The sequence below is a fragment of the Ideonella aquatica genome (genome assembly GCF_018069755.1).
GTDB classification, from domain to species: domain Bacteria; phylum Pseudomonadota; class Gammaproteobacteria; order Burkholderiales; family Burkholderiaceae_C; genus Ideonella; species Ideonella aquatica.
The window spans coordinates 335,677-392,873 of the sequence record NZ_JAGQDE010000002.1 but is presented as its reverse complement, the minus strand read 5'-3'; the positions used below and the strand labels follow the sequence as shown (position 1 = coordinate 392,873).

At 68.6% G+C, this 57,197-nt stretch carries 50 protein-coding genes (1 of these 50 running past the window's edge); 11 read left to right on the top strand and 39 right to left on the bottom strand.

The genetic code is table 11. The features are described 5' to 3' along the window. From KAK06_RS03985 to KAK06_RS03970, 4 genes are all read left to right on the top strand, one after another. Window positions 1-633: the 3' portion of an ABC transporter substrate-binding protein gene (locus KAK06_RS03985; RefSeq protein ID WP_210800580.1), read on the top strand. The gene continues 498 nt to the left of window position 1, outside the view; only the last 633 of its 1,131 coding nucleotides appear in the window; its start codon lies beyond the left edge, outside the window; the stop codon is at window positions 631-633. 45 nt (window positions 634-678) lie between these two features. After that, a complete protein-coding gene (locus KAK06_RS03980; protein WP_210800578.1) occupies window positions 679-1,881 on the top strand; it encodes a M20 aminoacylase family protein in 1,203 nt (400 codons plus the stop codon). Between the two features lie 103 nt (window positions 1,882-1,984). Next, window positions 1,985-2,560: an isochorismatase family protein gene (locus KAK06_RS03975; protein WP_210800576.1), complete on the top strand. Its 576-nt coding sequence runs from the start codon at window positions 1,985-1,987 to the stop codon at window positions 2,558-2,560. Beyond that, a complete protein-coding gene (locus KAK06_RS03970) occupies window positions 2,542-3,552 on the top strand; it encodes a GlxA family transcriptional regulator (protein WP_210800574.1) in 1,011 nt (336 codons plus the stop codon). Before KAK06_RS03975 ends, KAK06_RS03970 begins: the two co-directional genes overlap by 19 nt. Here KAK06_RS03970 and KAK06_RS03965 read toward each other — a convergent pair. From KAK06_RS03965 to tal, 3 genes are read right to left on the bottom strand one after another with little or no spacing between them, the layout of a single operon-like run. Continuing rightward, entirely contained in the window at window positions 3,532-4,158 is a 627-nt protein-coding gene (locus KAK06_RS03965) for an HAD family hydrolase (protein ID WP_210800572.1), read from the bottom strand. The two genes, KAK06_RS03970 and KAK06_RS03965, sit on opposite strands and share 21 nt — an antisense overlap. An 18-nt stretch (window positions 4,159-4,176) precedes the next feature. Beyond that, the gene (gene pgi / locus KAK06_RS03960; protein WP_210800570.1) at window positions 4,177-5,772 is read right to left on the bottom strand and encodes a glucose-6-phosphate isomerase; all 1,596 of its coding nucleotides are present in this window, start codon (window positions 5,770-5,772) and stop codon (window positions 4,177-4,179) included. 2 nt (window positions 5,773-5,774) lie between these two features. After that, entirely contained in the window at window positions 5,775-6,722 is a 948-nt protein-coding gene (gene tal / locus KAK06_RS03955) for a transaldolase (RefSeq protein ID WP_210800568.1), read from the bottom strand. A 174-nt stretch (window positions 6,723-6,896) separates the two neighbouring features. On the opposite strand from tal, the gene zwf reads away from it, so the two are divergent. Both zwf and KAK06_RS03945 read left to right on the top strand, forming a co-directional pair. Next, complete coding sequence (zwf, locus tag KAK06_RS03950; RefSeq protein WP_210800566.1) at window positions 6,897-8,342, top strand: glucose-6-phosphate dehydrogenase; 1,446 nt, start codon at window positions 6,897-6,899, stop codon at window positions 8,340-8,342. A gap of 113 nt (window positions 8,343-8,455) precedes the next feature. Next, a complete protein-coding gene (locus KAK06_RS03945) occupies window positions 8,456-9,322 on the top strand; it encodes a MurR/RpiR family transcriptional regulator (RefSeq protein ID WP_210800686.1) in 867 nt (288 codons plus the stop codon). A gap of 2 nt (window positions 9,323-9,324) precedes the next feature. Here KAK06_RS03945 and KAK06_RS03940 read toward each other — a convergent pair whose 3' ends face one another. The 18 genes from KAK06_RS03940 to KAK06_RS03855 form a co-directional block, all read right to left on the bottom strand. Further along, the gene (locus KAK06_RS03940; protein WP_210800564.1) at window positions 9,325-9,591 is read right to left on the bottom strand and encodes an STAS domain-containing protein; all 267 of its coding nucleotides are present in this window, start codon (window positions 9,589-9,591) and stop codon (window positions 9,325-9,327) included. Further along, complete coding sequence (locus tag KAK06_RS03935; protein WP_210800562.1) at window positions 9,591-10,229, bottom strand: MlaC/ttg2D family ABC transporter substrate-binding protein; 639 nt, start codon at window positions 10,227-10,229, stop codon at window positions 9,591-9,593. Before KAK06_RS03935 ends, KAK06_RS03940 begins: the two co-directional genes overlap by 1 nt. A gap of 103 nt (window positions 10,230-10,332) precedes the next feature. After that, complete coding sequence (locus KAK06_RS03930) at window positions 10,333-11,076, bottom strand: MlaA family lipoprotein (protein ID WP_210800561.1); 744 nt, start codon at window positions 11,074-11,076, stop codon at window positions 10,333-10,335. After that, entirely contained in the window at window positions 11,073-11,552 is a 480-nt protein-coding gene (gene mlaD, locus KAK06_RS03925; RefSeq protein ID WP_210800559.1) for an outer membrane lipid asymmetry maintenance protein MlaD, read from the bottom strand. The genes KAK06_RS03930 and mlaD overlap by 4 nt, the downstream gene beginning before the upstream one ends. 21 nt (window positions 11,553-11,573) lie before the next feature. After that, a complete protein-coding gene (gene mlaE, locus KAK06_RS03920) occupies window positions 11,574-12,353 on the bottom strand; it encodes a lipid asymmetry maintenance ABC transporter permease subunit MlaE (protein ID WP_210800557.1) in 780 nt (259 codons plus the stop codon). Further along, window positions 12,350-13,165 (bottom strand): ABC transporter ATP-binding protein, encoded by an 816-nt coding sequence (locus tag KAK06_RS03915; RefSeq protein ID WP_210800555.1) that lies wholly within the window; start codon window positions 13,163-13,165, stop codon window positions 12,350-12,352. Before KAK06_RS03915 ends, mlaE begins: the two co-directional genes overlap by 4 nt. 148 nt (window positions 13,166-13,313) lie before the next feature. Then, complete coding sequence (locus KAK06_RS03910) at window positions 13,314-14,780, bottom strand: glutamate synthase subunit beta (protein ID WP_210800553.1); 1,467 nt, start codon at window positions 14,778-14,780, stop codon at window positions 13,314-13,316. 27 nt (window positions 14,781-14,807) lie between these two features. Next, a complete protein-coding gene (locus KAK06_RS03905) occupies window positions 14,808-19,559 on the bottom strand; it encodes a glutamate synthase-related protein (protein WP_210800551.1) in 4,752 nt (1,583 codons plus the stop codon). A gap of 160 nt (window positions 19,560-19,719) precedes the next feature. After that, window positions 19,720-20,418, bottom strand: a complete 699-nt coding sequence (locus tag KAK06_RS03900) for a transposase (RefSeq protein WP_210800549.1) — start codon at window positions 20,416-20,418, stop codon at window positions 19,720-19,722. Between the two features lies 1 nt (window position 20,419). Continuing rightward, window positions 20,420-21,586 carry a deoxyguanosinetriphosphate triphosphohydrolase gene (locus KAK06_RS03895; protein ID WP_310741026.1) on the bottom strand — a complete coding sequence of 389 codons (1,167 nt, stop codon included), beginning with the start codon at window positions 21,584-21,586 and terminating at the stop codon, window positions 20,420-20,422. After that, window positions 21,579-22,658, bottom strand: a complete 1,080-nt coding sequence (gene aroB / locus KAK06_RS03890) for a 3-dehydroquinate synthase (protein WP_247652620.1) — start codon at window positions 22,656-22,658, stop codon at window positions 21,579-21,581. The genes KAK06_RS03895 and aroB overlap by 8 nt, the downstream gene beginning before the upstream one ends. A gap of 68 nt (window positions 22,659-22,726) precedes the next feature. Beyond that, window positions 22,727-23,275 carry a shikimate kinase gene (locus KAK06_RS03885; RefSeq protein ID WP_247652619.1) on the bottom strand — a complete coding sequence of 183 codons (549 nt, stop codon included), beginning with the start codon at window positions 23,273-23,275 and terminating at the stop codon, window positions 22,727-22,729. 67 nt (window positions 23,276-23,342) lie between these two features. Continuing rightward, entirely contained in the window at window positions 23,343-25,154 is a 1,812-nt protein-coding gene (locus KAK06_RS03880) for a hypothetical protein (RefSeq protein ID WP_210800540.1), read from the bottom strand. Window positions 25,155-25,345: 191 nt separating this feature from the next. After that, window positions 25,346-27,508 (bottom strand): type IV pilus secretin PilQ, encoded by a 2,163-nt coding sequence (locus KAK06_RS03875; protein ID WP_247652618.1) that lies wholly within the window; start codon window positions 27,506-27,508, stop codon window positions 25,346-25,348. Window positions 27,509-27,531: 23 nt separating this feature from the next. After that, on the bottom strand, window positions 27,532-28,065 hold the full coding sequence (locus KAK06_RS03870; protein WP_210800537.1) for a pilus assembly protein PilP: 534 nt from the start codon (window positions 28,063-28,065) through the stop codon (window positions 27,532-27,534). Next, on the bottom strand, window positions 28,062-28,760 hold the full coding sequence (locus KAK06_RS03865) for a type IV pilus inner membrane component PilO (protein ID WP_210800535.1): 699 nt from the start codon (window positions 28,758-28,760) through the stop codon (window positions 28,062-28,064). Before KAK06_RS03865 ends, KAK06_RS03870 begins: the two co-directional genes overlap by 4 nt. Beyond that, window positions 28,760-29,371: a PilN domain-containing protein gene (locus tag KAK06_RS03860; RefSeq protein WP_210800533.1), complete on the bottom strand. Its 612-nt coding sequence runs from the start codon at window positions 29,369-29,371 to the stop codon at window positions 28,760-28,762. The genes KAK06_RS03865 and KAK06_RS03860 overlap by 1 nt, the downstream gene beginning before the upstream one ends. Continuing rightward, the gene (locus KAK06_RS03855) at window positions 29,368-30,447 is read right to left on the bottom strand and encodes a pilus assembly protein PilM (RefSeq protein WP_375140873.1); all 1,080 of its coding nucleotides are present in this window, start codon (window positions 30,445-30,447) and stop codon (window positions 29,368-29,370) included. Before KAK06_RS03855 ends, KAK06_RS03860 begins: the two co-directional genes overlap by 4 nt. A 251-nt stretch (window positions 30,448-30,698) precedes the next feature. Between KAK06_RS03855 and KAK06_RS03850 the strand changes: the two genes are divergently transcribed. Beyond that, window positions 30,699-33,065, top strand: a complete 2,367-nt coding sequence (locus KAK06_RS03850) for a penicillin-binding protein 1A (protein WP_210800532.1) — start codon at window positions 30,699-30,701, stop codon at window positions 33,063-33,065. A 35-nt stretch (window positions 33,066-33,100) separates the two neighbouring features. On the opposite strand, the gene cyaY is transcribed toward KAK06_RS03850, so the two are convergent. The 3 genes from cyaY to KAK06_RS03835 all read right to left on the bottom strand — a co-directional run bounded on the left by cyaY (window position 33,101) and on the right by KAK06_RS03835 (window position 35,356). Next, window positions 33,101-33,457, bottom strand: a complete 357-nt coding sequence (gene cyaY / locus KAK06_RS03845; protein ID WP_210800530.1) for an iron donor protein CyaY — start codon at window positions 33,455-33,457, stop codon at window positions 33,101-33,103. Between the two features lie 303 nt (window positions 33,458-33,760). Continuing rightward, on the bottom strand, window positions 33,761-34,693 hold the full coding sequence (locus KAK06_RS03840; protein WP_210800528.1) for a porin: 933 nt from the start codon (window positions 34,691-34,693) through the stop codon (window positions 33,761-33,763). Window positions 34,694-34,933: 240 nt separating this feature from the next. Continuing rightward, complete coding sequence (locus tag KAK06_RS03835; protein ID WP_210800526.1) at window positions 34,934-35,356, bottom strand: OsmC family protein; 423 nt, start codon at window positions 35,354-35,356, stop codon at window positions 34,934-34,936. Between the two features lie 315 nt (window positions 35,357-35,671). Between KAK06_RS03835 and ilvA the strand changes: the two genes are divergently transcribed. Both ilvA and KAK06_RS03825 read left to right on the top strand, forming a co-directional pair. Next, window positions 35,672-37,243 (top strand): threonine ammonia-lyase, biosynthetic, encoded by a 1,572-nt coding sequence (ilvA, locus tag KAK06_RS03830; RefSeq protein WP_210800519.1) that lies wholly within the window; start codon window positions 35,672-35,674, stop codon window positions 37,241-37,243. Further along, window positions 37,240-37,638, top strand: coding sequence for a carboxymuconolactone decarboxylase family protein (locus tag KAK06_RS03825; protein WP_210800513.1), 399 nt, complete (start codon window positions 37,240-37,242; stop codon window positions 37,636-37,638). The genes ilvA and KAK06_RS03825 overlap by 4 nt, the downstream gene beginning before the upstream one ends. A 4-nt stretch (window positions 37,639-37,642) precedes the next feature. On the opposite strand, the gene ftsY is transcribed toward KAK06_RS03825, so the two are convergent. Further along, entirely contained in the window at window positions 37,643-38,659 is a 1,017-nt protein-coding gene (ftsY, locus tag KAK06_RS03820; protein WP_210800511.1) for a signal recognition particle-docking protein FtsY, read from the bottom strand. 87 nt (window positions 38,660-38,746) lie between these two features. On the opposite strand from ftsY, the gene KAK06_RS03815 reads away from it, so the two are divergent. Beyond that, window positions 38,747-39,778, top strand: a complete 1,032-nt coding sequence (locus KAK06_RS03815) for a zinc-binding dehydrogenase (protein ID WP_210800509.1) — start codon at window positions 38,747-38,749, stop codon at window positions 39,776-39,778. Between the two features lie 10 nt (window positions 39,779-39,788). Here KAK06_RS03815 and fabI read toward each other — a convergent pair whose 3' ends face one another. The 14 genes from fabI to KAK06_RS03745 form a co-directional block, all read right to left on the bottom strand. Further along, window positions 39,789-40,547 carry an enoyl-ACP reductase FabI gene (gene fabI / locus KAK06_RS03810; protein WP_210800682.1) on the bottom strand — a complete coding sequence of 253 codons (759 nt, stop codon included), beginning with the start codon at window positions 40,545-40,547 and terminating at the stop codon, window positions 39,789-39,791. A gap of 74 nt (window positions 40,548-40,621) precedes the next feature. Then, a complete protein-coding gene (locus KAK06_RS03805) occupies window positions 40,622-42,556 on the bottom strand; it encodes an acyl CoA:acetate/3-ketoacid CoA transferase (protein ID WP_210800507.1) in 1,935 nt (644 codons plus the stop codon). Then, window positions 42,553-44,928 carry a DUF3141 domain-containing protein gene (locus KAK06_RS03800; protein WP_210800505.1) on the bottom strand — a complete coding sequence of 792 codons (2,376 nt, stop codon included), beginning with the start codon at window positions 44,926-44,928 and terminating at the stop codon, window positions 42,553-42,555. The genes KAK06_RS03805 and KAK06_RS03800 overlap by 4 nt, the downstream gene beginning before the upstream one ends. A gap of 44 nt (window positions 44,929-44,972) precedes the next feature. After that, window positions 44,973-45,407, bottom strand: coding sequence for a hypothetical protein (locus KAK06_RS03795; protein ID WP_210800503.1), 435 nt, complete (start codon window positions 45,405-45,407; stop codon window positions 44,973-44,975). Window positions 45,408-45,665: 258 nt separating this feature from the next. Then, on the bottom strand, window positions 45,666-46,874 hold the full coding sequence (pcaF, locus tag KAK06_RS03790) for a 3-oxoadipyl-CoA thiolase (RefSeq protein WP_210800502.1): 1,209 nt from the start codon (window positions 46,872-46,874) through the stop codon (window positions 45,666-45,668). A 59-nt stretch (window positions 46,875-46,933) separates the two neighbouring features. Further along, complete coding sequence (locus tag KAK06_RS03785; RefSeq protein WP_210800500.1) at window positions 46,934-47,647, bottom strand: ABC transporter ATP-binding protein; 714 nt, start codon at window positions 47,645-47,647, stop codon at window positions 46,934-46,936. Between the two features lie 2 nt (window positions 47,648-47,649). Then, the gene (locus tag KAK06_RS03780; protein ID WP_210800498.1) at window positions 47,650-48,405 is read right to left on the bottom strand and encodes an ABC transporter ATP-binding protein; all 756 of its coding nucleotides are present in this window, start codon (window positions 48,403-48,405) and stop codon (window positions 47,650-47,652) included. Then, window positions 48,402-49,373, bottom strand: coding sequence for a branched-chain amino acid ABC transporter permease (locus KAK06_RS03775; RefSeq protein WP_210800496.1), 972 nt, complete (start codon window positions 49,371-49,373; stop codon window positions 48,402-48,404). The genes KAK06_RS03780 and KAK06_RS03775 overlap by 4 nt, the downstream gene beginning before the upstream one ends. Next, window positions 49,373-50,254: a branched-chain amino acid ABC transporter permease gene (locus KAK06_RS03770; protein ID WP_210800495.1), complete on the bottom strand. Its 882-nt coding sequence runs from the start codon at window positions 50,252-50,254 to the stop codon at window positions 49,373-49,375. The genes KAK06_RS03775 and KAK06_RS03770 overlap by 1 nt, the downstream gene beginning before the upstream one ends. Window positions 50,255-50,401: 147 nt before the next feature. After that, window positions 50,402-51,568 (bottom strand): ABC transporter substrate-binding protein, encoded by a 1,167-nt coding sequence (locus tag KAK06_RS03765; protein ID WP_210800493.1) that lies wholly within the window; start codon window positions 51,566-51,568, stop codon window positions 50,402-50,404. Beyond that, window positions 51,565-52,368, bottom strand: a complete 804-nt coding sequence (locus tag KAK06_RS03760; RefSeq protein WP_210800491.1) for an alpha/beta fold hydrolase — start codon at window positions 52,366-52,368, stop codon at window positions 51,565-51,567. Before KAK06_RS03760 ends, KAK06_RS03765 begins: the two co-directional genes overlap by 4 nt. After that, window positions 52,365-53,969, bottom strand: coding sequence for a benzoate-CoA ligase family protein (locus tag KAK06_RS03755; protein ID WP_210800490.1), 1,605 nt, complete (start codon window positions 53,967-53,969; stop codon window positions 52,365-52,367). The genes KAK06_RS03760 and KAK06_RS03755 overlap by 4 nt, the downstream gene beginning before the upstream one ends. Before the next feature lie 34 nt (window positions 53,970-54,003). Beyond that, window positions 54,004-55,557 (bottom strand): 3,4-dehydroadipyl-CoA semialdehyde dehydrogenase, encoded by a 1,554-nt coding sequence (locus KAK06_RS03750; RefSeq protein WP_210800488.1) that lies wholly within the window; start codon window positions 55,555-55,557, stop codon window positions 54,004-54,006. 1 nt (window position 55,558) lies between these two features. After that, window positions 55,559-56,029: a 4-hydroxylaminobenzoate lyase gene (locus KAK06_RS03745; protein WP_210800487.1), complete on the bottom strand. Its 471-nt coding sequence runs from the start codon at window positions 56,027-56,029 to the stop codon at window positions 55,559-55,561. 131 nt (window positions 56,030-56,160) lie between these two features. On the opposite strand from KAK06_RS03745, the gene KAK06_RS03740 reads away from it, so the two are divergent. Further along, the gene (locus KAK06_RS03740; protein ID WP_210800485.1) at window positions 56,161-57,090 is read left to right on the top strand and encodes a helix-turn-helix transcriptional regulator; all 930 of its coding nucleotides are present in this window, start codon (window positions 56,161-56,163) and stop codon (window positions 57,088-57,090) included. Window positions 57,091-57,197 lie beyond the last annotated feature (107 nt).

Below are 57,197 nucleotides of genomic sequence, written 5' to 3'. Positions count from 1 at the left end.
CGCATCGCCGTGTTCCGCCAGAACGACAGCTACGGCCAGGCCGGACTGGACGGCGTGGTCAAGGCCCTGAAGGCGCAGCAGCTCGAGCCGGTGGCGGTGGGCACGGTGGAGCGCAACACGGTGGAGGTGGCGGCGGCCGTGAAGGCCATCGTCGCCGCCCGGCCCGACGCCGTGGTGCAGATCAGTGCCTACAAGAGCTGCGCCGCCTTCGTCCGCGCGGCGCGCCAGGCCGGCTATGGCGGCACCTTCTACAACGTGTCCTTCGTCGGCACGCAGGCGCTGGCCGACGAGCTGGGCAAGGACGCGCACGGCGTGATGGTCAGCCAGGTCATGCCCTACCCCTACACACAGTCGATCGCCATCGTGCGCGACTACCTGGACCTGGTGCGCAAGGCCGGCGGCGGCCTGCGGCCCAACTACTCGGGCATCGAGGGCTACATCGGCGCGCGAGTGCTGATCGAAGGCCTCAAGCGCGCCCGCAGCATCAGCCCCGACGGCCTGGTGGGTGGCCTGGAGGCGCTGCAGAACTTCTCGCTGGGCGGTTTCACAGTCAACTTCTCAGCCGGCAACCACGTGGCCTCGCGCTTCGTCGAGCTGTCGATGCTGACCGCAGACGGCGGCGTGCGCCGCTGACCCCCGGCCCACCGGGGTCGGGCCCCGCCCGCTAAGATCGCCCCCATGGCCTTGATTGACGACCTCCGCACCCACCACGACGAGATCACCCAGATCCGCCGCGACCTGCACGCCCACCCCGAGCTGTGTTTCCATGAGGTGCGCACCGCCGATGTGGTGGCCCAGCGCCTGACCGAGTGGGGCATTCCGATCGTGCGCGGCCTGGGCACCACGGGCGTAGTGGGCATCGTCAAGGCCGGCAGCAGCGAGCGCGCCGTGGGCCTGCGCGCCGACATGGACGCGCTGCCGATGACCGAGTTCAATACCTTCGAGCATGCCAGCCGCCACCCCGGCCGCATGCACGCCTGCGGCCACGACGGCCACACCGCGATGCTGCTGGCGGCGGCGAAGCACCTGGCCACGCAGCGGAACTTCGACGGCACCGTCTACCTGATCTTCCAGCCGGCCGAGGAAGGCGGCGGCGGCGCCCGCGAGATGATCAAGGACGGCCTGCTGCAGCGCTGCCCGATGGACGCGGTGTTCGGCATGCACAACTGGCCCGGCCTGCCCGCGGGCGACCTGGCGGTGTGCCGCGGCCCGGCCATGGCCTCCAGCAACGAATTCAAGATCACGATCCGCGGCAAGGGCTCGCACGCCGCGCTGCCGCACAACGGGATCGATCCCGTGCCGGTGGCCTGCCAGATGGTGCAAGCCTTCCAGACCATCGTCACGCGCAACAAGAAGCCCACCGACGCGGCGGTGATCTCGGTCACGATGATCCACACCGGCGAGGCCACCAACGTGGTGCCCGACCAGTGCGTGATCGAGGGCACGGTGCGCACCTTCACCATCCCCGTGCTCGACATGATCGAGCAGCGCATGGGCGAGATCGCGCGCCACACCGCCGCCGCCTTCGGCGCCACGGTCGATTTCGAGTTCGTGCGCAACTACCCGCCCACCATCAACCACGACGCCGAGGCCGATTTCGTCCGCTCGGTGATGCAGGAGGTGGTCGGTGCGGAGCGCACCCACGAGTTCGACCCGACGATGGGCGCCGAGGACTTCAGCTATTTCCTGCTGGAGCGTCCGGGCGCCTATTTCGTGATCGGCAACGGCGAGGGCGACCACCGCGGCGCCTACTCTGACGCCACCCACGGCCTGGGCCCCTGCACGCTGCACAACCCGCACTACGATTTCAACGACGCCCTCATCCCCACCGGCGCCGCACTGTGGGTGCGCCTGGCCGAGCGGTGGCTGGCGCCGCGCTGAATCATCTGGTCTTTTTTTGACCGCAGCCGGTCCACTGCCGGCCTGGGCGGTGGACGCCACTGCGGCGACCATGGCATCCTCCTCATTGACCAGATGCCCTGAGATGACCACCACCGCCCTGCTGCTGATCGACGTGCAACAAAGCTTCGTCGCCCGGCCCTACTGGAACGCCGATCGGGCGCGTCCGTTTCTGGCGCACTGCAATGCCCTGGTGCAGGGCGCCGAGCGGGCAGGCTTGCCCATCGTGCGCGTCTTCCACACCGACGGCCCGGCCCAGGCCGACAACCCCTTTGCCCAGGCCAGCGGACTGATCCGCCCCCTCGACGGCCTGGTCGACTTCAGCGCCGCACTGACGGTGGAAAAGCACCGCCACAGCGCGCTGGTCGGCACGCCGCTGGCGGTGTGGCTGCGCGAGCAGGGCATCGGCCGCCTGATCGTGGCCGGCATCCGCACCGAGCAGTGCTGCGAGACCACCACCCGCCACGCCAGCGACGAGGGCTGGCAGGTCGACTACTGCACCGACGCCACGCTGACCTTTGACATGCGCACGCCCAGCGGCGCGCTGCTCAGCGCTGACGAGATCACCGAGCGCACCGCCACCGTGCTGGCCGGCCGCTTCGCGACCCTGGTCAGCGTGGACGAGGCGCTAGAGCGCGCCGCATGCCGACAGCCGGCCTGAGCCCGTCGGCGGCAGCGCCGGTCGAGGTGCTGTTCGTCGTCCTGCCCGACACGCTGCTGCTGGACCTGGCCGGCCCGGCCGAGGCCTGGCGGCTGGCCAACCAGGCGCTGGCCCGGCAGGGGCGCGCGCCGCTGTGGCGGCTGCGCTTTGTGGGGCCGCAGGCGCAGGTACTGTCCTCGGTGGGCGCGCAGTTGTCGGCCATCGAGCCGCTGCCCGATTCGCTGGGGCCGAGGCCCTGCTGGGTGGTCCTGCTGGGCCGCCCGGGCGAGGCGGCCGAGGTGGTGCGCCAGCGCCGCCCCTGGCTGGCCGCGCGCGACTGGCTGGGCCGCGTGCTGGCCCCCGCGTTGGCGGAGCCCGACGCGCCGCACCGCCTGCTGACGGTGTGCTCGGGCGCGCTGCTGGCGGCCGATGCCGGCTTGCTCAATGGCCGCTGCGCGACCACCCACCATGAGCTGCTGGACGACCTGGCCCGGCTGGCCCCGGCGGCGCGGGTGCTGCCCGACCGGGTCTTCGTCGACGACGGCAACCTGCTGTGCTCGGCCGGCGTGACCGCCGGCATCGACCTGGCGCTGCACTGCATCGCACGGCATGCCGGTGAAGCGCTGGCGGCCGAGGTGGCGCAGGTGCTGGTGGTGTTCCACCGCCGCGGGGCCGGCGATCCCGAGCGCTCGCCGCTGCTGGCCGGGCGCAGCCACCTGCACCCGGCGCTGCACCGGGTGCAGAACGCGGTGGGCGAGCGCCCGGCCGAGGACTGGACGCTGGAGCGCCTGGCCGAGGTGGCCCATGTGACGCCGCGCCACCTGGGCCGGCTGTTCACCGAGCACGTGGGCTGCACGCCGCGCGACTATGTGGAGCGGGTGCGCAGCGCGTTCATGCGCGAGGCCCTGGCCGCGGGCTGGCCCATGGCCCGTGCGCTGGCGCTGGCCGGCTTCAGCAGCGACCGCCAGTGGCGCCGGGCGCGCTCACGTCTGTCAGCAGCGGACGCCGCGTGAGGCCAGGTCGCGCTCCAGCCGCTGCGGGTCGGTGAACAGCAGGGCCGGCAGGCCGAAGCGGTTGGAGGCCTCGATGTTGGCCAGGTGGTCGTCGATGAACAGGCTGTCGCGCGGCGTGATCTCGAAGCGCTTGAGCGCCAGCGCATAGATCGCCGGGTCGGGCTTTTGCAGCCGCACCTCGGACGAGAAGATGCCGTCCTCGAAGCCCAGCAGGAAATCGTGCGTGCGGCGCAGGTGCTCGGCGTAGGGCGCCGGCATGTTGGAGAGGTAGTAGAGCTTGTGGCCGGCCACGCGCAACCGGCGCAGCAAGGCCACCATCTCGGGCACCGGGGCCAGTGCGTCGGGCACCGCATCCAGCACCGCCTGCACCTCGGACAGCGTCAGCCCAGTGCGGGCGGCGATGCGCTGCGCGGTTTCCACGGCCGTCGCGTGGCCGCCGTCGAACGCGCCCCAGTCGCCGGTGTAGCCCTGGAAGAAGCGGTCCTTCCAATGGTCGGCGGCCTCAGGCGTGTTGGCCCGCTCGGGCAGCACGCGGGCGATCAGGCGCACCGGGTTCCACTGGAAGACCACGCCGCCGAAATCGAAGATCAGGTGGGTGGGCTTCATCGGGCGTCCTCGGGTTGATCAGGCACGCAGACGTTGTAGCAGCGCCGCCGTGGAGCCGTCCAGCCCGGACAAGTCCCCGGAGCCGAAGCGCGGCAGCAACTGGTTGCACAGCGCCTTGCCCAGCTCCACGCCCCACTGGTCGAAGGCGTTGATGCCCCAGACCGTGGCACTGGTGAAGACGCGGTGCTCATAGAGCGCGATCAAGGCCCCCAGCGCGCGCGGCGTCAGTGCCTCCAGCACCAGCGTCGTGCTGGGGCGGTTGCCGGGGAAGCTGCGGTGGCGCGACAGCACGGTGCGGTCCAGCGTGGCCGATGCGGTGGGGGCGCTTTCGGTGGCGGCCTCGGCCGCGGTCTTGCCCAGCATCAGCGCCTGGCTTTGCGCCAGGCAGTTGGCCAGCGCCTTGGTGTGCAGCTCGGCGTGATCGTGGGTGGGGGTCTTGACCGCGATGAACTCCACCGGGATCACGTCGGTGCCCTGGTGCAGCATCTGGAAGTAGGCGTGCTGGCCGTTGGTGCCGGGCTCGCCCCAGACCACCGGGCTGGTGCCCAGGCGCAGCGCGCGGCCGTCGGTGTCCACCCGCTTGCCGTTGGACTCCATCTCCAGCTGCTGCAGGTAGGCCGGAAAGCGCTTCAGGCCCTGGTGGTAGGGCGCCACCGAGCGGCTGCTGAAGTGGTGGAAGTTGCGGTACCAGACGTCCAGCAGGCCCAGCTGCACCGGCAGGTTCTCGCGCAGCGGGGCCTGGGCGAAATGCTGGTCCATCGCGTGCGCGCCGGCCAGGAAGGCGCGGAAGTGGTCAGCGCCGATGGCGATAGCCAGCGGCAGGCCGATCGCGCTCCACAGCGAGTAGCGACCGCCCACCCAGTCCCAGAAGCCGAAGGTCTCGGTGATGCCGAACTCGGCCGCCGCCTTCAGGTTGGTGGTGACGCCAACAAAGTGCTTGCGCGTGTCGGTGCCGCCCTTGGCCAGGAACCAGGCGCGGGCGACGCCAGCGTTGGCCATCGTCTCCTGCGTGGTGAAGGTCTTGCTGGCGATGATGAACAGCGTGGTGGCCGGGTTCAGCCGGCGCAGCACCGGTGCGATGTCGTGGCCATCCACGTTGGACACGAAGTGCAGCCGCAGGCCCGGGTGGCTGTGGGCGTCCAGCGCCGGCACCGCCATCCGCGGGCCCAGGTCGGAGCCACCGATGCCGATGTTGACGATGTCGGTGATACCGCTGCTGGCGGTGTCGCGGATGCGTTCGGCGAAGGCCAGCACGCGGTCCAGCACCTCGTGCACCTCGTCGCTGAACGGGCCGGCGCCGCGCGGTGCGCGCAGCGCGGTGTGCAGCACGGCGCGGCCTTCGGTGGTGTTGATCGGCTCGCCGGCCAGCATGGCGTCGCGCCGGGTGGGCAGCTGAACCGCCTCGGCCAGCTCCACCAGCAGGCGCCGGGTGCTGTCGTCCCACAGGTTCTTCGACAGGTCGGCAAAGACCTCGGGCGCCTGCAGCGAGAAGGCGGCGGCGCGGTCGGCATCGCGGGCGAAGGCCTCGCGCAGGTCCAGCTCGCGGCCATGGGCTTCGAAGTGGCCGCCCAGCGCGGTCCAGGCGATGGTCTCGTCGCAACGCGGATGCGCCATGGTCAGGCTCCCAGGATCAGGGTGTCGAGCTTGGCTGCGTCGGCGGCGAACAGGCGGATGCCCTCGGCCAGCTTCTCGGTGGCCATCGCGTCCTCGTTCAGGGCGTAGCGGAACGAGGCTTCATCGTGGTGCACCACCGGCAGGTCCAGGTCGCGCGCGGTGGCGGCGTCCAGCGCCGGCGTCAGCGGCGCCTCGGCCGCCTGCAGCTTGGCCAGCAGCTCGGGGCTGATCGTCAGCAGGTCGCAGCCGGCCAGCGCGGTGATCTGGCCGATGTTGCGGAAGCTCGCCCCCATCACCTCGGTGGCGATGCCGTGCTTCTTGTAGTGGTTGAAGATGCGCGCCACCGAGCGCACGCCGGGGTCGTTGGCGCCGGACTGCGCGGCCTCGTCCCAGGCGGCGCCAGCCTGCTTCTTGGTCCAGTCGTAGATGCGGCCGACGAAGGGGCTGATCAGCTGCACGCCGGCATCGCCGCAGGCCACCGCCTGGGCGAAGGAGAACAGCAGCGTCAGGTTGCAGTGGGTGCCCTCGGCTTCCAGCTCGCGCGCGGCCTGGATGCCCTCCCAGGTGGCGGCGATCTTGATCAGCACCCGCTCGCGCGGGATGCCGGCGGCCTCGTACAGCGCGATCAGGCGGCGCGCGCGGGCCACGGTGGCGGCGCGGTCAAAGGACAGGCGGGCGTCGACCTCGGTGGAGACGCGCCCCGGCACCACCTTCAGGATCTCCAGGCCGAAGCGCACCAGCACCTGGTCGACGATCACATCGAGCGGCTGGTCGCGGTGGGCTGCCACCGTGTCCTTCAACAGCGGTGCGTACGCCGGCTGCTGCACCGCTTTCAGGATCAGCGAGGGGTTGGTGGTGGCGTCGCGCGGCGCGTACTGCGCCATCTGGTGGAAGTTGCCGGTGTCGGCCACCACCGTGGTGTAGGCCTTGAGTTGGTCAAGCTGGTTCATCGCATCTTTCGGTTGCAGCAGCGCCAGCAAGGCGCGTTCCAGACGGAATTAGAACCCGACCAACCGCGGCCCGGGGTTCGAGTCGGTTACATCCAACCAGGGCCAAGTCCCTGCCCCGATTGACCCGCAAAAGAAACTCATGCATCATCGGAATGGTAACTTAATTACATCACCATGTCCTTCGACCTCGTGTTCTTCGGCGGTACCGGCGACCTCACCTGGCGCAAGCTGATGCCGGCGCTGTTCCAGGCCTTCCGCCACGGCAAGCTGCCCGGTGGCGGCCGCATCCTGGCGGTGGCGCGCGATGACCGCAGCGACGCGGATTACCGCGCCTTCATCAAGGAGCGCTTCTCCGAGGTCGAGCCGTCCAAGCGGCCCAGCGACGAGGAGTTCGCCCGCTTCGCCGAGCTGCTGCACTACCGCCGCATGGACCTGTCGCAGCCGGCCGACTACGCCGGCCTGAAGGCCTGGCTGGACGAGCGCGGGGCGGATACCGCGGTGCTCTACCTGGCCACCAGCCCGCACCTGTTTCCGGTGATCTGCGAACAGCTCGGTGCCGCCGGCCTGAACGGCCCCAAGGTGCGCGTGGTGCTGGAAAAGCCGCTGGGCCACGACCTGGCCAGCGCGCAGGAGATCAACCGCGTGGTGCGCTCGGTGTTCACCGAGACGCAGGCCTTCCGCATCGACCACTACCTGGGCAAGCCCAGCGTGCAGAACCTGATGGCGCTGCGCTTTGGCAATGCCCTGTTCGAGCCGCTGTGGCGACGCGAGAGCATCGCCAACATCCAGATCACGCTGGCCGAATCATTGGGCGTGGGCACGCGCGGCGACTTTTATGACCGCACCGGCGCGCTGCGCGACATGATCCAGAACCATGCGCTGCAGCTGCTGACGATGATCGCGATGGAGCCGCCGTCCACGAATGACGCCGACGCCATCCGCGATGAGAAGCTCAAGGTGCTGCGCTCGCTCAAGCCCTTCACCGCCGAAAGCGTGGCGCGCGACGTGGTGCGTGGCCAGTACCGCGCCGGCACGGCCGACGGCAAGAAGGTGCCGGGCTACCTGGAGGAGGTCAAGGTGCCGGCCGGCAGCCACTGCGAAACCTTCGTCGCGCTGCGCACCGAAGTGCAGAACTGGCGCTGGGCCGGCGTGCCCTTCTACCTGCGCACCGGCAAGCGCCTGGCGGCGCGCGACGCGCAGATCGTCGTCAACTTCCGCCCGGTGCCGCACCCGATCTTCCCGGGCCCGACACTGGCCAACAAGCTGGTCATCAAGCTGCAGCCCGAGGATGGCCTGGAGCTGCACATGCTGGCCGCCAAGGGCTCGGGCACCAGCGACGCGCTGGCGCCGGTGTCGCTGGACCTGGACTTCGACAAGGCCTTCCCCAGCGACCGCGTGGGCGCCTATGAGCGCCTGCTGCTGGACGCCATCGCCGGCCGCCTGAACCTGTTCGTGCGCAGCGATGAGCAGGAGCAGGCCTGGCGCTGGGTCGAGCCCATCCTGGACGCCTGGCAGCGTGACGGCAGCAGTCTGAAGACCTACGCCGCCGGCAGCTGGGGCCCGGCCGCGGCCAGTGCGCTGGTGGCGCGGGATGGCTGCGCCTGGGCGGAAGAGCAATGAGCCGCGACTGGAGCACGGCCCTGATGGGCTCGGTGAGTGCCGCCCCCGTGGGCGCGCGCTGGGCGCATGGGCGTTCAGGCGCGACAATCCACGGCCAACTGGTGTCCCCCGACATGCTCGACCGCATCCGCGCCTCCATCCCTGCCCTGCCGCCCGCCGAGCAGCGCGTTGCCAAGCTGGTGCTGGCCGATCCGCGCAGCTTTGCGTCGATGCCGGTGGGTGAGCTGGCCGAGCGCTCGCACGTCAGCAAGCCCACCGTGGTGCGCTTCTGCCGCAGCGTAGGCTATGACGGCCTGGCCGACTTCAAGCTCAAGCTGGCCGGCACGGTCAACGAAGGCGTGCCCTTCGTGCACCGCGCGGTGGACGAGGACGACAAGCCCGGCGACATCATCGTCAAGGTGATCGACAACGCGGTCAGCGCGCTGCTGAAGTACCGCAACGACGCCACCAATCACGCCTTCGACCGGGCCATGGCTGCGCTCACCGAAGCCGCCCAGCAGGGCCGGCGCATCGAGTTCTACGGCGTGGGCAACTCGGGCATCGTGGCGCAGGACGCGCAGCACAAGTTCTTCCGCCTGGGCATCAACTCGGCCGCGCTGGGCGACGGCCATGTGCAGGTGATGAGCGCCACCATGCTGCAGCCGGGGGACTGCGTGATCGTGATCTCCAACTCGGGCCGCAGCAAGGACCTGATCGATGCGGCCGAGATCGCCCTGAAGAAGGGCGCCTCGCTGATCGCGATCACCGCCAGTGGCTCACCGCTGGCGCAGCTGCTGCAGTCGGCGGGCCAGATCCTGCTGCCGGCCGACCACCCGGAGGATTTCGAGCGCTACGTGCCAATGGTCTCGCGCCTGCTGCACCTGATGATCATCGACATCCTGACCACCGGCGTGGCGCTGCGCCTGGGCCCGGCCCGCCGGCCGGTGCTGCAGGAAATCAAGCGCAACCTGCGCCAGCGGCGCTATCTGCAGCCCGAGTAGCCTCAGGACAGCGCCAGCAGCGCCTGCACGCCGTACAGGCGCGCCAGGTCCTGCAGCCGCGCGGGGGCGCCGCGCACCTCGAAGCGCAGGCCGCGCGAGGCGGCCTGGCGCTTGAGCTCGAGCAGCACGGCCAGTGCCGACGAATCAATCTGGGTCAGCGGCGACGCATCGACCACCGCCTCGCCCTGGGCCGAGGCCAGTTCGCCGGACAGCGTGGCCAGCGTCTGGCGCGCCTCGCGCAGCGTCAGTTGGGCGGGCAGCGCCAGCATCAGGCCTTGCCGCCCGTCGCCGCCTTGGCGTTCTTGTCGGCCAGCGACTTGATCAGGCCATCGATGCCGTTGGCATTGATCTCGGTGGCGAAGCTGTTGCGGTACTGGTCGACCAGCCACACGCCCAGCACATTGACGTCGTAGATCTTCCAGTCGGTGCCGGCCTTCTCCAGGCGGTAGTCCAGCTGGATGGGTTCGCCCTTGCCCTTGATCTCGGTGCGCACGACCACTTCGGTGTCGTCAGCGCCGCCGCGCTGCGGCTTGAGCTTGATGGTCTGGTCCTTGACCTGGCTGAGCGCGCCCGCATAGGTGCGTACCAGCAGGGTCTTGAACTCGGCCTGCAGGCGCTGCTGCTGCTCGGGCGTGGCGGTGCGCCAGGCGCGGCCCACCGCCGAGGCGGTCATGCGCTGGAAGTTGACGTGCGGCATCACCTTGGCATCGACCAGGGCGTTGATCTTGCCCACGTCACCGGCCTGGATGGCCTTGTCGGCCTTCAGCGTGTCGAGCACCTCGGTGGACAGCGCCTGGATCTTGGCATCGGCCGTGACGGCCTGGGCCTGCGCGGCCGGTGCCACCAGGGCGGCCACGGCCAGCACGGCGGGCGCGGTCCAGCGGGCGATCAGAGCGGATTCAAACATCGGCTTTTCCTTCTCGGATGAGCGCGGCATGAAGGCCGCGCGGTACTCCCTCAACGCGCCGGGCCGGCAGCGGTTCACCGCCGGGGCGTGACAAATCGTGCGCTTACTGCGCGGGGTCCTCGTCGGGCGGGTCACCGTCCCAGACCAGGTTGCGGCGACGCGCCAGGTAGGCGTCGCGCAGAAAGGCATAGGGGTCCAGCGAGACATCGCCCAGCAGCTTGGAGGCGCCCAGCAGCTCGGAGCGGGTCTGGGTGAGCTGCAGGCCATTGGCGGCGATCACGCCGCCATCGTCATTGATCACGCGGCCGATGTTGACCGCGGTCTTGTCCAGCGGCAGCGCAGCGGCGTCGCGCAGGGTGCTGGGGCCGAACAGCGGCAGCACCAGATAGGGCCCCGACGGCACGCCCCAGTAGCCCAGGGTCTGGCCGAAGTCCTCGCTCTGGCGCTCCAGCCCCATCTCGGTGGCCGGATCCAGCAGGCCGCCCAGACCGAACACGGTGTTGGTGGCCACGCGCATCGTCATTTGCGCGCCTTGAACCACCTTGCCCTGCAGCAGCTTGTTGACCGCCGACCAGACGTCGCCGATGTTGCCGAAGAAGTTGCCCACGCCCGAGCGCACCAGCTCGGGGACGGCGGCCACATAGGCCTCGGCGACGGGCTTGAGCACGGCCTTGTCGACGCTGTCGTTGAAACGGTAGACGGCCCGGTTGCCGCGCTCGAACGGGTCCTTGGGCGAGGTGGGCGAGGTGGTCGAGGCGGCTGCGTCGGCGGCCTCAGGGGCAGCGCTCTGAGCCCACAGCGGCGTGGCGGACAGCCCCAGGACCAGCAGCAACGCAGCGGTCTTCATTTCTTCTCTCCGTCACCGGCCTCGGCGGCCTTGTTGAACAGGAACTGCCCGATCAGGTTTTCCAGCACAACGGCCGACTGGGTCTGGCGGATGACATCACCCGCGGCCAGGTTCTTCTCGTCGGCGCCGGGCTCGATGCCGATGTACTGGTCGCCCAGCAGGCCGGCGGTGAGGATCTTGGCCGAGGAGTCCTTGGGGAATTCGACGCCGCGGTTCAGGTCCAGCGTGACCACGCCCTGGTAGGTCTTGGGGTCGAGCACGATGGAGGTGACACGGCCGACATTGACACCCGCCGAGCGCACCGGCGCGCGCACCTTCAGGCCGCCAATGTTGTCGAAGCGGGCCTGCAGGCGGTAGGTGTCGCCCCCGCTGGCGAAGCTGCCCAGGTTGGCGGCCTTCAGCGCCAGGAACACCAGGGCCAGCGCGCCCAGGGCGACGAACAGGCCGACGAGGATTTCAATGCTTTTCTTGTTCATGAGGAGATCTCCCGGGTCCGTTCAGGGGGTGGAGAACATCAGCGCGGTGAGGATGAAGTCCATCGCCAGCACCCCCAGCGAGGCATTCACCACCGTGCGGGTGGTGGCGTAGGCCACGCCCTCGGGCGTGGCTTCGGTCTCGTAGCCCTGGTAGAGCGCGACGGTGGTGCAGATCACGCCGAAGACGAAGGACTTGACGATGCCGTTGCCGACATCGCGCCAGACATCCACCCGGTCCTGCATGATCGACCAGAAGTTGCCGGCGTCCACGCCGATCAGCAGCACCGCCACCACATAGGCGCCCAGGATGCCGATGGCGGAGAACAGCGCGGCCAGCAGGGGCATGGCGACGATGCCGCCGATGAAGCGCGGCGCCAGCACGCGCTGGCGCGGGTCGATCGCCATCAGCTCCATCGCGGCGATCTGCTCGCCCGCCTTCATCAGGCCGATCTCGGCAGTCAGCGAGGTGCCGGCGCGGCCGGCAAACAGCAGCGCGGTGACCACCGGCCCCAGCTCGCGCACCAGCGCCAGGTTGACGATCAGGCCCAGCGACTCGGCCGCGCCGTAGGTGACCAGCGCGTAGTACATCTGCAGCGCCAGCACAAAGCCCACCGCCAGGCCCGAGGCCAGGATGATGACCAGCGAGCGGTTGCCGATCGCGTGGATCTGCTGCACCACCAGACCGAAGCGGCGCAACGCGGCGGGCAGCGCCTTGAGCAGCTCGAAGGAGAAGATCGCGGCATGGCCATAGCCGGCCAGTTGGTCCAGGGTGCGCCGCCCCAGCGTCTGCAGCCACGTCATGCGCGGCCTCCCAGGCCGAAATCCTCGGCCACCGGCGGCGCCGGGTAGTGGAACTTGATCGGGCCGTCGGGCTCACCGCGCACGAACTGGCGCACCTCGGGGTCGGTGGAGTCCATCAGGTCCTTGGGCGTGCCCTGGGCGACGATGCGGCCGCCCGGTGCCATCAGCACCACCCAGTCGCTGATCGCCATGCACTCGGGCACGTCGTGCGAGATCAGCAGCGTGGTGGCGCCGGTGACGTCGGTCAGCGTGCGGATCAGCTTGGCGGCCACGCCCATCGAGATCAGGTCGAGGCCGGCGAAGGGCTCGTCGTACATGATCAGCTCGGGGTCCAGCGCGATCGCGCGGGCCAGCGCAATGCGCCGCGCCATGCCGCCCGAGACCTCGCTGATCTTCAGCGGCGCCGCGCCGCGCAGTCCCACCGCATCGAGCTTCATCAGCACGATGTCGCGGATCAGCGCCTCGGGCAGGTCGGTCATCTCGCGCAGCGGGAAGGCCACGTTGTCGAAGACCGTCAGGTCGGTGAACAAGGCACCGAACTGGAACAGCATGCCCAGGCGCCGACGCAGGCGGTAGAGCTGGTCCTTGTCGCGGGTGTTGATCACCTCGCCGTCAAACACGACGCGGCCGCTGCTGGGCGCGTGCACGCCACCGATCAGCCGCAGCAGCGTGGTCTTGCCACAGCCCGAGTTGCCCAGCACCGAGGTGACCTGGCCGCGGCCGAAGACCAGCGACACGTCGTTGAGGATGGTGCGCTGGCTGTCGTACCCGAAGGTGACGTGGTCGATCTCGATGAAGGGGTCGCGGTCCATGCAATCTCAGGGATGACCCGAAGATTGTCGCATGGGGGTTGAAGACCCCATGGCGGCTTTGCCCGCCTTCACACGGGCGTCACGCAGGAGGGTTGCGCAAACGACAACGGCCGGGCAGATGCCCGGCCGTTGTGCTCTTGCAGGCTGTTCAGCGCGGCAGGGCGCTGCTGCCCATCAGGTACTCGTCGACCGCGCGGGCGGCCTGGCGGCCTTCGCGGATCGCCCAGACCACCAGCGACTGGCCGCGGCGCACGTCGCCGGCGGCGAAGACCTTGGGCACGTTGGTGGCGTAACCACCCACCGCCTCGGTGTGGGCCTTGGCGTTGCCGCGGGCGTCCTTGTCGACGCCGAAGCCTTCCAGCAGCGTGGCCACCGGGTTGGTGAAGCCCATCGCCAGCAGCACCAGATCGGCCTTCCAGGACTTCTCGGTGCCGGGGATCTCGACCAGCTTGCCGTCCTTGAACTCGACGTTCACGGTGGTCAGGCCGGTGATCTTGCCCTTCTCGCCGGTGAAGGCCTTGGTGGAGATGGCGAACTCGCGCTGGCAGCCTTCCTCGTGGCTGGAGCTGGTGCGCAGCTTGATCGGCCAGTAGGGCCAGACCAGCGGCTTGTTCTCCTGCTCGGGGGGCATGGGCATCACCTCGAACTGGGTGACGCTGGCGGCGCCGTGGCGGTTGGAGGTGCCGACGCAGTCGCTGCCGGTGTCGCCGCCGCCGATCACGATGACGTGCTTGCCATCGGCGCGGATCTGGCCCTTGAGCTTGTCGCCGGCATTGACCTTGTTCTGCTGCGGCAGGAACTCCATCGCGAAGTGCACGCCGTCCAGGTCGCGGCCGGGCACCGGCAGGTCGCGGCTCTGCTCGGCACCACCGGTGATCAGCACGGCGTCGAACTCGGCCTTGAGCTGCTCGGGGCTGACCGTGGCCTTGGCCCAGTTGGTGACCTTGGAGTCCTTGGGCAGCTCGCCGACGATGGTGCCGGTGCGGAAGACCACGCCTTCGGCTTCCATCTGCGCCACGCGGCGGTCGATGTGCGTCTTCTCGAACTTGAAGTCGGGGATGCCGTAGCGCAGCAGGCCACCGATGCGGTCGTTCTTCTCGAACACCGTGACCGCATGGCCGGCGCGCGCCAGCTGCTGGGCCGCGGCCAGACCGGCCGGGCCGGCGCCGACCACGGCCACGGTCTTGCCGGTCTTCACCGCCGCGGGCTGCGGCTTGACCCAGCCCTCTTCCCAGGCCTTGTCGATGATGGCGTGTTCGAGCGACTTGATGCCGATCGGGTCGCCGTTGACGTTGACCACGCAGGCGGCCTCACAGGGCGCCGGGCAGACGCGGCCGGTGAACTCGGGGAAGTTGTTGGTGCTGGAGAGCACCGCGAAGGCCTGCTTCCACTGGTTCTTGTAGACCAGGTCGTTGAAGTCAGGAATGATGTTGTTGATCGGGCAGCCGTTGTTGCAGAAGGGCGTGCCGCAATCCATGCAGCGTGCGCCTTGCACCTTGGCCTGCTCGGCCGTCAGGCCGATGACGAATTCCTTGTAGTTCTTGAGGCGCTTCTCGACGGGCAGGTAGCCCTCTTCGATGCGCTCGTACTCCAGGAAGCCGGTGACCTTTCCCATGATGTGATTCCTCGTGTTCGGGGCGGTTTACTTGGCGGCCGGGGCCTTGGCGGCCGCCTTGCTGCCCTTGGCCTTGCCGACGGCCTCGTCGGCTTCCTTGGCGGCGTGGATCTCGCCCAGTGCGCGCTTGTACTCGTGCGGGAAGACCTTGACGAACTTCGCGCGGGACTCGGTCCAGCTGTCGAGGATCTCGCGCGCACGCAGCGAGCCGGTCCACTTGTGGTGGTCCTCGATCAGCTTCTTCAGCAGGGTTTCGTCGGCCTGATCGCGGTGCCAGATGGCGCGCGGGATGCCGGCCTCCTGCTCGGCTGCCGGCAGCACCTTGTCCAGCGCGACCTGGGCGGTGTTGCAGCGCTTGGCGAACAGGCCGTCCTCGTCATAGACATAGGCCACGCCGCCCGACATGCCTGCCGCGAAGTTGCGGCCGGTCTTGCCCAGCACCACCACGGTGCCGCCAGTCATGTACTCGCAACCGTGGTCGCCCGTGCCTTCGACCACCGCCGAGGCGCCGGACATGCGCACCGCGAAGCGCTCGCCGCCCACGCCACGGAAGAAGGCCTCGCCGCTGGTGGCACCGAACAGCGCGGTGTTGCCGACGATGATGTTCTTGGTGGCGTCGCCGCGGAACTCGATCGAGGGCCGCACCGCGATGCGGCCGCCCGACAGGCCCTTGCCGGTGTAGTCGTTGGCTTCACCGATCAGGTACAGCGTGATGCCGGTGGCCAGGAAGGCGCCAAAGCTCTGGCCGCCGGTGCCCTCCATCTGGATGAACAGCGTGTGGTCGGGCAGGCCTTCGGGGCGGTGCTTGATCAGCTCGCCCGACAGCATCGCGCCGACCGAGCGGTTGACGTTGCGCGCGTCCTCCATGAACTGGACCTTCTCGCCCTTGTCGATGGCGGCGCGGCTCTTCTCGATCAGCTTGACGTCCAGCGCCTTGCCCAGGCCATGGTCCTGGGTATCGACATGGAAGCGCGCCACGCCGGCCGGCACCTGCGGCACATGGAAGACCTTGGAGAAGTCCAGGCCCTTGGCCTTCCAGTGGCTGACGGCCTTGCGGGTGTCGAGCAGGTCGGCGCGGCCGATCAGGTCCTCGAAGCGGCGGATGCCCAGCTGCGCCATGATCTGGCGCGCTTCTTCGGCGACGAAGAAGAAGTAGTTCACCACGTGCTCGGGCTTGCCCGAGAACTTCTGGCGCAGCACCGGGTCTTGCGTGGCCACGCCCACCGGGCAGGTGTTCAGGTGGCACTTGCGCATCATGATGCAGCCCTCGACCACCAGCGGCGCGGTGGCGAAGCCGAACTCATCGGCGCCCAGCAGCGCGCCGATGACGACGTCGCGGCCGGTCTTGATCTGGCCGTCGGTCTGCACCCGCACGCGGCCGCGCAGGCGGTTGAGCACCAGGGTCTGCTGGGTCTCGGCCAGGCCCAGTTCCCACGGGGTGCCGGCGTGCTTGATCGACGACCACGGCGAGGCGCCGGTGCCGCCGTCATGGCCGGCGATGACGATGTGGTCGGCCTTGCACTTGGCCACGCCGGCAGCGATCGTGCCCACGCCCACCTCGGACACCAGCTTGACGCTGATGTCGGCCTTGGGGTTCACGTTCTTCAGGTCGTGGATCAGCTGGGCCAGGTCCTCGATCGAGTAGATGTCGTGGTGCGGCGGCGGGCTGATCAGGCCCACGCCCGGCACCGAGTGGCGCAGCTTGCCGATGTACTCGGAGACCTTGCCGCCCGGCAGCTGGCCGCCCTCGCCCGGCTTGGCGCCCTGGGCCATCTTGATCTGGATCTGATCGGCCGAGACCAGGTACTCGGTGGTCACGCCGAAGCGGCCCGAGGCGACCTGCTTGATCTTCGAGCGCAGGCTGTCGCCCGCCTTCATCGCGTAGTCGGCCTCGATCTGCTTCTCGCCGACGACCTGCGACACCTTGGTGCCATCGGTGATGGCGATGCCCTTGAGCTCGTTGCGGTAGCGCGCCGGGTCCTCGCCGCCTTCACCGGTGTTGCTCTTGCCGCCGATGCGGTTCATCGCCAGCGCCAGTGTGCTGTGGGCCTCGGTGCTGATCGAGCCCAATGACATGGCGCCGGTGGCAAAGCGCTTGACGATCTCGGCGGCAGGCTCCACTTCGTCCAACGGGATGGCCTTGCTGGGATCGATCTTGAACTCGAACAGACCGCGCAGCGTCAGATGGCGCTTGCTCTGGTCGTTGATGATCTGGGCGTATTCCTTGTAGGTGTCGAACTTGCCCGAGCGGGTGCTGTGCTGCAGCTTGGCGATCGCGTCGGGCGTCCACATGTGCTCTTCGCCGCGGGTGCGCCAGGCGTACTCGCCGCCAGCGTCCAGCATCTCGGCCAGCACCGGGTCGCTGCCGAAGGCGGCGCGGTGGTTGCGCAGGGCCTCTTCGGCCACCTCGAAGACGCCGATGCCCTCGACCTGGGTGGCGGTGCCGCGGAAGTACTTGGCGACCATGTCCTTGTTCAGGCCAATGGCCTCAAAGAGCTGCGCGCCGCAGTAGGACATGTAGGTCGACACGCCCATCTTCGACATGATCTTCGAGAGACCCTTGCCAATCGCCTTGACGTAGTTGTAGATCGCCTTGTCGGTGGACAGCGCGCCCGGCAGCTCGTCGTGCATCGCTGCCAGCGATTCCATCGCCAGGTAGGGGTGCACGGCCTCGGCGCCGTAGCCGGCCAGCACGGCGAAGTGGTGCACCTCGCGCGCGGAGCCGGTTTCCACCACCAGACCGGCGGTGGTGCGCAGGCCCTCGCGCACCAGGTGGTGGTGGATGGCCGACAGCGCCAGCAGCGCGGGGATCGCCACCTGGGTGGGGCTGACGCCGCGGTCGGTGATGATCAGGATGTTGCGGCCGCTGCGCAGCGCATCGACTGCTTCGGCGCACAGCGAGGCCAGCTTGGCCTCCACGCCCTGGTGGCCCCAGGCCAGCGGGTAGGTGATATCGATCTCGGCGACCTTGAACTTGCCGCCGGTGGCCGACTCGATCGCGCGCAGCTTGGCCATGGCCTCGAAGTCGAGGATGGGCTGCGACACCTCCAGGCGCATCGGCGGGTTCACCGCGTTGATGTCCAGCAGGTTGGGCTTGGGACCGATGAAGCTGTTGAGCGACATCACGATGGCCTCGCGGATCGGGTCGATCGGCGGGTTCGTGACCTGGGCGAACAGCTGCTTGAAGTAGCTGTACAGCGGCTTGTTCTTGTCGGACAGCACGGCCAGCGGGCTGTCGTTGCCCATCGAGCCGATGCCCTCTTCGCCATTGATCGCCATCGGCGCCATCAGGAACTTGATGTCTTCCTGGGTGTAGCCGAAGGCCTGCTGGCGGTCGAGCAGCGGCACGGCCGAGGCCGGCGCGGCTTCGGCGGCAGGGGTCAGGTCATCGAGCTTGACGCGGACGTTGTCGATCCACTGGCGGTACGGGCGGGCGCTGGCGTACTGCGCCTTGAGCTCCTCGTCGTCGACGATGCGGCCCTGCTCGAAGTCGATCAGGAACATCTTGCCGGGCTGCAGGCGCCACTTCTTGACGACCTTGTTCTCGGGGATGGGCAGCACGCCGGACTCGGAGGCCATGACGACCAGGTCGTCATCGGTGACCAGGTAGCGCGCCGGGCGCAGGCCGTTGCGGTCCAGCGTGGCGCCGATCTGCTTGCCGTCGGTAAAGACCATCGCGGCGGGGCCGTCCCAGGGCTCCATCATCGAGGCGTGGTACTCGTAGAACGCGCGGCGGCGCGCGTCCATCATCTCGTGCTGCTCCCAGGCCTCGGGGATCATCATCATCGCGGCCTGCGCCAGCGGGTAGCCGGCCATGGTCAGCAGCTCGAGCGTGTTGTCGAAGGTGGCGGTGTCCGACTGGCCCTCGAAGCTGATCGGGTAGAGCTTGGGCAGGTCCTCGCCCAGCACCGGCGACTTCATCACGCCTTCGCGGGCGCGCATCCAGTTGAAGTTGCCCTTGACGGTGTTGATCTCGCCGTTGTGGGCCACCATCCGGTACGGGTGGGCCAGCGGCCACTCGGGGAAGGTGTTGGTCGAGAAGCGCTGGTGCACCAGGGCCAGGGCCGAGACGGTGCGCGGATCCTGCAGGTCCTTGTAGTACTTGCCGACCTGGTCGGCCAGCAGCAGGCCCTTGTAGATGATCGTGCGGCAGCTCATGCTGGGCACGTAGTACTCACGGCTGTGGGTGAGCTTGAGCTTCTGGATCGCGGCCGAGGCGGTCTTGCGGATCACGTAGAGCTTGCGCTCCAGCGCATCGGGCACGATGACATCGGCACCGCGGCCCACAAAGACCTGGCGGATGATCGGCTCGGTGGTGCGCACCGTGGGCGACATCGGCATCTCGGTGTCGACCGGCACGTCGCGCCAGCCCAGCAGGACCTGGCCCTCGGCCTTGATGGCGCGCTCCATCTCCTGCTCGCAGGCCAGGCGGCTGGCGTGCTCCTTGGGCAGGAAGATCATGCCCACACCGTATTCGCCCGGCGGCGGCAGGGCCACGCCCTGCGCGGCCATCTCGGCGCGGAAGAAGTCGTCCGGGATCTGGATCAGGATGCCGGCGCCGTCGCCCATCAGCGCATCGGCGCCCACCGCGCCGCGGTGGTCCAGGTTCTCCAGGATCTTCAGGCCCTGCTCGACGATCGAGTGGTCCTTCAGGCCCTTGATGTGCGCCACGAAGCCCACGCCGCAGGCGTCCTTCTCGGCCGACGGCTGGTACAGGCCCTGCTGGGCCAGCGATTGAATTTCCTGGGGCGAAGCCACCCCGGCAGCGGCCTTGGTCATGGCGCACTCCTACACGTGATCAGGGATGACCCGAGGATACGGGCCTTCCCTCCCCGACTCAAGCAGATTTAAATGGTGTCAGACTCCATTTAATTCGGAGAGCAGCCGTCAGAACCAATTTATTGGTGTCAGACTCGATTAAATGCTGGTCGCCCAGGACTCAGGCTTTGACGGCGGGCTTGGGCGGACGACCACGCCGCCCTGGCGTCAATCGGCGCTGGGTCTGCTGAGCCAGCGCGGCCACGAAGCGCTCGCCGCCCAGCACGCCGCCCTTGGTCAGGGTGTCGTGGAGGAAGCGCTCGCGCGACTCGTCCAGCCCCTCCTCCAGCCAGCGCCGATAGGCGGCTTCCCGCTCAAAAGGGGTGTTGCCCAGCAGCCAGAAGGCGGGATGGTCGGTGATCAACGGATCCTGCCGCGCGCCAAGGTGGTGCGCCAGACTGGACCAGCGGTAGCTGAGCAAGTCAGATGCCAGGCCGGCGCGCTGCGGGTTGAGTTCGACATAGCGCTGGCAGGCGAGGAAGTAACCCTCGGTGTCGACCACACTGGTCTTGAAGCGCCCTTCCCAGAGCGTGCCACGGCGCTGGTGCCGATGATTGAACCAGCCCACATAACGCCGCCCCAGCGACTGCATCGCCCGGCTCAGCGAGGCCTCGTCCGGCGGTGTCAGCAGCAGGTGGATGTGGTTGCCCATCAACACGTAGGCATGCAGCACCAGGCGGTACTCGCGCAGCGCGACCTGCAGGTCGTCCAGGAAACGCTGGCGATCCTGCTCGTCCAGAAAGACCGGCTGGCCGTTGTGGCCGCGCTGGATCAGGTGATGAGGCAGGCCGGGCGCGACCAGCCGCAGCGGGCGACCCACCTCAGGTTCCCTCCAGAAACAGCTGCTGCCCCGTCAGGCGTTGGTGCTCGCGCCGGGCGTAGCGATCGGTCATGCCGGCGATGTAATCGGACACGCCGCGGGCCGCGTCGGTCGGGTCGCGAAACTCCGGCGGCAGCAAACCGGGATCGGCCATGTAGGCGGTGAAGAGGTCGGCGACGATGCGCCGCGCGCGCGCCGTGCTGTCATTGACCTGGGGGTGTCGGTACAGCGCCGCGAACAGAAAGCGCTTCAGCGCAGCACTGTCGTGGCGCATGGCCTCGCTGAATCCGATCAGACCTCGACAACGGCGGGCGGCCCAGGCGTCGGCCGGCTGCGCCGCATCGAGAGCCGCCTGGCTGGCGGCGATCACGTCGTAAACCTGGGCGGACAGCATGCGGCGAATGGTTTCGGCCAGCAGGCGCCGCGGCGGCATCGCGGCCAGGCCCGGGTGGGTCGCCAGGGCCTCGCAGCAATGGCGATCGACCAGTGGCACCTCACGCGCCTGCTCCAAGGTGATCAGGCCGGAGCGCACGCCGTCGTCCAGGTCATGGGCGTTGTAGGCGATCTCGTCAGCCAGATTGGTCAACTGCGCCTCAAGGCTGGGCTGGGTGCCATCGATGAAGCGGCGGCCCACCCCGCCGGGCTCCTGCTGCTCCATCGCCGTGGCCAGCGCCAACGGACAGCGCTTGAGGATGCCCTCGCGGGTTTCGAAGCACAGGTTCAGACCGTCCCATTCGGGATAGCGCTGCTCCAGCCGGTCGACCACGCGCAGACTCTGCAGGTTGTGCTCAAAGCCGCCCCAGGGCGCCATGCACTCGTCCAGTGCGTCCTGGCCGGCATGGCCGAAGGGGGTGTGGCCCAGGTCATGGGCCAGCGCGATGGTCTCGACCAGGTCCTCGTCCAGGCGCAGGCTGCGGGCGATCGAGCGGCCCAGTTGCGCCACCTCCAGCGAGTGGGTCAGCCGGGTGCGGAACAGGTCGCCTTCATGGTTGATGAAGACCTGGGTCTTGTAAACCAGCCGCCTGAAAGCGCTGCTGTGGATGATGCGGTCACGGTCGCGCTGGAAGTCGTTGCGCGTGGGTGCCGGCGGCTCTGGGCGACGTCGGCCGCGGCTGAGCGGCGCCTGGCTGGCCCAGGGCGCCAGGCGCGGAGCCGGCGACTCAGGCACACAGGGACTCGATGACATCGGCCACCAGCGCATCGGGGGCCGGGCGCACGACGGCGCTGCCCAGACCCTCGATCAGCACGAAGCGGATCTCGCCAGCGCTGGCTTTCTTGTCCACGCGCATGTGCTGCAGGTACTCGGCTGCACCCAACCGGGGCCCGCGCACGGGCAGCCCGGCGCGCTGCAGCAGCGCCTCCAGCCGTGGGCGCAGGTCGGCCGCGCACAGGCCCAGGCGGGCCGACAGCTCGGCCGCCATCACCATGCCAGCCGCCACCGCCTCACCGTGCAGCCAGACGCCAAAGCCCAGGCCCGCTTCGATCGCATGGCCAAAGGTGTGGCCGAAGTTGAGGATGGCGCGCAGCCCCGCCTCGCGTTCGTCGGCGCCGACCACCTCGGCCTTGATCTCGCAACTGCGCGCCACGGCATGGGCCAGCGCGGCCTGGTCGCCGGCGCGCAAGGCCTCGATGTTCTGCTCCAGCCAAACCAGGAATGCGGGGTCGTGGATGGGCCCGTACTTGATGACCTCGGCCAGGCCCGCCGACAACTCGCGAGGGGGCAGCGTGGCCAGCGTGGACAGGTCGCACAGCACCCGCAGAGGCTGGTAGAACGCCCCGATCATGTTCTTGCCCAGCGGGTGGTTGATGGCCGTTTTGCCGCCCACCGACGAATCCACCTGCGCCAGCAAGGTGGTGGGCACCTGCACGAAGGGCACGCCGCGCATGTAGCTGGCGGCGGCAAAGCCGGTCATGTCGCCAATCACGCCACCGCCCAGCGCATAGAGCACGGTCTGGCGGTCGCAGCCCTGGGCCAGCAGCACGTCGAAGATCGTGTTCAGCGTGGTCCACTCCTTGTGGGCCTCGCCGTCGGGCAGCACGATGTTGAGCACCTGCGCATGACGCGGCGCGAGGGCACGCTGAAGGCGTTCGGCGTACAGCGGCGCCACGGTCTCGTTGCTGACGATGACCGCGGTGGACGAGCGGGGCAGGCCCTCGAAGCTGTCGGAGCGCTCCAACAGGTCCGCGCCAATGCAGACGTGGTAGCTGCGCTCCCCCAGATCAATCGCGACGCGCCTCAACTCGATCCCCTCGATGACATCCAGCCCCCTCGGCCGGACCCGCAGTGTACGCGGCGTGTGGCGACGGTTCAGCGGCGTGGCGGCGCCCGGTCAGCCGGCACCAGGCCGGCCAGCTCCAGCTGCGACAGCAACAGCCGCACCAAGGTGGGCACGCTGGAGCGGCCGGTGTCCAGCGTGTAGCTGGCCACCTCGCGGTACAGCGGATCGCGTTCACGGTAGAGGTTGCGCAGGCGGGTCAGCGGGTCACCACCTTGCAGCAGTGGGCGCTGCTGGTCGTTGCGCAGGCGGCGCGCGAGGTCTTCGGGCGAGGAGCGCAGATAGACCACCGGGCCCGCGGCACGCAGCACCGCGCGGTTGGCCTCGCGCAACACCACACCACCGCCAGTGGCCATCACCAACGGAGCCGCGCCCGCCGCCTGCGCCAACTCAGCCAGCGTGGCGGACTCGATCGCGCGGAAGCTGCCCTCGCCCATGCGCTCGAAATGGACTCGAATGGATTCGCCCAGGCGGCGTTCGATCTCGCCATCGGTGTCGACAAAGCGCCAGCCCAATTCGCGCGCGAGTTGGCGTCCGATCGTCGACTTGCCGCTGCCGGGCATGCCCACCAGTGAAATCATGGCTCTGAATGGAACTGCGGCGGCACCTTTCGGGTGCCGCCGCAGGGTCAAGAAAGGCGGGCTGCGCTCAGTTCGGGTTGCTGCACACCGTGGCCGTGCCGTAAGGGCTGATCTGGAACGGCGGCGACGCGGAGGTGTTGTTGACCACGCTGGCCGGCACCGACAACCAAGCCGACTTGGTGGCGTTGCCCTCCGTGCCGCTGACCCCGGTGGCGGTGACCTTCAGCAGGAACTGCACCCAGCTGGCCGCCTCCTGCTGGTACTCGATCATCACGGTGGCCCGACCCGCAGCGTCGGTCGTGCCACTGACCACCGAAGCGAGCAGATCGGCCTGGCGCGGGTCAAGCTGACCGTTGCCATTGGTGTCCTCGCCCGTGTTCAGCGCGCCATTGCGGTTCAGGTCTTCGTTGGCGCAGACCACCGCGGGCCGCGTGCCCACCACAGGCGTCTGCACCCACTTGCCACCGGACACCACCCATTGGCCCTTGGCGTAGTCGGTGGCCTCCACCGTGGTGCTGATCGTCACGCCGGGCACCGGGGCACCCGACGAGTCAGACACCAGCACGCCGTAACGCTTGATGTAGGTGAGCTTGGTATCGCCAATCTCGATCTCCTGGTTGGTGCCCAGGCTGATGGACAAGGGCGAGTTGGTGACCGTGCCCACCGTGGTGACCGAGTTCGGGCAGGTGCCAATCGCGAAATCCTGGCTGTCGTAGCAGGCCCGGATGGTCAGGCCATCGGTGGGGCTGGAGCGGGTGCCCGGGATGTACGAGGTGGTCACCGAGCCGTCGGCCGCGGTGTAGAGCTGCGCCGTGCCATTGGCAAAGGTGCCGCCCACATTGTTGGCGTCGCCATTGAGGTCCAGGCGCACCCGCATGTTGGCAATGCCCTTGTTGCTCGCGTCCTGGAACAAGACGCGCACCTGGGCCTGGTTGGTGGTCTTGCCGGGCTCGTTGACCGCCACCTTGCGCGGTTCCATCGAGACACGCTTGGCCGAGACGGTGCCCACGGCCGGCGGCACCGTGCCCGAGGCCTTGATCTGGACCGTTGCCGTGTTGCTGGTACCGCCAGCCGTGGCCGTGACCACCAGCGAGCCGTCGATCGACGGGGCCGTGTAGGTGTAGGTGTAGGCGCCCGCCGTGTCGGTGGTGCCCACCACGGTGGCCAGACCCGGCGCCGAGACCGAGATGCTCTGACCGGTCATCGGCAGCGCATTGGCGTCGGCCAGCAGGTAGCGGATGGTGTTGCCGGCCGAACCCGGCGACACGGCGCTGGCGTAGGTGGCGCTCAGATTGGCGCCGGTGACCTGCACCGCGGTGCTCCTGGTGATCGAGCCGCTGGTGGCCGAGAGGTTGAAGGCGCGATTGGACTTGTCGCTGCCGATCGTGACCTTGGCGGTCAGCGTGCCATCGGTGCCGGTCACGGTGCCTGATGGGGTGATGATGGCGGCGAGATCGTCGACGGTGATGGTCACCGGCGCCTCGGCCACGGTGTTGCGCTTGGCATCCACGGCGGTGACCGTCAGCGTGACTTCGTCGCCCCCGGAGTTGGCGATCGCGCTGGACGACAGGGCCATGACCAGGTCGCCCACCGCCACCTGGCTGTCGGTGACGCTGATCGAGGTGCTGCCACTGGCGCTGCCGCTGGTGGCCGTGACCTTGATGCTGCCCACCGCGGTGGCGCTGGACGATTCGACGGTGGCCGTGACCGTGCCGTCGGTCCCGGTGGTGCTGCTGGCCGTGGTGACCTGGCCGCCGTTGTCCGCGGTGATGCTCACCGTGGCGCCCGACACCACCTGGCTGGAGGCATCCACCGCCGTGACGGTGACCGTCACGGCCGCGGGCGTGCTGAGGTCAATGCTGGTGTTGGCGCTGGTCACGGAGACACGGAGCTGGGACACCGAGCCGTCGCCATCGCACCCCAGCGAGCAAGTGCCCGTCTTGTCACCACCGCCGCCACACGCCGCGAGACCCACGCTCACCGCCAGTGTCGCACCCCAGGCACGCAGTCCTCGCATCACCTTCGCTCCCATCATGTCTGTCTCTCCGAGCCTCAACGTGCCAGGCTTGCTCAACGCGCGCCAGTGCGATCGGTCACCACCTTCGGGGTGATGAAGATCAGCAGTTCGGTCCGGTTGCTGAAGCGCACCCGGTTCTTGAACAGGTTGCCCACCCAGGGGATGTCACCCAGGAAGGGCACCTTGTTGACTTCGTCGCCGTCATTCTGGGTGAAGATGCCGCCCAGCACGACGGTGCCGCCATTCTCGACCAGCACCTGGGTCTTGGCGCGCTTGGTGTTGATCACCGGGCCCGCAGTGGTGGTCACGCCACGGCTGTCCTTGTAGACGGCCACGTCGAGCAGCACGCTGCCCTCCGGCGTGATCTGCGGCGTCACTTCCAGACGCAGGCTGGCCTTGCGGAACTGCACCGAGGTGTTGCCCGCGGTGGAGGCCACCAGGTAGGGAATCTCTTCGCCCTGCTCGATCTCGGCCTTGATCTGGTCGGCCGTGATGACGCGCGGGCTGGAGACGATCTTGCCCTTGCCCTCGGCCTCCAGGGCTGACAGCTCCAGGTTCAGGAATCGGTTGGCGGTGGCGCTGAACAGCGTCAGCGCGATGTTGGCCGCGGCTTCGGTGCTGATCGAGCCGGTATTGGCCGGCAGGTTCACGACCTGGGTGTTGTTGTAGCTGGTGGCGGTGTTGGGCGTCTGGCCGGTCTGGATGCCGGTGTTGACGTAGTTGCCGCCGATGCTGACGTAGTTGCCGCCGCCGACGCTGTAACCCGGCACGCCACCACGCAGACCACGCAGGTCGGCCACGCCCAGCTTGGCGCCCAGCGAGCGACCGAACTTGTCATCAGCCTCGACGATGCGGGCCTCGATCAACACCTGGCGCACCGGAATGTCGATCTTGGCGATCATCTGCTGCACCTCCTCCAGCTTGGAGGGGATGTCCGAGACGAAGAGCTGGTTGGTACGCTGCTCGAACAACACCGAGCCGCGCGGCGACAGGATGCGCGTGGCGTTGTTGCCGCCACTGTTGGCCGAGCTGGAACCGGTACCCGCGCTGGTGCCGATCAGGGCCTTGGCCACGTCCTCGGACTTGGTGTAGTTCAGCTGGAAGGCCTGCGTGCGCAGCGGTTCGAGTTCGGAGATCTTCTTCTTGGCCTCAAGCTCGACCTGCTCCTTGGCGGCCAGCTCATCCTTCGGAGCGATCCACAGCACGTTGCCGGACTTGCGCATGCCCAGGCCCTTGGCCTGCAGGATGATGTCCAGCGCCTGGTCCCAGGGCACGTCCTTCAGCCGCAGCGTGACATTGCCGCTGACGGTGTCGCTGGTCACGACGTTGAAGCTGGAGAAATCGGCGATGACCTGCAGCAGCGAGCGGATCTCGATGTTCTGGAAGTTCAGCGACAACTTGTCGCCCCGGTAGCCCGGCCCCTGCGACAGCTTGTTGGGATCCTGCTTGAGCGGACGAACCTCCAGCACGAACTGGGTGTCGGTCTGGTAGGCGCTGTGCTCCCAGGCCCCCCGCGGTTCGACCAGCATGCGCACGCGGTCACCGGCCTGGGTGGTGGAGACCGATTGCACCGGCGAGCCGAAGTCCGACACGTCGAGCTTGCGACGCAGGCGCTCGGGCAGCGTGGAGCGCAGGAACTCGACCACCAGGTTCTGGCCTTGCTGGCGCAGATCAACGCCGACCTGGGTGTTGGCCAGCGACACGACGACGCGACCGGCACCATCGGGCCCACGGCGGAAGTCGATGTCGCGAATGGCCAGCTGTTCCTGGTTCTGGCTGGCCGCAAACGAGGGCTGAGCCGCCGTGCCTCCCGAGGCGTCGGCTGCCGACACCGACGCGCCGTCGAGCAGCACCAGCAGGGTGGTGCCCTGGACCTGGGTGCGGTAGTTGGCGGCTTGCTTGAGGTTCAGCACCAGGCGGGTGCGCTCACCAGCACTGGCGACGCTGACGCTGCGCACATTGCCCTGGGCCACATCCACGCTGGCGCGGCCCAGGCCGTTGCCGACACCAGGCAGGTCGATGGCCACCCGCGGCGGCGACTGGATGACGAACCCCCCCGGGTTGCCGGCCAGCGGTTCAGTGAGCTCGATGCGCACGACATCGCTGCCGCCCTGCTGGGAGGCGGTGATCGAGCGGACCAGGTTCTCGGCACTGGCCAGACCCGACCAGAGCATTCCTGCCGCCAGGACCAGCGCAGCGCTGACTCGACTCCTCATCTTGCGTGACTCCAACCCGTTGTTCATTGCGCCTTCTCCTGTAGCTGGAGGGTGCTGGTGCGCTCGATCCATTCACCCGCTGCGTCCTGCACGATCTCACGCAGCGTCACGTCTCTCTCGGTGATGCGGGTGATGCGGCCGAAGTTCTGGCCCATGTATTCGCCCGCCTTCACGTAATGCAGCAGGTTGTCGACCCGGATCAGCGCGAAAGGCTTGCCGGCGCGCGTCACGCTGCCCACCATCGCCATGCTGTCCAGAGGAAAGGCCTCAAGGGGCTCCTTGCGGCGGCGCATCTCGGAGGCCAGCACCGCATTGGGCTGGCGCGTGATCTGCGAGGTGGCGGCCATCTTGCGCGGATTGAAAGGCTCCAGCGCCTTGGCCGACAGGTAGGGCTGCGGCACGAACTTGGTGGGCGGCGCGATCGGCTCGACGCGCGGCCGGATCTCGTTGCGCTGCTGCTCCATCCAGGCGCGCAATTCATCGTTGCCGTCGGAGCAGGCCGACAGCAGGGCCAGAAGGCCGATGCCCAGCGGCAGGGCGGTCCAGCGCGGGCTCATGACGAGCCTCCCTTCCTCTTGTTGTCGGCGGCCGCGGCCCGCTTGACCTCGGCCACTTCGGCGGCGTCGAGGTAGCGGTAGGTGCGCGCGGTGGCTTCCATCACGAGGTTGCCGCTGGTGTCCTTGGTCACCGGTACCAGGCTCAGGTTGTGCAGCGTGACGATGCGCGACAGATTGGCCACATCGGCCGCGAAGGCACCCACGTCATGGAAGCGGCCCACCACGCGCAGCGAGATCGGCAGCTCGGCGTAGTAGTCCTTGACCACCACCTGGCCGGGGCGGAACAGCTCGAACTGCAACCCGCGACCGATGCCGGCTTGGTTAATGTCGGACAGCAGGGCGTCCATCTCAGCCTTGCCGGGCAGCTGCTTCTCGAGCTGGGTCACGTACTCCTGAACCTGCTCCTTCTGCTTGCGCAGCTCGGCCAGGTTCACCGCCTGGCCCAGCTTGCTGCGGAACTCTTCCTTCAGCTTGGGCTCGCGCTCGCGGGCGGCATCGAGTTCTTCGGAGGCGCCGCTGAGCAACGCCGGCCAGCCCAGCAACACCACACCCAGCATGACCAGCAGCCAGACGGTGAACTTGGGAATCAGCGGCCATTGGCCCGGCTGCTTGGGATCGAGTTCGCGGAACTGCCGGCTCAGCCCGCTCAGGCCGGCGGCGATGTCCACGCGTGGAACAGCTTGCTTGGTGGCCATCACTTGCCCTTTGCGACGTCGGAGGCGGCGCCAGCGCCGGGCTTGGCCGGCGACTGCGGACGCTTGATCGTGACGCGCAGGTTGAAGTCGAACAGCTTGCGCTGGTCACGGCCGATCAGCACATCCACAGCCTTGATCTCGATCAGCTCAGGACGCTCCAGCCAGGTCGAGTTGTAGGCGGTGTTGCGGAGCAACTCGGAGACGCGTTCGTTGGTCAGCGACAGGCCGTTGATGGTGACGGTGGTGCCGGCCTGGCGGACCGCCGTCAGGTAGACGCCTTCGGGCGTCTGCTTGGCCAGTTCGTCGAGCAGGTAGACCGGCACGTTGCGGTCGGTCTGCAGGTTTTCGACGGCCTGTTGGCGGGCCTTCAGGGCGTCGATCTCGGCGCGCAGCGTGGCAATGTCCTTGATCTGCTCGTCGAGCTTGGCGATCTCGCTCTGCAGGAAGGTGTTGCGGTCCTGTTGGTTCGCGATCAGCTGCTGCAGCACGCCGTACCACAGGATCACGATGCCGACGCCGATCAGCGCCGCCAGGCCCAGCGCGGAATAGAACGCACGCTTGCGCTCCTGCCGGCGGGCCTCGCGGTGAGGCAGCAGGTTGATCAGGATCACTGCACGAACCTCCGCATCGCCAGGCCGCAGGCCGTCAGGTAGGCCGGCGCCTCACGCCGCAGCCGAGACTCGCGCACCGAGGGGCCCAGTTTCATGTTCTCGAAGGGGTTGACCACGCGGGACGGGAAGCCGGTCACGTCCTTGACCCGCTCGCGCAGGCCGGGCATGGAGGCGGTGCCGCCGGCCAGCATCACCTGGTGCACCTTGTGGTGCGGCGTGCTGGTGAAGAAGTACTGCAACGCCCGACCGACTTCGTGGGCCAGGCTGTCGACGAAGGGCGTCAGCAGCGTGGGCTCGTAGTCCTCGGGAAGATCACCGGAGATCTTCTTCTGCTCGGCCTCTTCGTAGGAGAAGCCGTATTGGCGCGAGATCAGCTGCGTCAGCTGCGAGCCGCCAAAGGACTGGTCGCGGTCGTAGAGCAACTCGCCATCGCGCAGGACCTTGAGGCTGGTGGTGTCGGCGCCGATCTCGAAGAGCGCGACCAGCGCGTCCTTGCCGGTCTCGGGCATGCCGGCCAGCACGCGCTGCATGGCCATGCGCGACGCGTGCGACTCGATGTCCAGCACAAGGGGCGTCAGGCCGGCCGCCTCGGCCAGGCCCTGGCGATCCTGCACGCGGTCTTTGCGCGAGGCAGCGATCAGCACGTCGACATCACCCGGCGAATTGGCGTTCGGGCCGATGACGCAGAAATCCAGGCTGACCTCGTCCAGTGAGAACGGGATGTACTGGTGCGCCTCGGACTCGACCTGGATCTCCATTTCGTCCTCGCGCAGCCCGGCAGGCAGCACGATGCGCTTGGTGATCACGGCCGATTGCGGCATGGCCATCACGACCTGCCGGGTCTTGGTGCCGCTGCGGTTGACGACGCGGCGAACCGCGTCGGCGACCTCCTCGAACTTTTCGACCTGGCCGTCGACGATCCAGCCCTTCTCGAAGGGCTCGCTGGCAAGCCGCTCAAGAATGGGCTCTCCGGCGGCGGTCTGACCCAATTCCACCAGCTTGACGCTGGAGGTACTGACATCCAGGCCCACCATCGGAGGGTGCTTGCGGCCCAGCAGGCGATCAAGAAAACCCACGAAAAGAGGCTCCAGCGACCACAGTTCGCAGCCGCAAAGTTAACAAAGCACTTCAATCCTATCAGCAAGATTGTTGTGAAACCAAGGTTTTGCGGGGGCCACGATGGGGGGGGCGTTGCGATTCGCGCAAAGCTTCGTCAAATGTTGGCTGATGTTTACCTCTGGTTGCAGGGGTCGGCGACGCTCGGGCACCGCGCCGCGACGGCCCGACAAGGGGGGCTTCCTATAATCCCGCCGCCAACGGACACCCCATGAGCGAACCAGACAGTGACACGCCCGCCGCCAGCCCGAGTCCCGCTCGGGCCCGTCTCCCGCTGATCGGCGCGCTGGGGCGCCTGCTGCTGCTGTTGCTGGCCATCGGATTGGCGGGGGTGGCCTGCGGAGGTATCGCGCTGGCACTGGCCTACCGCAACCTGCCCGACCTGGGAGCACTGACCGACTACCGGCCCAAGCTGCCGATGCGGGTGTTCTCGGCCGAAGGCACGCTGCTGGGCGAATTCGGCGATGAACGCCGGCAGTTCGTGGCCTTTGGCGACATCCCGCGGGTGATGAAGGAAGCGGTGCTGGCCATTGAGGACGCCCGCTTCTATGAGCATGGCGGCGTCGACTACCGCGGCGTGCTGCGCGCCGCCCTGGAGAACCTGCGCGACGCCCACAGCCAGGGCGCCTCCACCATCACCATGCAGGTGGCGCGCAACTTCTACCTGTCGACCGAGAAGACGCTGACCCGCAAACTCTACGAGGTGCTGCTGGCGCTGGACATCGAGCGCCACATGAGCAAGGAGCAGATCCTCGAGGTCTACATGAACCAGATCTACCTGGGGCAGCGGGCCTACGGCTTTGCCGCCGCCAGCGAGATCTATTTCGGCAAGCCGCTGAAGGACCTGACGATTGCCGAGGCGGCGATGCTGGCCGGCCTGCCCAAGGCACCGTCGGCCTACAACCCGATTGCCAACCCGCGCCGCGCCGCCACCCGCCAGCAGTACATCATCGACCGCATGCTGGACAACGGCTTCATCAACGCCGAGCAGCACGCCCAGGCCAAGGCCCAGGTGCTCAAGCTGCGCCGGCCCACCGACATGCCGGTGCATGCCGAGTACGTGGCCGAGACCGCGCGCCAGCTGATCTACAGCCAGTACGGCCCCGACGCCTACACCCGCGGCCTGCACGTCTACACCACCATCCGTGCAGCCGACCAGTCCGCCGCCTACCGGGCGCTGCGCAAGGGCCTGATGGACTATGAGCGCCGTCAGGTCTACCGCGGCCCGGAAGCCTTCGTCGACCTGCCGGCCGATCCCAAGGCCGTGGATGCCCGCGTGGCCGAGGCACTGGGCGAGCGCCCTGACAACGACGAATTGCGCGCCGCGGTGGTGCTCGAGGCCTCACCGAAGAAGGTGGTCGCCGCACTGCAGTCGGGCGACCTGGTCACGGTGACCGGTGACGGCCTGCGCCCGGTCACCTCCGGCCTGTCCTCGAAGGCCGAACCCAAGGTGCAGATCCGGCGCGGCGCTGTGGTGCGCATCATCAAGAACGCCAAGGGCGACTGGACCATGACTCAGCTGCCTGAGGTCGAAGGCGCCTTCGTCTCGATGGATCCCCGCACCGGTGCGCTGGTGGCCCTGGTGGGCGGCTTCGACTGGGGCAAGAACAAGTTCAACCACGTCACCCAGGCCTGGCGCCAGCCGGGCTCCAGCTTCAAGCCCTTCATCTATTCGGCTGCGCTGGAGAAGGGTTTCACGCCCAGCACGGTCGTCAACGACGGGCCGCTGTTCTTCGACGCCGGCAGCACCGGCAGCCAGCCCTGGGAGCCCAAGAACTACGACGGCACCTTTGACGGACCAATTCCGCTGCGCCGTGCGCTGGCCAAGTCGAAGAACATGGTGTCGATCCGCGTGCTGCAGTCGATCGGCGTGGGCTACGCGCGCGACTGGGTCACCCGCTTCGGCTTTGACCGCGAGCGCCACGACCCCTACCTGACCATGGCCCTGGGCGCCGGCTCGGTGACGCCGCTGCAGATGGTCACCGCCTACGGCGTGTTCGCCAACGGCGGCCACCGCATGACGCCGCTGCTGGTATCCAAGGTCACCGATGACCGTGGCAAGCTGCTGTTCCAGGCGCCTGCGCGCGAGCTGACCGAGTCCTCACGGGCGATCGATGCGCGCAACGCCTTCCTGATGAGCAGCCTGCTGCAGGAGGTCACCCGCTCCGGCACCGCCGCCCGCGCCCAGGCCACACTCAAACGCAGCGACATCTACGGCAAGACCGGCACCACCAATGACTCGATGGACGCCTGGTTCGCCGGCTACCAACCCACGCTCGCCGCCGTGGTCTGGATCGGCTATGACACGCCGCGCAAGCTGGGCGACCGCGAAACCGGCGGCGGCCTGTCGCTGCCGGTGTGGATCGAGTACATGGCCAGCGCCCTGCAGGGCGTGCCAGTGGCCGAACTGCAGCCGCCCGAAGGCGTGGTCAATATCGGCAATGAGTGGTACTTCGAGGAGTTCGGTCCGGGCGCCGGCGTCGGCACGCTGCGCACCGAGGAAGAGGACCAGCGCGCCGTACCCCAGGCCCCCAGCGACGACGAGCGCCGCAGCATCCTGGACCTGTTCAAGCGCTGAGGGCCCGGCGGACGCCCGTCACGGCGCCGGTCGGCTCAGCGCGGCTTGAACGCCAGCGCCTGACCCGCCTGGGCACTGCCCTCCTGCGACAGCCGCTGCAGGAACTCCACGCCGTCGCGCGTGTCGCGCCAGGACTGGCCGTCCCAGCGGAAGTGGTAGCCGCCTCCCCGCGCCGCCATCCAGACCTCATGCAGCGGCGGCTGGGTGTTCAGGATGATCTTGCTGCCATTGGGGAACGACAATTCCAGCAGGCCACCGCTGCGGTGGGTGTCGATGTCGATCACATCCTCGTCGAGCCAGGCGTCGACCTGGCTTTCCACCGCGGACAGCAAGGCATGCGTGAGACGACGGTAGTCGGCGTCGTTGAGCAGGGAATCGGCGGGGGCAGACATCTCAGTAAGATCGCAGTCATGACAGCAAGTCCTTCGAGTGTAGAGCCTTCGATTCCCCTTCGTGCGGCACGGTGGCGCCATGCCTCGCTGTGGTGCACCGCGGCCGCGCTGGCACTGCTGGCGGGCTGTGGGCAACGCGGCCCGCTGCAGAGGGTGGACGCCCGCCCTGCAGCCCTGTCCGCCTCGGCAGTCACCCCGGCCAGCGCCCCCAGCCGCTGAGACGGATACGGCCATGAAAAAGGCCACCCGAAGGTGGCCTTGGCTTCTGTGCGGCGGACCTGCCGAAGCAGGCCTGCGCCAGGATCAGAAGTTGTGCTGGATACCGAAGTCGTAGCCGGTCTTCGGGCCGATGGCGTCGGTGCCACCCACCTTGGCGTAGTCGGCGAACACCTTGGTGCGCTTGGACAGGTTGTAGTGGTAGCCCACGCCAACCTTCTTGTAGTTGCCAGCCACGGCCGTGTTGGCGTCGCCGACAGCGTAGCCGACCTTGAAGTCGCCAGCGCCGAACGGGATGTTGGCGCCCAGCAGGTAGCCCTTGCCATCCACGTTGGCAGCGGTGGTGCCCTTCGAGTAGCCAGCCGACAGGGTGGCGAAGCCGAAGTTGTAACGAGCGCCCAGCGAGATTTGCTTGTCGTCAGCAGCCGAGCCGTTTTCGTAGGCCAGACCGACGAACAGGGGACCCGCCGCGTAGTTGGCAGCGAAGGCCATGGCGCGGTTGTCGTTGCCACCGTTGTTGGTCGAGTCAGCAACCTGGGCAGCCAGGTTGAAGCCGTTGGTGCTCAGGTGGTACTCGATCTGCGAGTTGTAGCGCACGCGGGCGCCGCCTTGCAGCATGCCGACGCCGCGCAGGGCGGCCTGGGTGTCACCACCGAACGGGTCGATCTGGTTTTGCACCATCAGGAAGCCGACGACGTAGTCGCGGCCCATGCGGATGTGGCCCCAGTCGCCCATCAGGCCGACGGTGGAGTAGCCGTTCCAGAAGCGGGCATTGGCCTGGCCGTCTTGCGGCGAGAAGCGGTGCTCGATACCGAACGTGGCCTTCAGGCCGCCGCCCATGTCCTCAACACCCTTGAAGCCCAGGCGGCTGCCGGCGACGTCCAACAGGGTCTTGTCGGTGGTGGCGACAGCCTTGCCAGCTTCGATGTTCAGCTTGCCGTAGATGGTGACCGACGATTGGGCCGAGGCGGTACCGGCGACAGCGCCGAGCACGGCCAGAGCGAGCAGAGATTTTTTCATTTCAACTATCTCCTAGGTTGAACAAGAGGTCCCGATCGGGAGAGAACCCGGATCACCTGGACAGGTGGGGCTGATCAGGCCAACCTCCTCATCGGAAGTTGCCGATATTGCACCAGAGGGAGCCCGGGACTGCCAGCCTTTGGCCAGTAAATAGAAAGTGCCTGTTGTCTGGCAACAACGTGCAACCAAATCCCTACCACGGAATGCGCGTCCGAGGGCATCCCCAGCCCCCAGACGGCTTCAAGCCGGTCGGACTTCAACCGTGGTGGTGATGGTCGCCGTCCGGCCCAGCATCGCCGTGGCCGAGCAGTACTTTTCATGGGACAGGGCCACCGCTCGCTCCACCGCCGGTTGCGGCAGGTCGCGGCCGCTGACGATGAAGTGCAGGTTCAGCGCGGTGAACACCTTCGGGTCGGTCGTGGCCCGCTCGGCCTGGATGCGGACCTCGCAACCGGTCACCGCATGGCGGCCGCGCTGCAGGATCAGCACCACGTCATAGGCCGTGCAGCCGCCAGCGCCCACCAGCAGGGTCTCCATCGGGCGCGGCGCCAGGTTGCGGCCGCCGCCTTCGGGTGCGCCATCCATGGCCAGTGTGTGGCCGCTGCCGGTCTCGGCCAGCATCACCATGCCTGCGTCCGCCACCCAGCGCACCGTGCATTCCATCGATTTCTCCTGTGGTTCCGTGCAGCGCGCCACCTCCGGGCGCGCAGAGCGTGAATTATGCGGGCCTAGTGGACCCCCTCTAGTCAGGGATATTGCAGTGCACCATAAGTCCCGCTAGACTGCGTTCATCGCATCGGGAAACGTTTTCCGATGCCCCGGTTGTCTCCTCCACCTCCTCCATTGGTGGATTGGCCCGAAGCCTCACGGCTTCGGGCTTTTTTCTTGGGGCCCCCGGTATCATGACGCGCTGCAGCAGCGACGTCGGGCCCTTCCGCCAGGGTCGCGCGCCCACCCAACCCTACAGGAGAGACGCCCATGGCCGGCGCCCCCCGCCAGCCGCGTGCGCGCACGCGCGCGGCCGCCCCGCAACGCCCCGCCACCACCGACTACCTGCGCCGCATCCTGACGGCCAAGGTCTACGACGTGGCCATCGAATCGCCGCTGGAGCCCGCCCGCGCGCTGAGCCGGCGCACCGGCAACCACGTGCTGCTCAAGCGCGAAGACCTGCAGCCGGTGTTCAGCTTCAAGCTGCGCGGCGCCTACAACAAGATGGCCCACCTGACGCCCGAGCAGCTGCAGCGCGGCGTCATCTGCGCCTCGGCCGGCAACCACGCCCAGGGCGTGGCGCTGGGTGCGCGCAAGCTGGGTTGCCGTGCGGTGATCGTGATGCCGGTGACCACACCCAAGGTCAAGGTCGATGCGGTGGGCGCGCTGGGCGGCGAGGTGGTGCTGCACGGCGAGAGCTACACCGATGCCTACGGCCATGCGGTCGAGCTGGAAAAGGCCCAGGGCCTGACCTTCGTCCACCCCTTTGACGACCCCGACGTGATCGCCGGCCAGGGCACGATCGCGATGGAGATCCTGCGCCAGCACCAGGGCCCGATCGAGGCGGTGTTCGTGGCGATTGGCGGCGGCGGACTGATCTCGGGCGTGGCCGCGTACATCAAGGCGGTGCGCCCCGAGATCAAGGTGATCGGCGTGCAGACCGTGGACTCTGACGCCATGATCCGCTCGGTCCAGGCCGGCAAGCGCGTGCAACTGGCCGACGTGGGCCTGTTCGCCGACGGCACCGCGGTGAAGCTGGTCGGCGAGGAGACCTTCCGCATCGCCCGTGAGCTGGTGGACGACTACGTGCGCGTCACCACCGATGAGCTGTGCGCCGCGATGAAGGACATCTTCCAGGACACCCGCAACGTGGTCGAACCCTCGGGCGCGCTGGGCGTGGCCGGCATGAAGCAGTACCTGCAGACGCATCAGCTCAAGGGCAAGACGGTGGTGGCGGTGAACTGCGGCGCCAACATGAACTTCGACCGCCTGCGTTTCGTCGCCGAACGGGCCGAGTTCGGCGAACGGCGCGAGGCCCTGTTTGCGGTGACCATCCCCGAGGAGCGCGGCAGCTTCCGACGCTTTTGCGAGCTGGTCGGCACGCGCAGCGTGACCGAGTTCAACTACCGCATCTCGGATGCCCGTGTGGCGCATGTCTTCGTGGGCGTGAGCATCAGCAAGCGCGACGAGGCCGAGAAGATCGAGCGCAGCTTCGTCAAGCACGGCTTTGCCACCGTCAACCTGACCGACGATGAGTTGGCCAAGGAGCATGTGCGCCACATGGTGGGCGGGCGCAGCGAGCTGGCGCGCGACGAGCGCCTGTACCGCTTCGAATTCCCTGAGCGGCCGGGCGCGCTGATGCGCTTCCTGTCAGCGATGCACCCCGACTGGAACATCAGCCTGTTCCACTACCGCAACCAGGGCGCCGACTACGGCCGCATCCTGGTGGGCATGCAGGTGCCCAAGGCCGACAAGAAGGCCTTCAAGGACTTCCTCGCGACGCTGGCCTACCCCTGCGTCGACGAGACCGACAACCCGGTCTACCAGCTGTTCCTGAAATGAACGACGAACTCTTCGCCAAGGGTCTGGCCACGCGCCGCGAGGTGCTGGGCGCCGATTACGTGGACAACGCGATCAAGAACGCCGACCCGTTCAGCCTGCCGCTGCAGGAGTTCGTCACCCAGGTCGCCTGGGGCGAGATCTGGAACCGCCCCGGCCTGCCGCGGCGCGACCGCAGCCTGCTGGTGCTGGCCATGCTGGTGGCACTGAACCGCCCGCACGAGCTGAAGCTGCACCTGAGGGGCGCGCTGAACAACGGCGTCACGCGCGAGGAGATCCGCGAGGCCTTCCTGCAGGCCGCCGTCTACTGCGGCGCGCCAGCAGCGATGGATGCCTTCCGCACCGCGCGTGAGGTGTTCGCCGCGATCGACGCGGAAGGCGCCGCCAGCCAGGCCTGACGACTCAACCGAGCAAGGCTTGCGCGAACTCGCGCGCGTCGAAGGTCTGCAGGTCTTCGAGCTTCTCGCCCACGCCGATGAAGTAGACCGGGATCGGCCGCTCGCGCGCGATGGCGGCCAGCACGCCGCCCTTGGCGGTGCCGTCCAGCTTGGTGACGATCAGGCCGGTCAGGCCCAGCGCGTCGTCGAAGGCCTTGACCTGCGCCAGCGCGTTCTGGCCAGTGTTGCCGTCCACCACCAGCAGCACCTCGTGCGGCGCGCTCTCGTCGGCCTTGGCGATCACGCGCTTGATTTTCTTGAGCTCCTCCATCAGGTGGAGCTGGGTGGGCAGCCGGCCGGCGGTGTCGGCGATCACCACGTCGGTGCCGCGGGCCTTGCCGGCGGTGACCGCATCAAAGCTCACCGCGGCCGGGTCGCCGCCTTCCTGGCTGACGATCTCCACCTGGTTGCGCCCGGCCCAGACCTGCAGCTGCTCGCGCGCCGCGGCGCGGAAGGTGTCGGCCGCGGCCAGCAGCACCTTGGCGTCATGCTCAGCCAGGTGACGCGTGAGCTTGCCGATGCTGGTGGTTTTGCCGGCGCCGTTGACGCCCACCACCATCATCACCGTCGGGTGATGCCGGCCCACCTCCAGCGGGCGCTGCAGCGGCTGGAGCAGATCGGTCACCGCGTCGGCCAGCAGGCCCTTCACGGCCGCGGGCTCGGTGGCCTTGGCCTCCTTGACGCGGCGCTTCAGGTCCTCGAGCAGGAACTCGGTGGCCTTGACGCCAGCATCGGCCATCAGCAGCGCCGCCTCGAGCTCCTCGTACAGCGCATCGTCAATCTGGGTGCCGGTGAAGACCTGGGCGATGCTGCTGCCGGTGCGCGCCAGGCCCTGGCGCAGCCGGCCCAGCCAGCTGGTGCGCGCCTCGGGCTTGGGCGTGGTCTCGACGACGGCGGGCAGCGTGGGCTCGGCAGCGGCCGGGGTGGAGGCCTCGGCCGGCGCGGGCGGCGGGGGCGACTTCTTGCGGAAGAAACTGAACATCCGCCGATTGTCGCCCGGCCCGCGGGCAAGCACCTGTCGACCGGCTGACACCCGGGACGGGACAATGACCGACAGAGGAGAACACAGGTGAAGGCTGCATTCATCACCGGTCACGGTGGCAACGAGGTGGTGGCGGTGGGCGAGCGCCCGCTGCCGCCGGTGGGCGATGGCGAGGTACGGGTGCGCCTGCAGGCCGCCACGCTGAACCGGGTGGACCTGTACATGCGCGACAGCGGCGCCGGCATCACCCACAGCCTGCCGCAGATCATGGGGCTGGACGGCGCCGGCACGGTGGATGCCGTGGGCGCCGGCGTGCGCCAGTGGGGCGTGGGCCAGCGCGTGATCGTGCACCCCGGCGTGGCCTGCGGCCAGTGCACGCATTGCCTGCGCGGCGACGATGTGCTGTGCGCCCAGATCCGCTACCTGGGCGAGCACCGCGACGGCACACTGGCCGAGTACGTCAGCCTGCCCGCGCGCAATGTCTTGGCCTGGCCCGCGCACCTGGACGCGGCCGAGGCCGCGGCGCTGGGCGTGAACCACCTGACCGCCTGGCGCATGCTCTTCACCCGCGCCCGCCTGCAGCCCTGGGAGACGGTGCTGGTCTTCGGCATCGGCGGTGGCGTCTCGCTGGCCGGCCTGCAACTGGCCAAGGCGGTGGGCGCACGGGTGATCGTCACCTCGCGCGATGCGGCCAAGCTGGCGCGCGCGAAGACCCTGGGTGCCGACGAGGTGATCGACTCTTCCACCCAGGACGTCGCCAAGGAAGTGGCCCGGCTGACCCAGGGCCATGGCGTGGAGGTGGTGTTCGAGAACGTGGGCGCCGCGGTCTGGTCCTCGGCGCTGAAATCCCTGGCCCGCGGCGGCCGCCTGGTCACCTGCGGCGCCACCACCGGTGACCAGCCGGGCGCTGATCTGCGCCGGATGTTCATCCGCCAGCTGCAGGTGCTGGGCTCGACGCTGGGCACCTTGAGCGAGATGCGCGACCTGGTCGCCTGGGTCGAGCGCCATGGTCTGCGTCCAGTGATCGACGCGCGCTACCCGCTGGAGCAGGTGCACGCCGGGCTGGACCGCCTGGCCAGTGGTCAGCAGTTCGGCAAGCTGGCGATCGAGATCGGTTGACGACGCTCGCTCAAGCCATGTGGTGCAGACCGGCGTCGATGTAGACCACATCACCGGTCATGCCCGAGGCGCCACCGCTGACCAGGAAGGCCACCACGCGGCCGACTTCGGCGATGTCCACCAGGCGGCGTCCGGGCGCGCGGCGCTTGGCCATCTCGACCAGTTCGTCGAAGTGGTCGATGCCGCTGGCCGCACGGGTCATCAGGGGGCCTGGCGAGACGGCGTAGACGCGCACATCGCGCGCCGCCAGCTCCAGCGACAGGTAGCGCACGCTGGACTCCAGTGCCGCCTTGACCGGGCCCATGATGTTGTAGTGCTCGACCACCTTGTCGGCGCCGTAGTAGCTCATGGTCACCAGCGCACCGCCCGGGTTGAGCATCGGCTCGGCCAGCCGGGCCAGCTCGATGAACGAATGCACCGACACCTGCATGGCCTGCAGGAAACCCTCCTGGCTGCAATCGATGATGCGGCCGTGCAGGTCCTGACGGGGTGCAAAGGCGATCGAGTGGATCACGAAGTCCAGGCTGCCCCAGCGCTCACGCAGGGTGTCGAACACCGCCTCGGCCTGGCCGGGGCGGGTGACGTCCAGCGGCAGCAACAGATCGGCGCCCAGTTGCTGGGCCAGCGGCTCGACGTGCGGGCGCGCCTTGTCGTTCAGGTAGGTCACGGCCAGCTCGGCGCCAAAGCCGCGCAGCTTGGCGGCGCAGCCCAGCGCAATGCTGTGGGCGTTGGCGATGCCCACCACCAGGCCGCGCTTGCCGCGCAGCATGTCGCCGATGCGGGTGTTCTCGTCCCAGACCTTGGGCAGCGGGTCGTGCGAGCGGGGGTCGACAAAGGTGGTGTTCATGGCGTGGCCTTGGCCAGGGCGGCGGTGGCTTCCTGCGGGGTTTCAAAGATGTGCGGCGCCAGGCCGCGCTCGCGGATCGCCTGACCCAGCTTGGCGCGCAGGAAGGCGCTGGTGCTGTAACGGGTGACGCTGGCGTAGTGGTGGCGGGTCATGTGTTCGACCACGCGGGCGTAGGCGTCCAGCGCCGGCTCGAAGATCTCGAAGCCGTCGTAGTTCACCACGGCCACCACCTTGTGGCCGATGGCCTGGCACTGGGCCTCGACCGCGGCCTGGATGGCCTGCGCGTCCTGCGCGCTGGCCAGCTTCAGGCCCTGGAAGTTCAGCAGCAGCTGGTTGCGTTCGGGCAGCCAGGTGATGCGGTCGTCCAGGCGGATCGACAGCAGGTCGTCCTTCAGGCCCATCGGCTCGCGGCGGAACAGGCGCGGGTCCATCGGGCGCAGTGCGCGCACGATCGGGCGGAAAGCCATGTGGGCCAGGATGTCGCGCTCCAGGTCCACACCGGGCGCGATCTCGGTGATCTCCAGGCCCTCGGGCGTCAGGCGCATCACGCAGCGCTCGGTCACGTACAGCACCTTGCGGCCCTGGCGTGCGGCATAGGTGCCAGAGAAGGTGATCTGCTCCAGCCGCTCGACGAACTTGCGCACCCGGCCCTCACGCAGGATGCGAAGCGCGCCGTCGGCCACCTCGACCTCCAGGCCGCTGGCCGTGAAGGTCCCGGCGAAGACCACCGTGCGGCTGTTCTGCGTGATGTTGATGAAACCGCCCGCACCGGCCAGCTTGGGGCCGAAGCGGCTGACATTGACATTGCCCTGCGGGTCGCACTCGGCCAGCCCCAGCACGGCCAGGTCCAGGCCGCCGCCGTCGTAGAGGTCGAACTGGGCGTTGGTGTCCAGGTGCGCCACTGCGTTCAGCGAGGTGCCAAAGTCCTGCGCACTGAGCGGCTGGCCGCCGATCACGCCGGACTCGGCGGTCAGGGTCAGGTACTGCAGCAGCTGTTCCTCGGCGGCCACGGTGGCCACACCCTCGGGCATGCCGATGCCCAGGTTGACCACCGCATTGGGCAGCAGCTCGAAGGCGGCGCGCCGGGCAATCACCTTGCGCACATCCAGCTCCGCGGCCTGGCGCAGCTGCAGCGGCACGCGGATCGCGCCGGCCAGCGCCGGGCTGTAGGCGGTGCCAAAGGTCTGCGGATGCAGCGCCGGCTGGGCCACCACCACGCAATCGACCAGGATGCCGGGCACCTGGACCTGGCGCGGCGGGATCGAGCCGGCCTCGCAAATCGTCTCGACCTGCGCGATGACGATGCCGCCGGCGTTCTTCACCGCGGTGGCGATCGGCAGCACATCCTGCGGCAGCGCCTCGCGCTCCATCGACAGGTTGCCATCGGCATCGGCGTAGCTGGCGCGGATGAAGGCGACGTCGGGCTTGGGACAGCGGAAGTACAGCTGCTCCTCGCCGGCCAGCGTCACCAGCTCGACCAGATCCTCGGTGGTGCGGGCGTTGACCTTGCAGCCCTGCTGGCGCGGATCGACAAAGGTGCCCAGCCCCACCTTGGACAGGTGGCCCGGCAGGCCAGCCGCCATGTCGCGGTACATGCGTGAGATGACACCGAGCGGGAAGTTGTAGGCCTCGAACTCCTCGCGCAAGGCCATCTCGGCCATGCGCGGCACCATGCCCCAGTGGCCGCCTATGGCGCGCCTGACCAGGCCGGGGCGGGCCAGACGGTTGACGCCGCGTTCCTTGGCGTCGCCGGGTCCGCCGCCCCACAGCAGCGTCAGGCCGCTGGGGCCGTGGCCGGCTTCGTGGCGCGCGGCCAGACTGGCGATCAGCTCGTCGGGCACGCCGACTGTGCCGAAGCCGGAGACGATGACCACGTCATCGTCGTGCACCAGGGCGATCGCCTCCTGGGCGCTGACAAGTTTGCTGGTCATTGCGGGCTCCTGCTGCGGGGGGCGCGACGGGCAGTCGCGGATGCCTTCTTCGGTGTGCGGCTGGTTCGGGGCGGTCGCGCCGTTCGGCCGGGCGCGGGCAGGCCCAGGACCTGCTCAAACTGCTCCAGCGTGTGCAGCGACTGCGGCTCCATGTCCGAGCGCTCGCCCAGCACGAAGTACACGGTCTCCAACGCCTGGCGGCGCTGCGCCTCATCCTCCAGCAGGGCCGGCAGGGTCTGGACGGCGCCGTCGCGGTTGAACTCGGCAATCACCGATTGCTCCTGGATCAGCTGCCCGCGCCGCTCCATGCCCATCGACGCAAAGGGCTCGGTCATCGTCATCACCTGGGTCGAGCGCTCCAGCCGGTCGCGCCGCACCGAGCCGCGCGAGTCGGCCAGCAGCACCAGCATGCGGATCACCGCGGCGGCGATGTCGCCCTGATCGATGCGGTTGAGGATGGTCTGCACCTCGGGCAGCTCCAGCAGTTCCTCGGCGGTCTTGTGCACCCGCTGGCGTCCGTGCGAGGAGCCCACCTGGCGCAGATAGGGGTTGCCGTACAGGCCGATGAAGGCCAGCTCATCGCCGGCGTCGCGCAGCTGGCGGCCACGGTCCATGGCGTGCGTGATGGCGTCGGCGGTGCTGCGCTCGAGTTGCCGGAAGGGGTTGTCCTTGGACACCGGCGCGCGCCGGGCGCGCACGCTGGCGGCCACCGGCCCCAGCCAGGCCAGCATCGGGTTCTCATCGGACAGCAGGCGCCGGCTCAGGCGACCCGGGTGCAGGTCCTCCAGCGCCTTGCTCAGCGCCGGTGTCACCATCGCCTTGACCCAGGGCCGCCACAGCATCTCGTAGGCCGTCATGCCGGCGTCGGAGATCTTGGCCACGGCCGCGAAATCGTGTTCCTGGTCGCGGTCGTTCGGGATGCTGCCCAGCAGCTGCTCGATGCTGCGCTCATGCAGAGTGACGCGGAAGGGCCCTTCGGGCTCGCCATCGCCCTCTTCGATCTGCATCTCGTACAGCCCCGGCGCCATCGACTCAATGGTCTTGAGCGTCGAGGCCAGTTCCTGGTGCTCCTTGCGGGCCACGGTGGCCGACACGAAGATGCCCAGGTGCCCCACCTTCTCATGCACCATGTAGACGATGCGCTGGCCGCGGATGCGGATCTCGTGCTCGTCGGTGAAGGTGTCGGCGATCCAGTTCAGCGCCTGCGCCGGCGGCGTGATGTTGTCGCCCAGGCTGGCGAACACGATGATGGGCGACTTGATGCGCCGCAGGTCCACCGTCAGGCCCGGCTCAAGCTGCGCCTCGCCGCGCGAGAGCTTGTTGCCGATGAACAGCTGCTCGACGATCCAGCGGATCTCGTTTTCATTGGTGAAGTGGTAGCCACCCCACCAGCGCTCGAACTCCAGGAAGGACTGGCGATGGGCGTCGACGTTCTCGTAGAGGTCGTAGTACTTGCCGAAGTAGTTGCGCGCCGGGTTCAGCGACTCGAAGTTGCTCACCAGGTGCGCGCCATCGAAGCGGCCGCCGCCCAGGTCGGCGGCCAGCACCGCCGGCACCGCGCCACCGGCCAGGCCGCCCTTGTAGCGCATCGGATTGGCGCCCACCTCGCCGCCCCAGGTGTCGACCGGCGCGCCATTGATGACCAGCGGGCCGGTGAGCTCGGGGTTGGCCGCCGCCAGCAGCAGCGTGGCCCAGCCGCCCTGGCAGTTGCCCACCACCACCGGCTTGGGTGCGTCGGGGTGACGGCGGGCGACCTCGCGCAGGAAACGCGTCTCGGTGCGCAGCACGTCGGCCAGGGTCTGGCCCGGTGCGGGCTCGGTGCCAAAGACCACGAAGTACACCGGATGTCCGGCGCGCAGTGCCACGCCCACCTGGCTGTCGGGCTTGAAGCCGCCAATGCCGGCACCGTGGCCGGCGCGCGGGTCGATGATCATGAAGGGCTGCTTGCGCTCGTCCACCACCACGCCGCTGGGCGCCTGGATGCGCAGCAGCCGGTAGTTGGTCGGGCGGCGCAGGCTGGCGCCGTCCAGCACGGTCTCGTAGTCGTAGTCCAGCACCGGCGGCGTGCCGGCGGCCAGGTGGGCGCGGTCGTTGTTGCCGCGCTCGCGCAGCGTGTCCAGCGTCAGCAGGCCGCGCTGCACGGCGTCCTGCAGGTAGTCGGCAAAGGCCTGCCAGGCAGGCCAGCCGGCCTGGCTGCCCAGCCGCTGCCACTGCGAGACCAGTGCGGTCTGCCAGGCCAGCGCATGGTCGACCTCGCCGGCCTGCAGCGCCTGGCCATGGCGGGTGGCGCTGGTCATCAGCCGCTGCAGCTGCGAGGTGGATTGATCAAGGTAGACGCCGGCATCCGCGGCGCTGTTCAGGGGTGTGTCCAAGGACATGGCAAGACCTGTCGGTTCGTGAATCGGTCAGAGGGTCCTCACAGGCCCCCTGGCAAGGCCAGCAGATGGCGGCGCTGGCCGCTGGCAGCGATCGGAAAGCCTTCGCTCTCCAGGCTCAGCGCCACGCTGCGCATCAGGGCCAGCGCCACCGTGGTGCCCAGCACGTCGATCGTGTGCAGCTCCAGCGCATAGCGCATGACCACCAGGCCGCGCAGTTCGGTGCGCTTGAGCGACACGCGGCGATCGGGGCTGCCCGTGCGTTCGGTGCGGCGGCGTTCGGTACCCTGGCGGCGCTCGATGCTCGGCTCGGGCGGTCGCTGCAGCAGGGTCTGCACCTGCGCGTCGCTGTCCAGGTCCACATTCAGGGCGATCGCCAGGCGGGCGATGCGGGCGTTCAGCTGGGCCAGTCTGGCGCCCAGGTGGTGGCTGTCCTCGTGGTGAGGGTCAGCGTCGGTGGCGATGGGGGTCCACATGGCGGTTTCCTGCCCGGCGCCCTCGGGCACGATGCCCAAGTGCTCTGGCCTTCAAGGGGCCGAGAGCCTGCGCCGGTCATTCCTCTCGATGCACATGTTGCATCGCAGCATCCAGACCCGTCAACGGCGATGAGCGCCCCGTAAACCCGTCATTTCAGGCCCATGCCGCTCGTGTTGCAGCGCAATGCAGCGGCGTGCACCAGGCCGCACGGCTGGCGCACGCCGATGGTGCGTTTGAGGCCCCTCCCGGGGCCCCGTTCAGACGCGCTCGACGATCAGCGCAATGCCCTGCCCCACGCCGATGCACATGGTGCACAGCGCATATCGCCCGGCGCTGCGGTGCAGTTGGTTCACTGCGGTGGTCACCAGGCGCGCGCCGCTGGCGCCCAGCGGGTGGCCCAGCGCAATCGCGCCGCCGTTGGGGTTCACGCGCGGGTCGTCGTCTTGCAGGCCCAGGTCGCGCAGCACGGCCAGGCCCTGCGCGGCAAAGGCCTCATTCAGCTCGATCACGTCCATCTGCGCCAGGGACAGGCCGGTGAGCTCCAGCACCTTGCGCGTGGCCGGTGCCGGGCCAATGCCCATGATGCGCGGCGGCACGCCGGCCGTGGCCATGCCCACCACGCGGGCGCGCGGCGTCAGGCCGTGGCGCGCGGCGCTGGCCTCGTCGGCCAGCAGCAGCGCGCAGGCGCCGTCATTGACGCCGCTGGCATTGCCGGCGGTCACCGTGCCGTCGGGGCGCACCACGCCCTTGAGCTTGGCCAGCGCTTCCAGGCTGGTGTCGCGCGGATGCTCGTCCTTGGCCACGACAATGGCCTCGCCCTTCTTTTGCGGGATCGTCACGGGGCAGATCTCGGCGTCAAAGAAGCCGGCCTGCTGCGCTGCCACGGCCTTCTTCTGGCTGGCCAGGGCCATGCGGTCCTGGGCCTCGCGCTCGATCTTGAAGTCGGTCGCCACGTTCTCGGCGGTCTCGGGCATTGCGTCGACGCCATAGGCCGCCTTCATCTTCGGGTTGATGAGGCGCCAGCCGATGGTGGTGTCGTAGACCGCGTTGGCGCGGCTGAAGGCGCTCTCAGCCTTGGGCATCACGAACGGGGCGCGGCTCATGCTCTCCACGCCACCGGCGATCATCAACCCGGCCTCGCCGGCCTTGATGGCACGCGCCGCGATGCCCACCGCGTCCATGCCCGAGCCGCACAGCCGGTTGACCGTGGTACCCGGCACCTCCAGCGGCAGCCCCGCCAGCAGGCTGGCCATGTGGGCCACGTTGCGGTTGTCCTCGCCGGCCTGGTTGGCGCAACCGAAGATCACATCGGTCACCGCCGCCCAGTCCACGGTCGGGTTGCGCGCCATCAGCGCCTGCAGCGGCACTGCGCCCAGATCGTCGGTGCGCACCGACGACAAGGCACCGCCGTAGCGGCCAAACGGCGTGCGCTGGGCATCACAAATGAAGGCGTGGCGGGTGCTCATGACAGCAGATTCCTGAAAATGGAGTCAGACTCGAATAACTAGGACATTGGGGCTGGTACTCAGACGCCCAGGTAGCGGTGCAGCGCGGCTTCGTCAGCAGACAGTGTCTCCGACACGCCTTCCAGCACCAGGCGGCCCTTTTCCAGCACCAGTGCGCGGTCGGTGTGGGCCAGCACCTTGCGGAAGTCGCGGTCCACCACCAGCGAGGCAATGCCGGTGCGGCGCACCAGGCCGATGACGCGCCAGATCTCGGCCACCACCAGCGGCGCCAGGCCCTCGGTGGCTTCATCCAGGATCAGCAGGTCGGGGTTAGTCATCAGCGCGCGGCCGATGGCCAGCATCTGCTGCTCGCCGCCGCTGAGCTGGCCGCCGCCGTTGCCCAGGCGCTCGGCCAGGCGCGGGAAGGTCTCGAGCACGCGCTCGAAGGTCCAATCGACCTGGCCGCGGGTGCCGGGACGCGCGGCCATCACCAGGTTCTCGCGCACGCTGAGGTTGGGAAACACGCCGCGGCCCTCGGGCACGTAGCCGATGCCCAGGCGCACGATCTTCTCGGGCGGCTGACCGCTCATGTCGCGCCCGGCCACCTGGATCTGGCCCGCGCTGGCGCGCAGCTGGCCGATCAGCGTGCGGATCAGCGTGGTCTTGCCCATGCCGTTGCGGCCCAGCAGGCCCACCGCCTCGCCGGGCGCGATGGCCAGGCTGATGCCGTGCAGGATGTGGCTCTGGCCGTAGTGCGCGTGCAGGTCACGCGCCTGAAGGAATGCGGTGCTCATGGTCAGTGGCCATCACCCAGGTAGGCGAGCTGGACCTCGCGGTTGCTGCGCACCTCGGCCGGCGCGCCGCTGGCGATCACCCGGCCATTGACCATCACGGTGATGCGGTCGGCGACGCGGAACACCGCGTCCATGTCGTGTTCCACCAGCAGGATCGCGTGGCCGGCCTTGAGCTCGCCCAGCAGGGCCAGCATGCGCTCGGTTTCCTCGGCCCCCATGCCGGCCAGCGGCTCGTCGAGCAGCAACACCTTGGGGTTGGAGGCCAGGCACATGGCGATCTCCAGCTGGCGCTTCTGGCCGTGCGACAGCGCGCCGGCGGTGCGCTCGGCCACGTCGGCCAGGCCGGCGCGGGCCAGGGCCTCGTTGGCAGCCGTCATGGCGTCGCGACAGGCCGTGGCCGGTGTGAACCAGTCCCAGGGCTTGGGCCAGCGCGCCTGGGCCGCCAGGCGGCAGTTCTCGCGCACGCTGAAGGGCAGGAAGATGGTGTTGCGCTGGTAGCTGCGGCCCAGGCCGGCGCGGGCGCGGCGCGGCTGGGTCCAGCCGGTCACGTCCTCGCCCAGCAGCTCGACCGTGCCGGCCGAGGCGGGCAACTCGCCCGACAGCAGGTTGATCAGCGTGGACTTGCCCGCGCCATTGGTGCCGATGACCGCGTGCAACTCGCCCTGGCGCAGGTCCAGCGTCACGCCCTCCACCGCCTTCAGGCCACCGAAGGAACGCGACAGGCCCTGCGCGCGCAACATCAGGGAGGTGTCGTTCATGCGCCCTCCTTCGGCGTGACCAGGCCGATCAGGCCGCGCGGCAGCAGTGCCACGAACGCGATGATGGCCAGGCCCAGCATCAGCTGCCAGTGCTTGGCGAAGGAGCCGAACACCGCCTGCGACTGGAACAACTCCTGCAGCAAGGTGAAGGCCAGCGCGCCGATCAGCGCGCCGCGCAGATGCCCCAGGCCGCCCAGGATGATCATGATCAACACCGCGCCGCTCTGGTGCCAGGACATCAGCTCGGGGTTGACCACGCCGTCCTTCACCGCGAACAGGTAGCCCGCCAGCCCAGCCAGCATGGCCGAGAAGACGAACACCGCCAGCTTGTACGGGTAGGTGGCAAAGCCCGCTGCGCGCATGCGCTGTTCGTTGACCTTGATGCCCGCCAGCGCGCGGCCAAAGCGGCTGCGCAGCATCACCGACCAGAAGGCCGCCACGCCCAGCAGGCAGGCCCAGACCAGCCAGTACAGCGTGTGTCCCTGGTCCAGGTCAAAGGGCTTCCAGCCGAGGATGGACGCATCGGGCTTGAAGTACAGGTAGATGCCGTCGCTGCCGCCCACCCAGTCGGTGTCGTGGGCAACGAAGAAGGCCATCTGCGCGAAGGCCAGCGTGATCATGATGAAGTACACGCCCTTGGTGCGCAGCGACAGCGCGCCCACCAGCAGCGCATAGCCGCCCGCTGCCGCCACCGCCACCGCGGCGGTGAACCACAGCGAGGCCGCCTCGCTCTGCGGCGTCATCAGCGCTGCGGCGTAGGCGCCAATGCCGAAGAACGCCGCCTGGCCGAAACACACCAGACCGGTCTGCCCGACCAGCAGCTCCAGACTCAGCGCGAAGATCCCCAGGATCATGATCTTCATCGCCAGCTCGGCATAGAAGGCCGGAGCCCACAGCGGCCACAGCGCCAGCACGATGAAGGCCAGTGCCACGGGCACCGCCTTGCGCAGAAAACCGGTCTCGAACATCAGCCTGCCTTGAACAAGCCTTCCGGCTTCCACAACAACATCACCGCCATCAGCAGGTACACCGACACCCCGGCAATGCCCGGCACCAGCACCTTGCCAAAGGTGTCGACAAAGCCCACCAGCAGCGCGGCGATCAGCGCGCCCTTGATCGAGCCGATACCGCCAATCACCACCACCACGAAGCAGATGATCAGCACGCTCGAGCCCATGCCCGGGTAGACCGAGGACACCGGCGCCGCGATCATGCCGGCCAGCGCCGCCAGCGCCACACCCACCGCGAACACCACGCGGTACAGCAGCCGGATGTCCACGCCCATCGCCCGCACCATGTCGCGGTTGCTGGCCCCGGCGCGGATGCGCATGCCCAGCCGGGTGCGCGCCAGCACCACCCACATCGCCAGCGCCACCGCCACGCACACCGCCGAGATGAACAGGCGGTAGACCGGGTAGGTCATCACCTCGCCCAGCGGAATGCTGCCCGACAGCCAGGCCGGTGGCTGCACGCCGTGCACGTCATCGCCCACGATGATCGAGCGCAGTTCCTCAAACACCAGGATCAGGCCGTAGGTCATCAGCACCTGCTGCAGGTGCTCGCGCTCGTACAGGTAGCTGATGAACACCCACTCCAGCACATAGCCCAAGGCCACCGACAACGCGATGCCCACCGCCATCACCGTGAAGAAGCCACCGCCCAGCCACTGCTCCACCGCCGGCGCCAGTGCATAGGCCATGTACGCGCCGATCATGTAGAAGCTGCCATGCGCCAGGTTGATGACGCCCATGATCCCGAAGATCAGCGTCAGCCCCGAGGCCACCAGGAACAGCAGCAGCCCGTACTGCACCGCATTCAGGCACTGGATGAGAAAAGTGGCGAGATCCACGACAGTCCATCAAGGCGCCGCAACGCCGTAGAAGAAAAAGGAGGCCGGAAGGCCGACGCCCCCTCAAGCCCCCACCGCGGATCCGGCTCCGCCGGTCCGCTGGTGGAGCCCCCTCGGGGGGTGCCGAGCGCCAGCGAGGCTGGGGGCTCAGCCCTTACAGCCACGGGCCGGATCGGCCAGCGCCTTCGAGGCGATGCCCACCACCTTGTTCTCCTTGCCCGTCACCTGCCGCAGGTACATGTCCTGCACGGGGTTGTGCGCCTTGCTCAGCGTGAACGCGCCGCGCGGGCTGTCGATCTTGGCCTTTTCCACCGCGGCGGCGAACTCGGCCTTCTTGCTGACGTCGCCCTTGGTGGCCGTCAGGCCAATGCCAAGGATCTGCGCCGCGTCGTAGCCCTGCACCGCGTACACGTCGGGCTGCAGCTTGTAGGACTTGGCATAGGCCAGGCGGAAGCTCTTGTCCTTGGCGTTGTCCAGGCTGTCGCCGTAGTGCAGCGCGGTGAACAGGCCGTCGGCCGAGGCACCCTGGGCCTCCAGCGTGCCGTCGGTCAGGAAACCCGAGCCGTACAGCGGGATGCTCTTCTTCAAACCCGCGGCGTCATAGTCCTTGACGAACTTGACCGCGCCGCCACCCGCGAAGAAGGTGTAGACCGCATCGGGCTTGATGGCGGCGATCTCGGTCAACAGGGCCTGGAATTCGACGTTCGGGAAGGGCAGCGTCAGCTCCTTGACCACCTCGCCGCCGCTCTTGGTAAAGGCCTCCTTGAAGCCCTTGACCGATTCATCGCCGGCTGCGTACTTCCAGGTGATGGTCACAGCCTTCTTGATGCCCTTCTTGGCCATCACCTCGCCAGTGGCGTAGCCCGGCTGCCAGTTGCTGAACGAGGAGCGGTAGATGTTGTTGCCGCACATCGGGCCGGTCACCGCGTCGGCACCGGCGTTGGGCACGATCAGCAGCACGTTGTTGTCCTTGGCGGCCTTGGCCATGGCCATGGCCACGCCGGAGTGCACGGTGCCAATCAGCACATCCACACCGTCGCGCTTGATCAGCTTGTTGACGTTCTCGGTGGCCTTGGCGGGGTCCGATTCATCGTCGACCTTGCTGAACTCGACCTCGCGGCCGCCGATCTTGCCGCCCTGCTCAGCCAGGTACAGCTTGAAACCGTTCTCGATGGCCACGCCCAGCGCGGCATAGGTGCCGGTGTAGGGCAGCATCAGGCCGACCTTGAGCTTGGCGCCCTGGGCCAGGGCGGAGGCCGAGGCCATCAGGGCCGCGGCGGCGGCCAGGGCGGTCAGCGAGGTGCGAGCGTTCATGCGTGTGTCTCCTGGTGAAGCAAGGGGGCAAGAAAAGCCTGGCAGGCGCGGATCACCGACTCAGGCTGGTCACGGTGCGGCGAATGACCGCAACCGGGCAACTTGACCAGTTGCGTGCCCGGCAGTCCATTGGCGATTCCATCGATCTGGGCCATCGTGCCGTAGGGGTCGTCTTCCCCCTGGATGGCCAGCACGGGTGCCGTGATATTCTTTAGTTCTGAAGTAATTTGCCACTGGGGAAAGTCCGGGGCCAGCCAGATGTCGTTCCAGCCATAGAAGGCGGAATCGACGTCGTCGTGGTGGCGCGACAGCGGCGCGCGCAATCCGCCCTGCTCGTACTGCACGCGGGCCTCGCGGATGCTCTTCAGGCCGAATTCCTCGACCAGGATGTGCGGCGCCATCACGATGCAGGCATTCACCCGCTGAGGTGCGTGGGCCGCATGCAAGAGTGCGATCGAGCCGCCATCGCTGTGGCCCAGCAGCGCATAGCGGCCGCGCACGCCCAGGGCCTGCAGCAGCGCCGGCAGCACCTGCTGCGCCTGGCGGTGCATGAAATCCAGGCCCCAGCGCTCATCGGCCGCACGCGGTGTGGAGCGACCATAGCCGGGGCGCGAGTAGACCAGCGCCCGCACGCCGCAGGCGCGCGCCAGCCGGTCCGGAAAGTCACGCCACATCGACACCGAGCCCAGGCCCTCGTGCAGCACCACCAGCAGCGGCGCCGCCGGGTCATCCACGCCGGCCCAGATGTATTCGATGTCGACCGGCCGTCCGGCCCAGTCGAAGCGCACCCGCTGGGTCATGCCGCCGGGCCCTTGGCGCGCTCCTGCTCGCGCAGCTTGAAGCGCTGGATCTTGCCGGTGGCGGTCTTGGGCAGGTCCTCGACGAATTCGATCTGGCGCGGGTACTTGTAGGGAGCCAGGTGGTCCTTGACGAAGGCCTTGAGCGCCGGCTCGTCGGTCTGCTGACCCGGCTTGAGCACCACGAAAGCCTTGGTCTTGGTCAGGCCCTCGGCATCCTCGACACCGATCACCGCCGCCTCCAGCACCGCCGGGTGCTGAACCAGCGTGGCTTCCACCTCGAAGGGGCTGACATAGATGCCGCTGACCTTGAGCATGTCGTCGCTGCGGCCGCCGTAGGTGTAGCTGCCGTCGGCGTTGCGCACGTACTTGTCGCCGCTCTTGGTCCAGCCGCCCTGGAAGGTCTCCTGGGTCTTCTGGCGGTTGCCCCAGTACATCATCGCGGCCGACGGCCCCTGGATGTAGAGGTCCCCCGGCTCGCCATCGGGCACCGGCTGGCCCTCGTCGCCACGCAGCTCGATCGTGTAGCCCGGCACCGGCCAGCCGGTGGTGCCATAGGCCACCTTCTCGGGGGTGTTGGACAGGAAGATGTGCAGCATCTCGGTCGAGCCGATGCCGTCAACGATGTCCACGCCGAAGTGCGCCTTGAAGCGCTGGCCCAGTTCGGCCGGCAGCGCCTCGCCGGCCGAGGAGACCAGGCGCAGCTTCACCTCGCTGCGCGCCGGCAGCGCCGGATGGGCCAGCATGCCGGCGAAGCCGGTGGGCGCGCCGTAGAACACCGTGGGCTGGACGCCGCCGATGCCGCCCAGCCAGCGCTTGAAGGTGGCGTCCGGCGTGGGCCGCTCGCCCATCAGCAGCACCGTGGCGCCCACGCTGAGCGGAAAGCTCAGCGCGTTGCCCAGGCCGTAGGCGAAGAACAGCTTGGCGGCCGAGAAGCACACATCCTCCTCGCGCAGCTTGAGCACACCCTTGCCATACAGCTCGGCCGTCCAGTAGGGGTTGCCGTGCGAGTGCACCGTGCCCTTGGGCCGGCCGGTGGAGCCGCTGGAATACAGCCAGAAGCCCGGCGCGTCCGGCCCGGTGGGCGCGGGCTTGCCCAGCGGCGCGTGCGGCGCCAGGAAGGCCTCGAACTCCACCTCGCTGGGGTGCAGCGGTGCGATCGGGCGCGACACCACCACCTTCTGCACCTCGTGGTCGGACTTGACCATCGCCGCGGTCACCGCCGGCAGCAGCGCGCCCGAGCACAGCACCGCCTGGGCGCGCGAGTGCTCCAGCATGTAGGCGTAGTCGTCCGCCGTCAGCAGGGTGTTGACGGCCACCGGCACCACGCCGGCGTACATCGCGCCCAGGAAGGCCACCGGCCAGTCGCGGCAGTCGTGCATCAGCAGCAGCACGCGTTCCTCGCGCTTCACGCCCTGGGCGCGCAGCGCGGCGGCCAGCTGGCGCACGCGCTGGTCGAGTTCGCCGTAGCTGGTGCTGCCGGTCTCGTCGACAAAGGCCGCCTTGGCGGCGCGGCCGGTGTTCAGCGACAGCAGGTGCGCCGCAAAGTTGAAGTGCTCGGCCAGGCCGGGAACGCCGGCGAGCTCGGTGGTCTGTGCATTCATGGCGTGTCTCCTGTCGCCGATCGGTCTGTGCCGGTCAGAGCTGCGTGGCCGGGCCCAGGGCCGCCAGCACCTCGGGGGCCGCCTGCAGCGCGCTGCGGCGGTGGTAGAAGTTCAGCGCCCGCAGGCCGCCCAGTTCCTCGCCGCCCCCCGCGCGGCCGGGGCCGCCGTGCAGCGACTGCGGCATCACATTGCCGTGGCCGGTGTGCAGCTTGGCCACCGCCGGGGTGACGACGTGCACGCGGCCATGCAGGTCGGCCAGTTCGGTGGCGCAGGCGGCCAGCGCGGCCGGGTCGTCGCCATACAGCGAGCAGGCCAGCGAGCCAGCGCCGCGGCGCACCAGGGCCTGGGCCTGGGCGAGGTCGTCGTAGGGCATCAAGGTGGCCATCGGGCCGAAGACCTCGGTGTCGTGCACCCGTGTGGCCATGACCGGCTGCTCGCAGCCCAGCAGCACCGGTGCCACGCAGGCCGAGCCGGCGTCGGCTCCGACCAGCGCTTGCAGGCGACCGTCGTGCAGCAGCACCGCTTCGGACTGCAGCACGGCCAGGCCTTCCTCGACGTGCCGCTTCTGTTCCAGGCTGACCAGCGCGCCCATGCGCACCGATTCGTCGCGCGGGTTGCCCACCACGGTCTTGCGCAGCTGGGCGGCGATCAGTTCGGCCGCCGCGGTGTACAGCGCTCGCGGCACGAAGGCACGGCGGATCGCGGTGCACTTCTGGCCCGACTTGACGGTCATCTCGCGCGCTACCTCGCGGGCGAACAGCGACAGCGCCTCGGAGCCCTCGGCCACCGGCAGCAGCAGCGCCGAGTTCAGGCTGTCGGCCTCGATGTTGACGCGCACCGAGTGCTTCACCACGGCCGGGTGCGAGCGGATGATGGCGGCCGTGTCGGCCGAACCGGTGAAGCTCAGCACGTCCTCGCCCTGCAGCTGATCGAGCAGGCCGGCCGAGCTGCCACAGACCACGCTGAGCGCGCCCGGCGGCAGGATGCCCGCCGCCACCACATCGGCCACCATGCGCTGGGTCAGCCAGGCGGTGGCGGTGGCGGGCTTGACGATCACCGGCACACCCGACAGCAGCGCCGGCGCCGCCTTCTCCCACAGGCCCCAGGCCGGGAAGTTGAAGGCGTTGATGAACAGCGCCACGCCGCGGGTGGGGGTCATCACGTGCTGCGACGCGAAGGCGTTGTCCTTGGCCAGCGCCACCGGCTCGCCGTCCAGCAGCAGCCGGGCCTCACCCAGCTTGGCGCCCCAGCGGGCGTACTGGCCCAGGGTGTAGATCGCGCCGTCGATGTCCACCGCCGAATCACTCTTCACCGTGCCCGAGTTGCGGGTGGCGATCTCATAGTAGGCATCGCGGTTCGCGGTCAGCACCTCGCCCACACGGGTCAGCAGCGCAGCACGCTCGCCATAGCTCAGTGCGCGCAGCGCGGCGCCACCCTGTTCACGGGCGAAGGCAAAGGCCGCGCCCAGGTCCAGCCCGGCGCTGGACACCGCCACCAGTGCCTCGCCGGTGACCGGGTCGTGCAGCGCGGTGCCTTCGCCTTGACCGGCCACCCACTGGCCGGCCACGTGGTTCTTCAGCAGTTCCATCTCAAGCCTTGGTGAACTGAATCGCGCCCTCGGGCAGCAGGTACAGCACATAGGCCCGTCCGCCGGTGACGGTGGGCTTGTGGGCGCTGCCGGGGCCATAGACCTTCCAGCCCGCGGCCTGGCCATCGAAGCGGGCATCGCCCTCCAGCGGCATCACCAGGTCGATCTCGCCATTCGGGTGGGCGTGGTGCGGGCCGACCACATCGCGCATATCGACCACGTCAACCGAGAAACCATTCAGCGCCGGGATCGGCTTGATCACCCGGCCGTAGCGGATGCCGCCGTGCTCGTGCGGGCAGATCCAGCCGGCAGCGTCGCCAGCGCGGCAGGCGGCCAGGATGGCCTCGTACAGCGGGCTGCCGGCCGGGTGGGTGCGGTTGAGTTCGGCGGCCAGCGCCTCGTCCAGCGGGCGACCGGCCAGCGAGGCGGTCAGCGGGGCGATCAGGTCCTGGAATGCGTCGACAGTGCTCATTCGGTGTCTCCTGGGCCTCGCTTTCCCTGGGGTGGCGAGGCTTGTGGAAATTTAGTGCATGAACGAAACTTACTCCGCCCGATCGGCACCGTCAAGCACTATATTGCATGCTTCGGGTAATCACTGAATCCATGGACACCCTCGATCCTGACCTGGCCGAGCCGGCCACCGAGCGCCCCAGCGACCCGCGCGACCCCTTCCTGACCGCGCTGGGCGAGCGCGTGCGCTCCTTGCGCGCGCGCCGCGGCCTGACCCGCAAGGCGCTGTCGCAGCACTCCAAAGTGTCCGAGCGGCATCTGGCCAACCTGGAGCTGGGCGTGGGCAATGCCTCGGTGCTGGTGCTGCGCGAGGTCTGCCGGGCCCTGGACTGCCCACTGCCCGAACTGCTGGGCGACGAGACCAGCCACTCGCCCGAGTGGGCGCTGATCCGCGACCTGCTGCGCGGCCGCAGCGAGGACGACCTGCGCCGCGGCCGCATGGCGCTGACCGATCTGTATGGCCAGTCCGGCGCGCCCGATGCCCGCGCCCAGCGCATCGCGCTGATCGGCCTGCGGGGTGCCGGCAAGTCCACGCTGGGCCGCCTGCTGGCCGAGTCCCTGGACGTGCCCTTTGTCGAGCTGAACACCGAGATCGAGCGGGTCGGCGGCTGCAGCCTGCCCGAGATCCACAACCTGCTGGGCTCGGCCGCCTACCGCCGCTACGAGCGCCGCGCGCTGGAAGAAACCATCCAGCTCTACCCGGACGCCGTGATCGCCACCCCGGGCGGCGTGGTCTCGGACCCGGCCAATTTCAACCTGTTGCTGGGCCACTGCGTCACGGTGTGGCTCAAGGCCACGCCCGAGGAGCACATGGCCCGCGTGATGGCCCAGGGCGACCTGCGCCCGATGGCCGGCAACCGCGAGGCGATGGACGACCTCAAGCACATCCTGGCCGAGCGCACCCCCTTCTACAGCCAGGCCGATCTGCAACTGGAGACCGGCGGCAAGCCGCTGGAGCAGGCCTTTACCGAACTGCGTCGGCTGGTCGAGCCGATGCACAGTGCAGCTCAGGGTATGCACTAAACTGCAGTTTTCGCTTGACAAGCGGATTTCCTGCACTATCATGCGTGTCATCGGTTGCTGCACGATCCTGCATCAACCCGTCACCCACCGCCCCTGACCCGGAGACA

Coding starts and splice junctions, on each gene's coding strand:
- ftsY (WP_210800511.1), bottom strand. CDS start 38,659: ATGTTCAGTTTCTTCCGCAAGAAGTCGCCCCCGCCGCCCGCGCCGGCC.
- KAK06_RS03940 (WP_210800564.1), bottom strand. CDS start 9,591: ATGCTGGCGCTGCCCGCCCAACTGACGCTGCGCGAGGCGCGCCAGACG.
- KAK06_RS03740 (WP_210800485.1), top strand. CDS start 56,161: ATGGACACCCTCGATCCTGACCTGGCCGAGCCGGCCACCGAGCGCCCC.
- KAK06_RS03905 (WP_210800551.1), bottom strand. CDS start 19,559: ATGACCAAGGCCGCTGCCGGGGTGGCTTCGCCCCAGGAAATTCAATCG.
- KAK06_RS03865 (WP_210800535.1), bottom strand. CDS start 28,760: ATGGCCACCAAGCAAGCTGTTCCACGCGTGGACATCGCCGCCGGCCTG.
- KAK06_RS03840 (WP_210800528.1), bottom strand. CDS start 34,693: ATGAAAAAATCTCTGCTCGCTCTGGCCGTGCTCGGCGCTGTCGCCGGT.
- KAK06_RS03745 (WP_210800487.1), bottom strand. CDS start 56,029: ATGAGCACTGTCGACGCATTCCAGGACCTGATCGCCCCGCTGACCGCC.
- KAK06_RS03785 (WP_210800500.1), bottom strand. CDS start 47,647: ATGAGCACCGCATTCCTTCAGGCGCGTGACCTGCACGCGCACTACGGC.
- KAK06_RS03765 (WP_210800493.1), bottom strand. CDS start 51,568: ATGAACGCTCGCACCTCGCTGACCGCCCTGGCCGCCGCCGCGGCCCTG.
- KAK06_RS03935 (WP_210800562.1), bottom strand. CDS start 10,229: ATGTTTGAATCCGCTCTGATCGCCCGCTGGACCGCGCCCGCCGTGCTG.
- KAK06_RS03975 (WP_210800576.1), top strand. CDS start 1,985: ATGACCACCACCGCCCTGCTGCTGATCGACGTGCAACAAAGCTTCGTC.
- ilvA (WP_210800519.1), top strand. CDS start 35,672: ATGGCCGGCGCCCCCCGCCAGCCGCGTGCGCGCACGCGCGCGGCCGCC.
- KAK06_RS03835 (WP_210800526.1), bottom strand. CDS start 35,356: ATGGAATGCACGGTGCGCTGGGTGGCGGACGCAGGCATGGTGATGCTG.
- KAK06_RS03915 (WP_210800555.1), bottom strand. CDS start 13,165: ATGGACCGCGACCCCTTCATCGAGATCGACCACGTCACCTTCGGGTAC.
- KAK06_RS03850 (WP_210800532.1), top strand. CDS start 30,699: ATGAGCGAACCAGACAGTGACACGCCCGCCGCCAGCCCGAGTCCCGCT.
- fabI (WP_210800682.1), bottom strand. CDS start 40,547: ATGCTGCGCGGCAAGCGCGGCCTGGTGGTGGGCATCGCCAACGCCCAC.
- mlaD (WP_210800559.1), bottom strand. CDS start 11,552: ATGAACAAGAAAAGCATTGAAATCCTCGTCGGCCTGTTCGTCGCCCTG.
- KAK06_RS03875 (WP_247652618.1), bottom strand. CDS start 27,508: ATGAGGAGTCGAGTCAGCGCTGCGCTGGTCCTGGCGGCAGGAATGCTC.
- KAK06_RS03760 (WP_210800491.1), bottom strand. CDS start 52,368: ATGACCCAGCGGGTGCGCTTCGACTGGGCCGGACGGCCGGTCGACATC.
- KAK06_RS03965 (WP_210800572.1), bottom strand. CDS start 4,158: ATGAAGCCCACCCACCTGATCTTCGATTTCGGCGGCGTGGTCTTCCAG.
- KAK06_RS03795 (WP_210800503.1), bottom strand. CDS start 45,407: ATGTGGACCCCCATCGCCACCGACGCTGACCCTCACCACGAGGACAGC.
- KAK06_RS03885 (WP_247652619.1), bottom strand. CDS start 23,275: ATGATTTCACTGGTGGGCATGCCCGGCAGCGGCAAGTCGACGATCGGA.
- cyaY (WP_210800530.1), bottom strand. CDS start 33,457: ATGTCTGCCCCCGCCGATTCCCTGCTCAACGACGCCGACTACCGTCGT.
- pgi (WP_210800570.1), bottom strand. CDS start 5,772: ATGGCGCATCCGCGTTGCGACGAGACCATCGCCTGGACCGCGCTGGGC.
- mlaE (WP_210800557.1), bottom strand. CDS start 12,353: ATGACGTGGCTGCAGACGCTGGGGCGGCGCACCCTGGACCAACTGGCC.
- KAK06_RS03780 (WP_210800498.1), bottom strand. CDS start 48,405: ATGAACGACACCTCCCTGATGTTGCGCGCGCAGGGCCTGTCGCGTTCC.
- KAK06_RS03910 (WP_210800553.1), bottom strand. CDS start 14,780: ATGGGAAAGGTCACCGGCTTCCTGGAGTACGAGCGCATCGAAGAGGGC.
- pcaF (WP_210800502.1), bottom strand. CDS start 46,874: ATGAGCACCCGCCACGCCTTCATTTGTGATGCCCAGCGCACGCCGTTT.
- KAK06_RS03970 (WP_210800574.1), top strand. CDS start 2,542: ATGCCGACAGCCGGCCTGAGCCCGTCGGCGGCAGCGCCGGTCGAGGTG.
- KAK06_RS03870 (WP_210800537.1), bottom strand. CDS start 28,065: ATGAGCCCGCGCTGGACCGCCCTGCCGCTGGGCATCGGCCTTCTGGCC.
- KAK06_RS03755 (WP_210800490.1), bottom strand. CDS start 53,969: ATGAATGCACAGACCACCGAGCTCGCCGGCGTTCCCGGCCTGGCCGAG.
- KAK06_RS03775 (WP_210800496.1), bottom strand. CDS start 49,373: ATGTTCGAGACCGGTTTTCTGCGCAAGGCGGTGCCCGTGGCACTGGCC.
- tal (WP_210800568.1), bottom strand. CDS start 6,722: ATGAACCAGCTTGACCAACTCAAGGCCTACACCACGGTGGTGGCCGAC.
- KAK06_RS03805 (WP_210800507.1), bottom strand. CDS start 42,556: ATGACCAGCAAACTTGTCAGCGCCCAGGAGGCGATCGCCCTGGTGCAC.
- KAK06_RS03980 (WP_210800578.1), top strand. CDS start 679: ATGGCCTTGATTGACGACCTCCGCACCCACCACGACGAGATCACCCAG.
- zwf (WP_210800566.1), top strand. CDS start 6,897: ATGTCCTTCGACCTCGTGTTCTTCGGCGGTACCGGCGACCTCACCTGG.
- KAK06_RS03930 (WP_210800561.1), bottom strand. CDS start 11,076: ATGAAGACCGCTGCGTTGCTGCTGGTCCTGGGGCTGTCCGCCACGCCG.
- KAK06_RS03825 (WP_210800513.1), top strand. CDS start 37,240: ATGAACGACGAACTCTTCGCCAAGGGTCTGGCCACGCGCCGCGAGGTG.
- KAK06_RS03945 (WP_210800686.1), top strand. CDS start 8,456: ATGCTCGACCGCATCCGCGCCTCCATCCCTGCCCTGCCGCCCGCCGAG.
- KAK06_RS03750 (WP_210800488.1), bottom strand. CDS start 55,557: ATGGAACTGCTGAAGAACCACGTGGCCGGCCAGTGGGTGGCCGGTCAA.